The 56,130-nt window shown below is 65.9% G+C and carries 51 protein-coding genes and 1 other RNA gene (1 of these 52 only partly in view); 22 read left to right on the top strand and 30 right to left on the bottom strand.

The genetic code is table 11. From position 1 onward, the window contains the following. The 5 genes from ACODS0_RS20640 to trxA all read right to left on the bottom strand — a co-directional run. Positions 1–419: the start of an MATE family efflux transporter gene (locus tag ACODS0_RS20640; RefSeq protein WP_488836867.1), read on the bottom strand. Its footprint begins 949 nt before the window's first position; the window shows 419 of its 1,368 coding nt (coding positions 1–419); it begins with the start codon at positions 417–419; its stop codon lies beyond the left edge, outside the window. Between the two features lie 21 nt (positions 420–440). After that, a complete protein-coding gene (locus ACODS0_RS20635) occupies positions 441–2,141 on the bottom strand; it encodes a hypothetical protein (protein ID WP_055398206.1) in 1,701 nt (566 codons plus the stop codon). Between the two features lie 106 nt (positions 2,142–2,247). Continuing rightward, positions 2,248–2,502 (bottom strand): type B 50S ribosomal protein L31, encoded by a 255-nt coding sequence (locus tag ACODS0_RS20630; RefSeq protein WP_008906759.1) that lies wholly within the window; start codon positions 2,500–2,502, stop codon positions 2,248–2,250. Between the two features lie 273 nt (positions 2,503–2,775). Then, on the bottom strand, positions 2,776–4,038 hold the full coding sequence (gene rho / locus ACODS0_RS20625) for a transcription termination factor Rho (protein WP_055398205.1): 1,263 nt from the start codon (positions 4,036–4,038) through the stop codon (positions 2,776–2,778). A 261-nt stretch (positions 4,039–4,299) separates the two neighbouring features. Next, positions 4,300–4,632, bottom strand: a complete 333-nt coding sequence (gene trxA / locus ACODS0_RS20620) for a thioredoxin TrxA (RefSeq protein WP_008906761.1) — start codon at positions 4,630–4,632, stop codon at positions 4,300–4,302. Between the two features lie 109 nt (positions 4,633–4,741). Here trxA and ACODS0_RS20615 point away from each other — a divergent pair, with 109 nt between their 5' ends. The 3 genes from ACODS0_RS20615 (at position 4,742) to ACODS0_RS20605 (ending at position 12,257) form a co-directional block, all read left to right on the top strand. Further along, on the top strand, positions 4,742–7,348 hold the full coding sequence (locus ACODS0_RS20615) for a PD-(D/E)XK nuclease family protein (RefSeq protein ID WP_488836864.1): 2,607 nt from the start codon (positions 4,742–4,744) through the stop codon (positions 7,346–7,348). Further along, positions 7,345–10,824, top strand: a complete 3,480-nt coding sequence (locus ACODS0_RS20610; protein WP_488836862.1) for a UvrD-helicase domain-containing protein — start codon at positions 7,345–7,347, stop codon at positions 10,822–10,824. Before ACODS0_RS20615 ends, ACODS0_RS20610 begins: the two co-directional genes overlap by 4 nt. 101 nt (positions 10,825–10,925) lie before the next feature. After that, the gene (locus tag ACODS0_RS20605) at positions 10,926–12,257 is read left to right on the top strand and encodes a TIGR03862 family flavoprotein (protein ID WP_488836919.1); all 1,332 of its coding nucleotides are present in this window, start codon (positions 10,926–10,928) and stop codon (positions 12,255–12,257) included. A 117-nt stretch (positions 12,258–12,374) separates the two neighbouring features. Here the strand turns inward: ACODS0_RS20605 and ffs are convergent. Further along, positions 12,375–12,471, bottom strand: an RNA gene (ffs, locus tag ACODS0_RS20600) — signal recognition particle sRNA small type. A gap of 98 nt (positions 12,472–12,569) precedes the next feature. On the opposite strand from ffs, the gene dnaX reads away from it, so the two are divergent. The 6 genes from dnaX (at position 12,570) to ACODS0_RS20570 (ending at position 18,102) form a co-directional block, all read left to right on the top strand. Continuing rightward, entirely contained in the window at positions 12,570–14,573 is a 2,004-nt protein-coding gene (gene dnaX / locus ACODS0_RS20595) for a DNA polymerase III subunit gamma/tau (protein ID WP_488836860.1), read from the top strand. A gap of 230 nt (positions 14,574–14,803) precedes the next feature. Then, positions 14,804–15,136, top strand: a complete 333-nt coding sequence (locus ACODS0_RS20590) for a YbaB/EbfC family nucleoid-associated protein (RefSeq protein ID WP_055398201.1) — start codon at positions 14,804–14,806, stop codon at positions 15,134–15,136. 249 nt (positions 15,137–15,385) lie between these two features. Continuing rightward, complete coding sequence (gene recR, locus ACODS0_RS20585; RefSeq protein WP_055398200.1) at positions 15,386–15,976, top strand: recombination mediator RecR; 591 nt, start codon at positions 15,386–15,388, stop codon at positions 15,974–15,976. 102 nt (positions 15,977–16,078) lie between these two features. Continuing rightward, the gene (locus tag ACODS0_RS20580) at positions 16,079–16,504 is read left to right on the top strand and encodes an MAPEG family protein (protein WP_121420522.1); all 426 of its coding nucleotides are present in this window, start codon (positions 16,079–16,081) and stop codon (positions 16,502–16,504) included. A gap of 188 nt (positions 16,505–16,692) precedes the next feature. Continuing rightward, on the top strand, positions 16,693–17,748 hold the full coding sequence (locus tag ACODS0_RS20575) for an ABC transporter substrate-binding protein (protein WP_121505991.1): 1,056 nt from the start codon (positions 16,693–16,695) through the stop codon (positions 17,746–17,748). 201 nt (positions 17,749–17,949) lie between these two features. Next, entirely contained in the window at positions 17,950–18,102 is a 153-nt protein-coding gene (locus tag ACODS0_RS20570) for a DUF3096 domain-containing protein (protein WP_082437438.1), read from the top strand. A gap of 51 nt (positions 18,103–18,153) precedes the next feature. On the opposite strand, the gene ACODS0_RS20565 is transcribed toward ACODS0_RS20570, so the two are convergent. Both ACODS0_RS20565 and gloB read right to left on the bottom strand, forming a co-directional pair. After that, positions 18,154–19,674: a transglycosylase SLT domain-containing protein gene (locus tag ACODS0_RS20565; RefSeq protein ID WP_121420520.1), complete on the bottom strand. Its 1,521-nt coding sequence runs from the start codon at positions 19,672–19,674 to the stop codon at positions 18,154–18,156. Continuing rightward, entirely contained in the window at positions 19,671–20,447 is a 777-nt protein-coding gene (gene gloB / locus ACODS0_RS20560) for a hydroxyacylglutathione hydrolase (protein WP_488836856.1), read from the bottom strand. The genes ACODS0_RS20565 and gloB overlap by 4 nt, the downstream gene beginning before the upstream one ends. On the opposite strand from gloB, the gene ACODS0_RS20555 reads away from it, so the two are divergent. From ACODS0_RS20555 to ACODS0_RS20540, 4 genes are all read left to right on the top strand, one after another. Further along, complete coding sequence (locus ACODS0_RS20555; protein WP_233559237.1) at positions 20,446–21,315, top strand: class I SAM-dependent methyltransferase; 870 nt, start codon at positions 20,446–20,448, stop codon at positions 21,313–21,315. The genes gloB and ACODS0_RS20555 overlap by 2 nt on opposite strands. After that, entirely contained in the window at positions 21,312–21,761 is a 450-nt protein-coding gene (rnhA, locus tag ACODS0_RS20550; RefSeq protein ID WP_055398194.1) for a ribonuclease HI, read from the top strand. Before ACODS0_RS20555 ends, rnhA begins: the two co-directional genes overlap by 4 nt. A gap of 203 nt (positions 21,762–21,964) precedes the next feature. Continuing rightward, positions 21,965–23,425 carry an efflux RND transporter periplasmic adaptor subunit gene (locus tag ACODS0_RS20545; RefSeq protein WP_488836853.1) on the top strand — a complete coding sequence of 487 codons (1,461 nt, stop codon included), beginning with the start codon at positions 21,965–21,967 and terminating at the stop codon, positions 23,423–23,425. Between the two features lie 22 nt (positions 23,426–23,447). After that, positions 23,448–26,606: an efflux RND transporter permease subunit gene (locus ACODS0_RS20540; protein WP_055398192.1), complete on the top strand. Its 3,159-nt coding sequence runs from the start codon at positions 23,448–23,450 to the stop codon at positions 26,604–26,606. 85 nt (positions 26,607–26,691) lie between these two features. Here the strand turns inward: ACODS0_RS20540 and ACODS0_RS20535 are convergent, their stop codons facing one another. The 6 genes from ACODS0_RS20535 to moaA all read right to left on the bottom strand — a co-directional run bounded on the left by ACODS0_RS20535 (position 26,692) and on the right by moaA (position 31,390). After that, positions 26,692–27,024, bottom strand: coding sequence for a thioredoxin family protein (locus tag ACODS0_RS20535; protein ID WP_218300177.1), 333 nt, complete (start codon positions 27,022–27,024; stop codon positions 26,692–26,694). 165 nt (positions 27,025–27,189) lie between these two features. Further along, positions 27,190–28,548, bottom strand: a complete 1,359-nt coding sequence (gene moeA / locus ACODS0_RS20530; protein WP_488836850.1) for a molybdopterin molybdotransferase MoeA — start codon at positions 28,546–28,548, stop codon at positions 27,190–27,192. Between the two features lie 19 nt (positions 28,549–28,567). Continuing rightward, the gene (locus ACODS0_RS20525; protein WP_487260551.1) at positions 28,568–29,113 is read right to left on the bottom strand and encodes a GNAT family N-acetyltransferase; all 546 of its coding nucleotides are present in this window, start codon (positions 29,111–29,113) and stop codon (positions 28,568–28,570) included. Positions 29,114–29,128: 15 nt separating this feature from the next. Further along, positions 29,129–29,773, bottom strand: a complete 645-nt coding sequence (mobA, locus tag ACODS0_RS20520) for a molybdenum cofactor guanylyltransferase MobA (protein ID WP_121505999.1) — start codon at positions 29,771–29,773, stop codon at positions 29,129–29,131. Between the two features lie 30 nt (positions 29,774–29,803). After that, on the bottom strand, positions 29,804–30,187 hold the full coding sequence (locus ACODS0_RS20515) for a DUF6713 family protein (RefSeq protein WP_121506000.1): 384 nt from the start codon (positions 30,185–30,187) through the stop codon (positions 29,804–29,806). Positions 30,188–30,253: 66 nt separating this feature from the next. Continuing rightward, the gene (moaA, locus tag ACODS0_RS20510) at positions 30,254–31,390 is read right to left on the bottom strand and encodes a GTP 3',8-cyclase MoaA (RefSeq protein ID WP_488836847.1); all 1,137 of its coding nucleotides are present in this window, start codon (positions 31,388–31,390) and stop codon (positions 30,254–30,256) included. A 169-nt stretch (positions 31,391–31,559) separates the two neighbouring features. Between moaA and ACODS0_RS20505 the strand changes: the two genes are divergently transcribed. Beyond that, positions 31,560–32,411, top strand: a complete 852-nt coding sequence (locus ACODS0_RS20505; protein ID WP_488836845.1) for a type IV pili methyl-accepting chemotaxis transducer N-terminal domain-containing protein — start codon at positions 31,560–31,562, stop codon at positions 32,409–32,411. A gap of 28 nt (positions 32,412–32,439) precedes the next feature. Here ACODS0_RS20505 and ACODS0_RS20500 read toward each other — a convergent pair whose 3' ends face one another. From ACODS0_RS20500 to ACODS0_RS20470, 7 genes are all read right to left on the bottom strand, one after another. After that, positions 32,440–33,120, bottom strand: a complete 681-nt coding sequence (locus ACODS0_RS20500; protein ID WP_488836843.1) for a hypothetical protein — start codon at positions 33,118–33,120, stop codon at positions 32,440–32,442. Then, entirely contained in the window at positions 33,117–34,091 is a 975-nt protein-coding gene (locus ACODS0_RS20495; protein ID WP_488836841.1) for a hypothetical protein, read from the bottom strand. Before ACODS0_RS20495 ends, ACODS0_RS20500 begins: the two co-directional genes overlap by 4 nt. Positions 34,092–34,208: 117 nt before the next feature. After that, a complete protein-coding gene (locus tag ACODS0_RS20490) occupies positions 34,209–34,334 on the bottom strand; it encodes a hypothetical protein (RefSeq protein WP_488836839.1) in 126 nt (41 codons plus the stop codon). Between the two features lie 116 nt (positions 34,335–34,450). Then, a complete protein-coding gene (locus ACODS0_RS20485) occupies positions 34,451–35,212 on the bottom strand; it encodes an SDR family oxidoreductase (RefSeq protein WP_436131215.1) in 762 nt (253 codons plus the stop codon). A gap of 50 nt (positions 35,213–35,262) precedes the next feature. Continuing rightward, complete coding sequence (locus ACODS0_RS20480; RefSeq protein ID WP_487255336.1) at positions 35,263–35,886, bottom strand: DUF2889 domain-containing protein; 624 nt, start codon at positions 35,884–35,886, stop codon at positions 35,263–35,265. A 131-nt stretch (positions 35,887–36,017) separates the two neighbouring features. Further along, the gene (locus ACODS0_RS20475; RefSeq protein ID WP_488836836.1) at positions 36,018–37,451 is read right to left on the bottom strand and encodes an aldehyde dehydrogenase family protein; all 1,434 of its coding nucleotides are present in this window, start codon (positions 37,449–37,451) and stop codon (positions 36,018–36,020) included. Between the two features lie 104 nt (positions 37,452–37,555). Further along, positions 37,556–38,260, bottom strand: coding sequence for a Crp/Fnr family transcriptional regulator (locus ACODS0_RS20470; protein ID WP_488836834.1), 705 nt, complete (start codon positions 38,258–38,260; stop codon positions 37,556–37,558). 133 nt (positions 38,261–38,393) lie between these two features. Here ACODS0_RS20470 and ACODS0_RS20465 point away from each other — a divergent pair, with 133 nt between their 5' ends. Together ACODS0_RS20465 and ACODS0_RS20460 are read left to right on the top strand one after the other, a co-directional pair. Further along, a complete protein-coding gene (locus ACODS0_RS20465; RefSeq protein ID WP_431149602.1) occupies positions 38,394–38,918 on the top strand; it encodes an Mpo1 family 2-hydroxy fatty acid dioxygenase in 525 nt (174 codons plus the stop codon). A gap of 16 nt (positions 38,919–38,934) precedes the next feature. Further along, a complete protein-coding gene (locus ACODS0_RS20460; RefSeq protein ID WP_488836832.1) occupies positions 38,935–39,816 on the top strand; it encodes a bile acid:sodium symporter family protein in 882 nt (293 codons plus the stop codon). Positions 39,817–39,838: 22 nt separating this feature from the next. On the opposite strand, the gene ACODS0_RS20455 is transcribed toward ACODS0_RS20460, so the two are convergent. Then, positions 39,839–40,660 (bottom strand): metal-dependent hydrolase, encoded by an 822-nt coding sequence (locus ACODS0_RS20455; protein WP_488836830.1) that lies wholly within the window; start codon positions 40,658–40,660, stop codon positions 39,839–39,841. Positions 40,661–40,796: 136 nt separating this feature from the next. On the opposite strand from ACODS0_RS20455, the gene ACODS0_RS20450 reads away from it, so the two are divergent. Continuing rightward, positions 40,797–41,414, top strand: a complete 618-nt coding sequence (locus tag ACODS0_RS20450; protein ID WP_228897876.1) for a TetR/AcrR family transcriptional regulator — start codon at positions 40,797–40,799, stop codon at positions 41,412–41,414. Between the two features lie 4 nt (positions 41,415–41,418). Here ACODS0_RS20450 and ACODS0_RS20445 read toward each other — a convergent pair whose 3' ends face one another. The 6 genes from ACODS0_RS20445 to ACODS0_RS20420 form a co-directional block, all read right to left on the bottom strand. Next, positions 41,419–41,805, bottom strand: a complete 387-nt coding sequence (locus ACODS0_RS20445; protein ID WP_121420501.1) for a VOC family protein — start codon at positions 41,803–41,805, stop codon at positions 41,419–41,421. Between the two features lie 17 nt (positions 41,806–41,822). Then, positions 41,823–44,363, bottom strand: a complete 2,541-nt coding sequence (locus ACODS0_RS20440; protein WP_488836827.1) for a cation-translocating P-type ATPase — start codon at positions 44,361–44,363, stop codon at positions 41,823–41,825. Between the two features lie 100 nt (positions 44,364–44,463). After that, positions 44,464–44,628, bottom strand: a complete 165-nt coding sequence (locus ACODS0_RS20435) for a rubredoxin (RefSeq protein ID WP_055398177.1) — start codon at positions 44,626–44,628, stop codon at positions 44,464–44,466. A 31-nt stretch (positions 44,629–44,659) separates the two neighbouring features. Beyond that, a complete protein-coding gene (locus ACODS0_RS20430) occupies positions 44,660–45,424 on the bottom strand; it encodes a cytochrome b/b6 domain-containing protein (RefSeq protein ID WP_488836825.1) in 765 nt (254 codons plus the stop codon). A 157-nt stretch (positions 45,425–45,581) separates the two neighbouring features. Continuing rightward, positions 45,582–46,106, bottom strand: a complete 525-nt coding sequence (locus ACODS0_RS20425; RefSeq protein WP_488836823.1) for a diheme cytochrome c — start codon at positions 46,104–46,106, stop codon at positions 45,582–45,584. Positions 46,107–46,116: 10 nt separating this feature from the next. After that, a complete protein-coding gene (locus ACODS0_RS20420; RefSeq protein WP_176886357.1) occupies positions 46,117–46,521 on the bottom strand; it encodes a DUF1924 domain-containing protein in 405 nt (134 codons plus the stop codon). A gap of 117 nt (positions 46,522–46,638) precedes the next feature. Here ACODS0_RS20420 and ACODS0_RS20415 point away from each other — a divergent pair, with 117 nt between their 5' ends. The 3 genes from ACODS0_RS20415 to ACODS0_RS20405 all read left to right on the top strand — a co-directional run bounded on the left by ACODS0_RS20415 (position 46,639) and on the right by ACODS0_RS20405 (position 49,249). Further along, positions 46,639–47,016, top strand: a complete 378-nt coding sequence (locus ACODS0_RS20415; RefSeq protein ID WP_121508650.1) for a PepSY domain-containing protein — start codon at positions 46,639–46,641, stop codon at positions 47,014–47,016. 125 nt (positions 47,017–47,141) lie between these two features. Next, complete coding sequence (locus ACODS0_RS20410) at positions 47,142–47,816, top strand: response regulator transcription factor (RefSeq protein ID WP_488836820.1); 675 nt, start codon at positions 47,142–47,144, stop codon at positions 47,814–47,816. Then, a complete protein-coding gene (locus ACODS0_RS20405; protein WP_488836818.1) occupies positions 47,813–49,249 on the top strand; it encodes a sensor histidine kinase in 1,437 nt (478 codons plus the stop codon). Before ACODS0_RS20410 ends, ACODS0_RS20405 begins: the two co-directional genes overlap by 4 nt. Positions 49,250–49,498: 249 nt before the next feature. Here the strand turns inward: ACODS0_RS20405 and ACODS0_RS20400 are convergent, their stop codons facing one another. Together ACODS0_RS20400 and ACODS0_RS20395 are read right to left on the bottom strand one after the other, a co-directional pair. Next, positions 49,499–51,880 carry a DUF1631 family protein gene (locus tag ACODS0_RS20400; protein WP_488836816.1) on the bottom strand — a complete coding sequence of 794 codons (2,382 nt, stop codon included), beginning with the start codon at positions 51,878–51,880 and terminating at the stop codon, positions 49,499–49,501. Between the two features lie 105 nt (positions 51,881–51,985). Continuing rightward, complete coding sequence (locus tag ACODS0_RS20395) at positions 51,986–54,067, bottom strand: sodium-translocating pyrophosphatase (protein WP_121420493.1); 2,082 nt, start codon at positions 54,065–54,067, stop codon at positions 51,986–51,988. Between the two features lie 258 nt (positions 54,068–54,325). Between ACODS0_RS20395 and ppa the strand changes: the two genes are divergently transcribed. Further along, positions 54,326–54,862, top strand: coding sequence for an inorganic diphosphatase (ppa, locus tag ACODS0_RS20390; RefSeq protein ID WP_055398170.1), 537 nt, complete (start codon positions 54,326–54,328; stop codon positions 54,860–54,862). Positions 54,863–55,136: 274 nt separating this feature from the next. Further along, positions 55,137–56,130, top strand: a 994-nt coding sequence (locus tag ACODS0_RS20385; RefSeq protein ID WP_488836813.1) for an MCP four helix bundle domain-containing protein, incomplete at its 3' end; no start/stop codon positions are given.

Below are 56,130 nucleotides of genomic sequence, written 5' to 3'. Positions count from 1 at the left end.
CGAAAAAGCAGGGCCGGCGGCAGTGCCAGGGCCAGCACGGCCAGGTAACTCTCCACCTCGGTGCGCAGGGCTGGCGGCACCTCGGTCCAGCGCAGCAGGGGGGCGGGGGACAGCAGGATGGCCATGCCCACCAGTGAGGCCGCGCCGCACAGGTACAGCGACTGCCGCAGAGACCGGCCCAGGCCGTCGGTCTGCCGGGCGCCGCGCAACTCGGCCCACACCGGAAGCAGCGCCTGCAGCACGCCAATCAGCGCCACATACACGCTGATGAAGATGGCGCTGCCCACCGAGAGTGCCGCCAGCGAGGCTTCTCCATGGCGCCCGGCGACGATGGTGTCTGTCACGCCAAACGCCATCACCGCCAGTTGCCCAGCCAGCACCGTGATGGCGTGGCGCGAGATGGTCGAAAGCTCCGACATTACTCCGGCATCATTCGGGCATCAGCGTGCAGGCCCTGCACGGTGAAACACCAGGAGGTGATCGTTCTTGTCAGTGGGGCGTGGAATGGTGGCCCGGGCTTCCCAGCGCGCCACATTCACCATGCGCTCGGACGGAGGCCAGGAGGCGATGTCAGCCACCAGCCAGTCGCACTCGTCCTGCAGGCCCGCCCTCTGCAGCGATAGGCCACCGTGGTACTGCAGAGCCGCCACCTGGGCACGGTTCAACCCTACCGTCTGCACGCAGCCCGGGGATGGGCCCAGTGCGGCCATCACACTGCGAACCTGGGGGCGATAGCTGCGGGCGTAGTCCAGTAGCGGCAACCACAAAGTCATCAGCAGCAGCCAGCCCAGCGCAGCGCCGCTGGCTGGCAGCACCAGGCTCTTCCAGATGGGCGCCCGGTTGCGCGCGGCGCGCCACCACACCAGGCTGCACCAGCCCACGGTGGCCGCCAGGGCCACGACAAGCGCCAGTGCGGAAAACTGCGGCACAAAACCAGGGGCCAGCTTGGCCACATTGGCTGCAGGCTTGGCGGGAACGCCCGTTTGCATGGCAATCCAGATCACCCAGATCGCCAGCGCAGAAACGGTGAAGAACAGCAGCGTGAACCAGTCGATCAGCGCCCCCACACTGCGCCGCAGCGTGGGCAGTGCAAACGCTGCCAGTGCCGCCAGGGCCGGCAGACCGAGCAGGAGGGCCCTGTCTGCAGGTTGGGTGGTGATGGTGGCGGCAATGGAGACTGCCGAGAACCACAGCGGGAGCAGCAGGTGCCTGTGCCCCTGGCGGCTGATGATCTGCTTGCGCCAGCGCCATAGCGTCCACAGGGCCAGGGGCCAGGCGGGCCATCCAAACCACAGCAGCAGCCGCGCCAGGCTCTGCCACTCTTTGCCGCCTGAGCCGGAATCCACAATTCGCCAGCGCCAGAGATCGAGCCCCCAGGCGATCAGCGCCGCTGCCAACGTGATTGCCCCGAGGGCCAGGGCCCAGCGCAGGCGATGGTCTGTCTGGCTGCCTGGCGCATACACCACCACCACCATGCTGCCCAGTCCCAGCAATGCTGCAAGCGCCGGCGCGCCTGCCAGCGTGAGCCCCACCATGCCTGTGGCCAGCGCCACGGCAGGGGCTACGGTGCGGTGGGGCATGGCTGCAACCGCAAAAAAGATCAGCGCCGTGCAACTGAGCTGCACCAGATAGCTGGTGACCTCATGCGAGAGCTGCGCGAGGCCCAGGCAGGCAATCAGGGCCAGCAACCCGCCATCGGCAATGGCGCGGGCGTAGTCGGGTGGATTGGCTTCGCCCCCAAAGGCAAAGGCCACAGGCTGGGCGCCGGGGCTGCGGGCGAGGTAGTAGACGGCGTACCACGTGGCAATGAGGGTGATGACCAGCAGGAGTGCGAAGGGTAGGCGCACCGCCATCTCGGCAGAAACCCACTGGGGCGCTAGCTGAATTGCCCAAGCGCCCAGCCAGTACGGCAGCAGTCCTTCGGTTTCCGGGGGCATGCCGCCCAGCAGGGGGCTCAGCCAGGGCGTGTGCCCGTGGGCCAGCTCCAGCATGTAGCCAAACGCCGTGACATCCGCACTTTTCCACGGGTCGCGCCCGACGAAGCCGGGCACGACATAGGCAATACACAGCAGTACCAGTGCCCAGCGTGGCAGGGGGCTGACAGCGTTCTGGGTAACGATGGCGGGGGTCGGTGGATTCACGCGTCAGAGGGCGGCAAAGCGAAGCCACCGAGAATAAGGGCAAAACCAACGGAAAAAGGCAGCCCGGTTGCCCGGGCTGCCTTTTTGGCGGGAACGCAAGCGCGAATTACTTCGCTGCGGTCTTGCCGAAACGGTTGCGGAAGCGCTCCACGCGGCCACCCATGTTGTCCACCGACTTTTGCGTACCGGTGTAGAAGGGGTGCGATTCAGAGGACGTATCCAGCTTGAACAGCGGGTATTCCTTGCCTTCGAACGTTTCCATTTCCTTCGTGTTCACGCACGAACGGGTCACAAATTTGAAGCCGTTGGACAGGTCCGAGAACAGAACTTCGCGGTAGTTGGGGTGAATGCCTTCTTTCATGATCAATCCTTGTCAAGTGCGGGAGCCGCGCTGAACCCGGAGCAACCTTTGCGCCGTGGAACATCCAACGTACTTTCCGCAGAAAAAGCCCTCTATTATTGCACAGGCGGTTTGATGGCATTTTCGCGACGGCCCGTAACGGCTGAAACTGGCAAGGCCTTGGCCAGAACCGCCGCGCAAGGGTCGCCCCGCCGCGCTGGCGGTGTCTCCCTTCCTGAATTGCGTAGCAATTCGAGAGAAGGGGGGAAGGCGCGAAAGCGCCTCAGAGGGTTGTCACCCTCCTCTTCGCATCATGTCAAAGAAGTCCACATTGGTCTTGGTGGCCTTCATGTTCTTGATCATCAGCTCCATCGACTCGATCTCGTCCATGTTGTACATGAACTGGCGCAGGATGCGGGTCTTTTGAAGGATCTCGGGCGCCAGCAGCAGCTCTTCGCGGCGCGTGCCGCTCTTGTTGAGCTCGATGGCGGGGAACACGCGCTTTTCGTACAGGCGGCGGTTCAGGTGGATTTCGCAGTTGCCAGTGCCCTTGAACTCTTCAAAGATCACTTCGTCCATGCGGCTGCCGGTATCGACCAACGCGGTGGCGATGATGGTGAGCGAGCCACCTTCTTCGACCTTGCGCGCGGCACCGAAGAAGCGCTTGGGGCGCTGCAGTGCGGCGGCGTCCACACCACCTGAAAGCACCTTGCCGCTGGAGGGCACGACGTTGTTGTAGGCGCGCGCCAGGCGGGTGATGGAGTCCAGCAGAATGACCACGTCCTTCTTGAGCTCGACCAGGCGCTTGGCGCGCTCGATCACCATCTCGGCCACGTGCACATGGCGTGCGGCGGGCTCGTCGAAGGTGGAGGCGATGATTTCGCCCTTCACCGTGCGCTGCATTTCGGTCACTTCTTCAGGGCGCTCGTCCACCAGCAGCACCATCAGGTGCACGTCGGGGTTGTTGGCCGTGATGGCGTGGGCGATGTGCTGCATCATCACCGTCTTGCCGCTCTTGGGCGGGGCGACGATCAGCGCGCGCTGGCCACGGCCGATGGGCGCAATGATGTCGATGATGCGGCCTGTGATGTTTTCTTCGCCCTTGAAGTCGCGCTCCAGCTTCATCTGTTCCTTGGGGAACAGGGGCGTCAGGTTCTCGAACATGACCTTGTGCTTGTTCTGTTCCGGCGGGCCGCCGTTGACAGAGTCGAGCTTGTTCAGTGCGAAGTAACGTTCACCGTCTTTGGGTGTGCGGACTTCACCTTCGATCATGTCGCCGGTGTGCAGATTGAAGCGACGCACCTGGCTCGGGCTGATGTAGATATCGTCCGTGCTGGCGGTAAAGCTCGTGTCGGGGCTGCGCAGGAAGCCGAAACCGTCGGGCAAAATTTCCAGCACGCCGTCGGCAATGATTTGTTCCCCGGTCTTGGCCCGCTTCTTGATGATCGCAAACATCAGCTCCTGCTTGCGCATGCGGCCGGTATTTTCGATTTCGAGTTCTTCGGCTTGCTTCAGGACTTCAGACACGTGCAGTGCCTTGAGTTCGTTTAAGTGCATGGAATGACTCCTTGGCGGAGCTGGTATGAATCTTGGGGGAGGAGGGCTGGTGCCAGATGGGCTGCTGTTTGCAGGTCTGGCTCGCCGGGGATCTCGGTCCGGCTGCCAATGCGTGCAGGCCGGTGATCTGAAGGAATTATGACAGGAAAAAAAGCGGGAGATTCACGGGATCCGAATTCGGTCTGTGTCTGGCGCTGCAAGTGGTGTCGTGAAAACAAACAACCCCGCGTGCATGGGCAGGCGCGGGGTTGTGGGTGCGGATCAGGCCAGTTGCTGATCGATGAAGGCGGTCAGTTGCGCCTTGCTCATGGCGCCGACCTTGGTGGCGGCCAGCTGGCCGTCCTTGAACAGCATCAGTGTGGGAATGCCGCGAATGCCGAACTTGGCGGGGATCTCGCGGTTTTCGTCCACATTCATCTTGGCGATCTGCAGCTTGCCCTGGTAGGTGCCTGCCACTTCGTCCAGGATGGGGGCAATCATTTTGCAGGGGCCGCACCATTCGGCCCAGTAGTCCACCAGCACGGCGGAGCCGGGTTGCAGCACGTCGGCTTCAAAGCTGGCGTCAGAGACATGTTTGATGAGTTCGCTGGCCATGGCGGATTCCTTGATTTTGAGCGGGTTGTGACCGGTGTACGTTTAAAGTCTGGGCATTGTGACAGAAACCAATCCCACGTTCACCGGTGTGGCCGGGCGTTGCGACGCTATGACAGTCATAGCGAAAAGCGATCAAACCAGTGGGTTTGCTGTCGCCAGCACCGCCTTGTGGCAACGTGCTCTGGCCCAGGTTGCCGCACATGCCCAGGCCCATGGCGCCCATTTGGCGCGCACAGTGGTGTTGGTGCCCTACGCCCAGCTCATGCCCTGGGCCCAGCGCCACTGGGCGCTGCAGTTTCCGCAAGGCTTTGCGCCGCGCTTTGAAACCACCCGCAACTGGGCTCGCCAGTTGCAGGTGTTTGAGCCTTCGGCCGACGACTTTGCGGGCGACGTGGCGCGCGACACCCTCACGGCCCGCGCCTTGCTCGATCGTGTGGGGCAGGGCGCCCAGCGCGAGATGCTGGCCACGCCCCTGCAAGAAGCCGCCGCCCAACTGGCACCCGCCGTGGCCGCTGTGCCCCCCGCGCAGCGCGCCGCCTGGGGCGACGAGGCCCGCAAACTGCTGGCCACCGCCGACGAGGGCAGCAGCCTGCATTACGAAGCCCTGGTGGCGCGCCTGGCGCTGGAATGGGTGCTGGCCTCACGCCACGCCACCGATGTACTGTTTGAGCCCGGTGTGCGCGCGGCGGTGGATGCGCTGGTGGTGCTCGAAGGCTTTCAGTCCGACGCGCTCCCCCAGGCCCTGCTGGCCCATTGGGGCGAGCAGGGGGCTTGTGTTGCGCTGCCAGCATTGGTCGATGAAGCTCCCGCGCCGCCAAAACGCTCTCTGCATGCCGCCACCGATGCCGAAGACGAAGCCCACCGCGCCGCAGCCTGCGTGCTGGCCCACGTGCGAGATGGCCGGGTGCCCGTGGCGCTGGCCGCCACCGACCGCGCACTGATCCGCCGCGTGCTTGCCCACCTGGACAGCAGCGGTGTGCTGGTGCGCGATGAAAGTGGCTGGATTCTCTCGACCACACGCGCCGCTTCGCGGGTCATGGCCGCGCTGCAGGCTGCGGCGTGGAACGCCTCTTCCAACGTGGTGCTGGACTGGATCAAACACACCCCTGCGCTGATGCCGGGCGAGGTGAATCGGCTGGAGCAATGGCTGCGCAAGGGCGTGGTGCAGCACTGGAGCGCTGCTGCCGCCCGCGACCTGAGCGCCCAGCCCCACCTGGCCCGCACCGTGGCCACGGTGGAGGCCTGGCGTGACACCCTGCGCACTGCGCGCCCGCTGGCGCAGTGGCTGCCCGCCCTGCGCGCCGTGCTGGAGCAGGCGGGCCAGTGGCAAGGACTCTCGGCCGACCCGGCCGGCATGCGTGTGCTGGCTGCTCTGCGCCTGCAAGACGGCCAACAGGCCGAGCTGGACGCCTGGGGCGACAGCGCGGGCCGGCGCATGACGCTGGCCGAATTCACCCGATGGGCCAAGGACGTGCTCGAAGCCGGGCGCTACGTGGCCGCACAGGCCGCCGATGCGCCCGTGGTGGTGGTGCCCCTGCCGCAACTGCTGGCTCGCCCCTTTGCCGCCGCCGTGCTGCCGGGCTGCGATGAAAAGCGTCTGCAAGCCGCACCTGAACCATCAGGCGACTGGTCGCAGGCCCAGCGCGAGGCCTGGGGCTTGCCCACACGCCAGTCGCTGGAGGCCGCCCAGCGGGCCGCCTGGGCCCACGCCCTGCGCACACCCGTGGTGGACGTGCTGTGGCGCACCGGCGACGAGGGCGGCGAGCCCCTGCTGGCCAGCGCCCTGGTGCTGGCCCTGCAACTGGATGGCGCCGCTACACCCGGCACGGACGACCGTGCGGCCCGTGCAGTGGCCGCCACCCCCACACTGCGTCCCCAGCCCGTGGGCCAGGCGTTGCCGGTGGCGCATCTGTCGTCCACCGCGTATTCCGACCTGCGCCATTGTCCGTACCGCTTCTTTGCCCAGCGCCAGCTGGGTCTGCGCGAGGCCGACGAACTGGATGCCGAAGTGGACAAGCGCGACTTTGGCAACTGGCTGCACGCCGTGCTGCAACACTTTCACGAGGCGTTGCTGGCTGAGCCCACCGGCCACCCGGACGAGCGCCGCACCCGCATGGACGCCGCCGCCGAGGCTGTCACCCGCGAACAGCGGTTGCAAGACGGAGACTTTCTGCCCTTTGCCGCAGGCTGGGCGCAACTGCGCGACGGCTACCTGCAATGGCTGGCAGGGCACGAGCAGCAGGGCGCCACCTTCCGCCAGGCCGAGGTCAAGGCGCGCCAGCCGCTGGGCGACCTGGAGCTGGTCGGCACCCTCGACCGCATCGATGGTGTCTCGTCTACCGGCGAGCCCACGGTGCTGGTGATTGACTACAAAACCGAAAGCGACAGCGTGACCCGCCAGCGCATCAAGTCCGGGGCGGAGGACACGCAACTGGCCTTCTACGCCGCCTTGCTGAGCCACGACACCCTGCGCGCTGCCTACGTCAACGTGGGCGAGCGCGGCGAGACGCAAATGCACGAACAGGACGAAGTGGTGCACCTGCGCGATGTGCTGGTTGAAGGCATCCAGCACGACATGGCCCGCATCGCCGCCGGTGCGCCGTTGCCCGCGCTGGGCGAGGGCTCGGTGTGCGAGTTCTGCGCCGTGCGCGGACTGTGCCGCAAAGACTACTGGGCGGACGCTGAACAGGCGTTGCCCGCGCAAGAGACGCCATGACCGTCAGCATTCCACAACCCACCCAGGCCGCCTACGAACACAACGGCCGCCCCGTCTCGCGCGAGGCCTTCTATGCCATTGCCTGCGACCCCGCACGCAGCGTGGCGGTGGAGGCCTGCGCGGGTGCGGGCAAGACCTGGATGCTGGTCTCGCGCATGCTGCGAGCGCTGCTCGACGGCTGCGCGCCGCACGAGATCCTGGCCATCACCTTCACCAAAAAGGCGGCGGGCGAAATGCGCCAGCGCCTGCAAGAATGGTTGGAGCAGTTCAGCCACAAGCCGCTGGAAGAGCTTACGGCCGAGCTGATTGCACGCGGAATCAGCCCCCAGGGCGCACTGGACAAGCGCGAGGCGCTACAAAATCTATACCGCCAGCTGCTTGAAGCGGGCCGCCCGGCGCAAATCCGCACTTTCCACAGCTGGTTTGCCGCGCTGCTGGGCACAGCCCCGCTGGCGCTGCTGCAGCAACAGGGCCTGCCCGCGCACTTTGAGCTGCTCGAAGACGATGCCGAGGCCGTGCGCGAGGTCTGGCCCCCGTTCTTGCAGACCGTGGCCGAAAGCGCCAGCCTGCGTGCCGACTATGAAGCCGTGGTGGCCCGCCACGGCCGCTCGCAAACGCACAAGGCGCTGGCGGCGGCACTGGCCAAGCGGGTGGAGTTTGATCTGGCCGACGCGGCAGGCGTGGTGGATGCATCCGTGCCGCCCTTCCAGCAGGCATACCCCGAGCTGGCCGCGTTGGCCGAGCCCGCCGAGGCCCTGCAGACCGAAGCCGCCCTGCAACGCTGGCGCAACTGTGCCAGCGCTCTGGGCGCAGAGGCCAACAAGACCCCGCAGAAGGCGGCGGACGCCATCATCGACGCGCTGGGCTGCACCGACCTGAACCAGCGCCTGGACATGCTGCGCAAAGCGATGTTTGTGGCCAAGGAAGACCGCCTCTCCAAGAACCTGGAGAAGTTCCCCGCCGCGCAGGAGGCCGAGCCCGAGTTGCGGCGCCTGCTCACCGCCCGCCGCCAGCACGAGGCCTGGCAGCACCAGCAGCGCATGGCCCGGCTGGCGCGTTGCCTCATCGCGCAGTTTGTGGCCGTCAAGCAGCAGCACGGCTGGGTGGACATGAACGATGTGGAGCGCACGGCCCTGGTCATGCTGGCGGACCCGGTGCTGTCGGGCTGGGTGCAGGAGCGGCTCGATGCCCGCATTCGCCACCTGCTGGTCGATGAGTTTCAGGACACCAACCCGCTGCAGTGGCAGGCGCTGCACGCGTGGCTGTCGGGCTATGCGGGCTCGGGCGGCGGGTCTACCGCGCCCAGCGTGTTCATCGTGGGCGACCCCAAGCAGAGCATCTACCGCTTTCGCCGCGCCGAGCCGCAGGTGTTCATCGCCGCGCAGGCTTTTGTGCGCGATGGGCTGCGCGGCGACCTGCTCAGCTGCGATCACACGCGCCGCAACGCACAGGGCGTGATTGCCGCGGTCAACGCCGTCATGGGCCAGGCCCAGGCGCAGCAAGAGACCAGCGGTTTCCGCGATCACACCACCGAATCCAAGCACCCCGGCCAGTTGCTGCGCCTGCCCGCCATCACCGACGCGGACGACGACAGCCAAGGCGCAGGCCGCGACCCCCTGGCCTGGCGCGATAGCCTGACCGAACCCCGCCACGAGGCCGAAGAAACCCAGCGCATGCGCGAGTGCACGCAGGCCGCCGCCTGGGTGGCTGCGCAGATTGCCGCCGGCACGCTACCCAAAGAGGTGTTGGTGCTGGCCCGCAAGCGTGATCGTCTGGCCAGCATGCAGGACGCCCTGCGTGCTCTGCACCTGCCCTGTGTGCAGCCCGAAAAGGCCGACCTGTTCGACGCACCCGAGGTGCAGGACATGGTGGCGCTGCTGGATGTACTGGTCTCGCCCACCCACGACCTGTCGCTGGCCCGCGCGCTCAAGTCGCCCCTTTTCAGCCTGGGCGACGACGCCCTGGTGGCCTTGGCCGTGCTGCGCCGCCAGCCGGAGCATGCGGGCTGCAGCTGGTTTGATTTGCTATTAAAAAGTGAGCTGCTTGCGCTTGACTTGAAAGCGCTGGGGCCTGTTCTGACTCAATACCAAGACTGGGTGAGTGGCCTGCCGCCGCACGATGCGCTGCATGCCATCTACGAGCACGGCGACGTGCTGGCCCGCTTCGCCGCTGCTGCCCCGGTCACCCAGCGCCAGGCAGTGCAGGCCAACCTGCGCGCGCTGCTGGCGGCATCGCTGCAGCACGACGGCGGCCGCTACCTCACGCCCTATGCGTTTGTGCGGGCCATGAAGAAGGGCGGCGTGCGCGCGCCCGGCCGGGCCGATGCGCAGGCCGTTCGCCTGCTGACGGTGCACGGCGCCAAGGGGCTGGAGGCCGACTGCGTGCTGCTGCTCGACACCGACACCCGCCCGCAAAAAGCCGAGACCATGGGTGTGCTGGTGGACTGGCCTGGCGAGCAGGCCGTGCCGTCGGCCTTTGTCTTTCTGGCCAGCGAATCGAACCCGCCGCCCAGCGCAGAAGCCGCGCTGGCCGCCGAGCAGCAGGCCCGCAGCCGCGAGGAGCTGAACATGCTCTACGTGGCCATGACGCGCGCCAAACATTGCCTGGCGCTGTCGTCCGTGTTGCCCAGCAATTCGGCGCCGGGCAGTTGGTGGAACCGACTGGCACCACTGGTGACCGAGGTGGACACGGGCACGGCCCCTGCGCTTTCCGCTGAAGCCGGTGCGACCCCCGACACCTTCACCATCGCCGCGCTGCACCCCCTGCCCGAAGCCCTGCAAAGCGCCCGCACCAAACCGGGTGCTGCAGCCGCCGACCCCACCAGTGCTACGCCCGTTGCCATGCCTGGCGACGCCGAGTCCACCCCCCTGTCACGCCAGGGTGACGCCATGCACCAGCTGCTGGAGCAGGCCGGTGTGGCCGGTGCCCCGCTGGCCGACCTGCGCGCCCACGGCTGGCCTGCTGCGCGCATCGCCCGGCTGGCCAGCGACCACGACATTGCCCCTGCAGCGGCCGAGTTGGCGGCCCGCATGGCACAGGGCATCCTGGCCGGGGAGGGCGCCTGGGCGTGGGACCCGGAGCAGGTGCAGACCGCCATCAACGAAGCCCCGCTGCATTACCAGGGCCAAAGCCTGCGCATCGACCGGCTGGTGCTGCGCCGTGCCCTGTCTGCAGATGACGCCATGGCAGGCTGGTGGGTGCTCGACTACAAAAGCGCCGCCCAGCCTCAGCGCCAGCAAGCGCTGGTGGCGCAACTGCAGCGCTACCAAGAAGCCGTACAGGCCCTGATGCCGGGCGAGGCCGTGCACGCGGCCTTTCTCACAGGCGATGGGCGTTTGGTGCGGGCAGGGGGCGGGCCCACCCTTGCCGCCGTCGGGCATACTCTCGCCCCCGCTGCGCCGGATGCCCCGGCAAAGCCCGAGCGTCCGCGCCCCGCGCCGGGGCCTGCAGATTCTGCGCAAGGCTCTTTGTTTTGACCCGCACCCAGGGCTTCCAACCCGCGCAACGCCCCCACTTTTAGCAAGGTTCTCCCGTGTCTCACACCCTTTCTCCTTCCGATTCACCCGTCGCACCAGCCCTGTCTGCGGGGACTTTGCCGTGCGATGTGGCCATCGTCGGCGGTGGCCCGGCGGGCCTGATGGCGGCCGAGGTGCTGGCCCAGGCGGGGGTGGCCGTTCATCTGTTTGACGCCATGCCTTCGGTGGGGCGCAAGTTTCTGCTGGCGGGCAAGGGCGGGCTCAACCTCACACATTCCGAGCCCCATGCTCCGTTTGTCAGCCGCTATGCAGAGCGCCAGCCTCAGCTCGAACCTTTGCTGCAGGAATTTGGCGGGCCCGAGGTCCGGGCCTGGGCGCAAGGCCTGGGTGTAGAGACCTTCGTGGGCACCTCCGGCCGCGTGTTCCCCGCCGACATGAAGGCCGCGCCCTTGCTGCGCGCCTGGTTGCAGCGCCTGCGCGGGCAGGGCGTGGTGTTCCACATGCGACATCGGTGGCTGGGCTGGTCGGACGACGGTGCCCTGCGTTTTGCAGCCCCTGCGGGCGAGGTGCCCGTGGCCGCCAGGTCGGTGGTGTTGGCGCTGGGCGGCGGCAGCTGGGCACGCCTGGGATCTGATGGTGCCTGGGTGCCGCTGCTGGCGCAGCGCGGTGTGGCCGTGGCGCCGCTGCGGCCCTCCAACTGTGGTTTTGACGTGCTGCGCGCCGATGCGCCGGCGGGTGAGACGCGCCGCGCGTTCTTGCAGGAGCTGATCGGCCGCACCCCCGTTCCCGCTGTGGGCTGGACGCCCCATTTTGTCGAGCGTTTTGCAGGCCAGCCCTTCAAGACGGTGGCGCTGGCTTTCACCGACAGCCAGGGCCGCACGTTCAGCCGCAGGGGTGAATTCGTGGCCACAGCGACAGGCGTCGAGGGCAGCCTGGTCTACGCCGCGTCGCACCTGCTGCGCGATGAGATCGAGGCCCACGGCCATGCCACTTTTCATCTGGATTTGCTGCCCGACCACACGCCGGAACGCGTGCTGGTGGAAGTGCGCCATCCACGCGGATCACGTTCATTGTCCAGCCACCTCAAGAGCCGTCTGGGGCTCGATGGCATCAAGGCGGGCATCCTGTATGAACACTTGGGCAAGGACGGCATGAACGACCCGGTGGCTCTGGCACACGCCATCAAGGCACTGCCCATCACGGTCGTGGCCACACGGCCCATCGACGAAGCCATCAGCACCGCCGGTGGTGTGGCTTTTGAGGCGCTGGACACGCATCTCATGGCCCATGCCTTACCGGGCGTGTTCTGCGCGGGCGAAATGCTCGATTGGGAGGCGCCCACCGGGGGCTATCTGCTCACGGCCAGCTTGGCCAGTGGCCGTGGGGCGGGGTTGGGCGCGCTGCACTGGCTGCGCCAAGCTGCCGGAGCTTGAGAACGCTGTTCGAAGGGGGCTTGTGCCTGGGGCGAAGGGCCTGGCCTCGCCAGGCAAGGGGACATCGCGAAGGATGTCGCCGCTGGGAGGGGGCTGCGCGACAGCGCAAAAAAAGAAGTTGACGAGCCTTACCCCCGGCACTGACTCCACAGTTAGGGCTGCTTGGTTCCCCACCTGACCCGGTTGGCCGCTTCACCATGCGAGGAGGCCCGTCACCGTCGATTGTACGACGGATGCGGATACACTTTTCTGAACAGCCCCGCTGCCGTGGGCGCTGGAAGGACACTCGGCACAGCCCGTAGAATCTGCCGGATGTCCTACCTCGTGCTCGCCCGCAAGTACCGTCCCCGCAATTTCACCGAAATGGTGGGGCAGGAGCATGTGGTGCAGGCCCTCACCAATGCGCTCAACACACAGCGCCTGCACCATGCCTACCTGTTCACAGGCACGCGGGGTGTGGGCAAGACGACGGTGTCGCGCATTCTGGCCAAATCGCTCAACTGCCAGGGGCCCGACGGTCAGGGCGGCATCACCGCCACACCCTGCGGCGTGTGCTCGGCCTGTACGGATATCGACAGTGGTCGCTTCCCGGATTACACCGAGCTGGATGCTGCATCGAACCGGGGTGTGGATGAGGTGCAGAGCCTGCTGGAGCAGGCGGTCTACAAGCCAGTGCAGGGCCGCTTCAAGGTCTTCATGATCGACGAAGTGCACATGCTCACGAACACGGCGTTCAACGCCATGCTCAAGACGCTGGAAGAGCCTCCTGAATACCTCAAGTTCGTGCTGGCCACGACCGACCCGCAGAAGGTGCCGGTGACGGTGCTGAGCCGCTGTCTGCAGTTCAACCTGCGGCCCATGGCGCCCGAGACGGTCCTGAGCCACCTCACGCAGGTGCTGGCGTCGGAAAATGTATCGTCCGAGCCCCAGGCCCTGCGGCTGCTGTCGCGCGCCGCGCGGGGCTCCATGCGCGATGCACTGTCGCTCACCGACCAGGCCATCGCTTTTGGCAGCGGCCAGTTGCAGGAAGCCGCCGTGCGCCAGATGCTGGGCGCGGTGGACCGCTCCTACGTGTTTCGCCTCATCGGCGCGTTGGCCGAGGGCGACGGCAAGACCGTGGTGGAAACCTCGGACACGCTGCGTCTCAATGGCCTGTCGGCCGCCTCCACGCTCGAAGAAATGAGCGCCGTGCTGCAGCGTATGGCGGTGTTCCAGGCCGTGCCCCAGATGGCAGGCGCCGTGGATGCCGACGACCCCGAGGCCGCAGAAACGGCCCGCCTGGCCGCGCTGATGCCTGCTGACGAAACCCAGCTGCTCTACAGCCTGTGCCTGCACGGGCGCGGTGAACTGGGTCTGGCGCCCGATGAGTACGCGGCACTGACCATGGTGCTGCTGCGCTTGCTGGCGTTCAAGCCTGTAAGCGGTGTTGGCGGCGTTGGCGAATCGGCTGAAAAAAAAACTCTGACGCGGGCTGAAGCGGCGTCTTCCAGCCCATCAGCAGCGGTTTCTGCCGCTCCCGCAGCGGCTGCCGTGGCGGTGCCAGCCCCCGTGGCACGAACGGCGCCGACGCCCGCGCCTGCTCCCCAGGTGCCACCAGCGGTGCCTCCCGCAGCGCCTGCAGCAGGCGCCTCGCCAGCATTGCCACCGGAGATTTCTGCAGAATCCGCCGAATCCGTGGACTCTTCGGAGCCACCACCCTGGCCAGGCTCGGAAGAGCCGGGTGCTGCATCACCTGCAAACTCCGCCGCCACGGCACTGCCGGTGCGTACGCCCGAGAGATTTGGGCAAAATCAGCGTCCAGCGCAACCTCAGCAAGCGCAAGGCGCTCCTGAATATGTAGCAATCCCGGTGCGTGAATCGCCCGAACCAGGGGAGCGTCTGCAACCGTTGCCGCTTTCTGCGCCAACGCCTGTCTCGGCGCGCTACACGCCCACCGAGGAGGGCGATGTCTGGCATGCCACTGTGCAGCAGATGGTGGCGGCAGAATCGATTACCGCCCTGGTGCGCGAACTGGCCCTGCAGTCGCAACTGGTGGCGCGCGATGGGGGGCACTGGTTGCTGCGTGTGGAGCGTGAATCGCTGAACCAGCCTACTGCACGCGAGCGCCTGCGCGCCGCGCTGGAGGCTGCGGGCCATGCCACCCAGATCAGTGTGGAGGTGGGCCACGTCATCGACAGCCCCGCCCGCCGCAATGCCGCTGCCGCGGCCGAGCGCCAGCGCCGTGCTGAGGAGATTGTGAACAACGACCCCTATGTGCAGTCGCTGGTGCGCGACTATGGCGCGAGAATCGTGCCGGGCAGCATCAAGCCTGCGTGAGATGAAGCGCCCCCTGAGTCGCCTGCGGCGCCTTCCCCCTCTCTCGCTTCGCGGGAGGGGGACGCACTCGGTGGCTTGGCAAAGCCAGCTCCACGAGTGCACTGGATTGGCGTGTGCCAGTTTCGAGGGCCGCTGACATTGCACAGCACAATACCGTGCATCTCGGATACCGAATCTCTCTCCCTTCGTGGGAATCGATCAACCAGAAAGAAAGCAAAGGAAACCACACCATGTTCAACAAAGGACAACTTGCAGGCCTCATGAAGCAAGCCCAGGCGATGCAGGACAACCTCAAGAAGGCGCAGGACGAGCTGGCCTTCATCGAGGTGGAGGGTGAATCGGGCGCGGGCCTGGTGAAAGTGGTGATGACGTGCAAGCACGACGTCAAGCGCATCACCATCGACCCGAGCCTGCTGGCCGAAGACAAGGACATGCTGGAAGACCTCGTTGCGGCGGCGTTCAATGCTGCGGTGCGCAAGGCGGAAGAGACTTCTTCGGAGAAGATGGGCAAGCTCACCCAAGGCATGCCAGGCCTCCCCGGCGGCATGAAATTCCCTTTCTGAGGGTTGGCTACCGAGCGGGCGATCTGCGTTGTTGGGCGGTGCTCGGAATCCTCACGTACAGGAAGTACGTTCCGGTTCCTGTGCTCCGTCCGCCTAGCAGCTCATCCCGCTCGCTACGCCCTTGAGGGTGGGGTGTGAAGGCAGAGGGCGAGCACCTGTTTGTCTTCCCTACATCCGTTTGGGCTGAGCTTGTCGAAGCCTGGCTCCGCCGCTCCCTACAACGTCACGCGCATCGCATCTAGTCTGTCCATGTCCACCACCAACTCCCTCGACGTTCTGATCCAGGCGCTGCGCCGCTTGCCGGGGGTGGGGGTGAAGTCTGCGCAGCGCATGGCGTTTCATTTGCTGCAGCATGATCGGGAGGGGGCGCTGGCCTTGTCGCGGGCGCTCGGCGATGCGGTGGGCACCGTGCACCATTGCGCGCGCTGCCACACGTTCACCGAGGCCGAGGTGTGCAGTACCTGCCTGGACCCTGAGCGCGATGCGACGCGGCTGTGCGTGGTCGAGACACCGGCCGATCAGTCGGCGCTGGAGCGCACGGGGGCGTTCAAGGGGCTTTACTTTGTGCTGATGGGGCGGCTGAGCCCCCTCGATGGCATTGGCCCCAAGGAAATTGGCCTGCAAAAGCTCATGGACCGGGCCACCGATGGCACCGTGCAGGAGGTCATTTTGGCGACCAATTTCAACGCAGAGGGCGAGGCCACGGCCCATGTGATCAGCGAGGCGCTCAAGAGCCGGGGGCTGCACGTGACACGGCTCGCGCGCGGCGTGCCCGTGGGCAGCGAGCTGGAGTACGTGGACCTGGGCACGATTGCGCATGCGCTGGTGGATCGCCGCTAGGTGTTTGTTCGCGAAACTTGTGCCTGCGGCGGCTAGAATACTCACAATTTAATAGCTGCTAGCGCTTGTGTATCAAGCGCTAGAGCCAAAAAAGGCTTAAAAATGAATACCACCATGCATGTCGCACGGTTCACAGTGGCCTACTGGTGCGTGCTGATCGCAGCCCTGCTTCCCATGGGCTGCGCCTGGCTGGCCAAGAGTGGTAGCTTCGGCAAGTCGCGCAAGGACGGTGGCTTTGACAACCGCGACCCCCGCGCCTGGATGGCTCGGCAGACCGACTGGCGGGCCCGCGCCAATGCGGCGCAGGCCAACAGTTTCGAAGGCTTGCCATTCTTCATCGGTGCCGTGATCATCGCGCACCTGCTCGGGGCGGGGCAGACGTTGCTGGACATGTTGGCGCTGCTGTACGTCATGCTGCGCATCTTCTACATCATGATGTACGTGTCCGACATGCCCACCGTGCGCAGTGTGGTCTGGGCCGCAGCGTTTTTGGTCAATATTGGCATCCTGTTCGTCGGCTACCGCTGATCTTTGCCAGCCTGGCCTTTGAACAAGGGCTGGCGCCACTCTCTCGGGGGTTGCCGGTCGGGCTCCAGTTTCTTTCAACCCTGGTACGTAGAAACCCGCAGGGATTCCCCCTGATGCGGGTTTGTGGGCTCTGGGGCACGATTGTTGCAATGCAGCATTGCTGCTTCCACTGATTCTCACGGATTGTCATGACCCGCCCCTTGCTCACCCGCCGCGCCTTTGGCGCCGTCTCCGCCCTGTCGGCGGCCGGGGTGTTTGCGCCTGCCATTGTGCGGGCGCAGGCAGAGGGGGCAGCAGCGTTGGGCAACGTCACCATTGCCGTGGGCGGACAGGGCGTGCTCTACCACCTGCCGCTGGCGCTGGCCGACCAACTGGGCTACTTCAAGGCGGAAGGTCTGGACGTGACGGTGCGCGATTTTTCGGCCGGCGCCCTGGCCCTGCAGGCGGTGCAGGAGGGTGGGGCCGATGTCTGTGCCGGAGCCTTCGAGCACACCATCCGGCAGCAGGTGCGTGGCCAGTCCTACCGCTCGCTGGTAGTGATGGGGCGTGCGCCTCAACTGGCGCTGGGGGTTTCGCAACGCTCGCTGCCTGCGTACAAGGATCTGGCGGATCTGCAGGGACGGCGCATTGGCGTGTCATCGGTGGGGTCGTCCACGCACCTGGCGGCCAGCGTGGTGCTGGCCCGAGCGGGCATGGGGCCGCGTGACGTGGCGTTTGTGGGCGTGGGATCTGGCATGGCCGCGATGAATGCGCTGCGTTCCGGACAGGTGCATGCGCTGTGCCATGCCGACCCGATCATGACGCTGCTGGAGCAAAAGGCAGACACACGCATTGCCGGCGACATGCGCTCACTCAAGGCCGCGCAGGAGATGTTTGGCGGCGCCCTGCCAGCCAGCTGTCTTTATGCGCCGCAGCCCTTCCTGCAAAAACATGCCGCCCAGGCCCAGGCACTGGCCAACGGCATCGTGCATGCCCTCAAATGGCTGCAGACCGCTGCCCCGGCAGACCTTGTCAAGGCGGTGCCTCCGGGCTACCTGATGGGAGACCGGGGGCTGTACCTGGCGGCCTTCAGCCGGGTGCGCGAGACCTATTCGACCCACGGGATGATGCCCGATGATGGCGCAGCCACGGCCTTGCGCGTGCTCTCGCGCGTGCACCCCGAGTTGGCGGATTTCAAGGTGGAGCTGGCACGCACCTACACCAACGATTTCGTGCGCAAGGCGCGGCAGAAATTCAACGTCTGAGCTTGCGCACCGGATACTCGCTGGGCCACTTTGGGGGTGACCGCAGGGGAGCAGTGGCAGTGCAGGACCCAGATTGATCAGTGGATGCCGCGCACTGTCGCAATGCGTCGGCATCCGGGTCGGGAAGATGGCTTACATTCGTCGGCGTTCGGTTTGCCGTAGCCTCGGCCTACCAGTCATCTACCTCACCAGGATTGCTCCATGTCTTTTACCCTCAGCATCGGCCCGCTTGTCTCTTTGATCGCGGGCATTCTCATCCTCGTCATGCCCCGTCTGCTCAGCACCATCGTGGCGCTGTACCTCATCATCATGGGCATTCTGGGGCTTCTGGGCATGCACTCGCTGAAGTTTTGAGGCGCCTGGTGACGCCTTCTTGCGCGTTGCCCGCGGCGTTCCAATGGCGTTTTAGCGGCGCTTGACCTTGGAGGGGGTTCCCCCTCGGCGTACAGGCGCAGCAGCCGAGCGCTTGCCAGATCCGGAGCGGGCCACCGTGCCACGCGCCTGCGTGGCCTGTCGCACGGGCAGGTACACGACCACCTGCTCGCCCAGCTTGAAGGCCGCACTGGCGCGCACGTCGTTCCAGTCGGCCACGCTGGCAGCGCTGAGCTTGTAGCGCCGGGCGATGCTGGCCACGGTTTCGCCCTTGCGGGCTCGCACCGTGGTGCGGCGGGTCACGATCTCTGGCGAGAAAGCGACCTGGCCGTTGTCTGCCAGGTGCGAGGAGACGTCCTGCCGGATGGCGGATGAACGCGGGACCATCAACGCCGAGCCTGCCTTGATCAGCATGCGGGGAGGAATGTTGTTGATGCTGCGCAGGTCGTTCTCGCTCATGCCTGCCCGCTGCGCGGCTTCGGAGACCGTCATGGTGGAGGGCACGGACCACACGGTCCAGCTTGCATACTGGCCCTCGCGGCGCGCTTCAAGGTTGCGCTGGAACACCTTGGCGTTGTCCCAGGGCAGCAGGATTTGTGGCGTACCGGCAGCCAGAATGACAGGCTTATTGAACGACGGGTTCAGCGCGCGGAAATCTTCCTCGCGAATGCCTGCCAGCGTGGCCACCAGCGCAACATCGATGTCATGGGTGATGTCCACCGTCTGGAAATAGGGGTGGTTTTCGATGAGGGGCAGCTCGGTGCGGAAGGCCTCGGGGTTGGCTACGATGTTTTTCACGGCCTGCAGCTTGGGCACATACATGCGGGTTTCGGCCGGCATGTTCAGGTCGGTGTAGCTGGTGCCCAGTCCCTGCTTCTGGTTGCGGGCAATGGCCCGGCCTACGCTGCCTTCGCCCCAGTTGTAGGCGGCCAGGGCCAGGTGCCAATCGCCAAACATGCCGTAGAGCTTTTGCAGGTAGTCGAGTGCAGCGCGCGTGGATGCGAGCACATCGCGGCGGTCGTCGCGGAAGGCGTTCTGCTTGAGGTCGAAATAGTTGCCCGTGGCGGGCATGAACTGCCACATGCCGGCCGCCTTGGCGCTGGACACAGCCTGCGGGTTGAACGCGCTTTCGATGTAGGGCAGCAGCGCCAGCTCGGTGGGCATGCCGCGTCGCTCCAGCTCTTCAACGATATGGAAAAGGTACTTGCTGGAGCGCTCGGTCATGCGCTGCATGTAGTCGGGTCGCGTGGCGTACCACTGCTCGCGGTCCTGCACCAGTTCGTGCTGCAGGTCGGGCATGGCAAAGCCTCTGCGGATGCGGTCCCACAGGTCGGCGGGGGCCGAGAGCGATGCCACCTCGCCGCTGGAGGCCTGCGCGGCGGTGATGGGCCTGAGCGGGCCGTTGGGGATGACGGGGGTGTGGGCGGTCCGGGGTGGTGCACCGGTGGGTGTGGAGGGTGCGCTGTCAGCCGCGCTGTCCTGCGAAGGCCCGGTGGTGGCGCAGCCCGTGAGCCAGAGCGCGCACGCCAGGCAGGCGATGTGCAAAATTTTCATCGAAACTCGTTTTTCCATTGACGCAGTGCGGCCAGTACCGCCACGGCATCGTCTTGATTCACCTTTGCGTCGTAGCCATGGGCCGCCTGGGCCACTGCAGGCTGTCGCACGCGCAGGAAGGGGTTGATGTCTTGCTCCAGGGCCATGCGCGACGGCAGTGTGGGCTGGTGGCGGGCCCGCAGTGCTTCACATTGGCTGCTGTAGTGGAGCAATGCCGCATTGCCGGGTTCCACGGCCCGCGCAAATTTCAGGTTGGAGAGGGTGTACTCGTGGGTGCAGCATACGCGGGTGTTGCCGGGCAACGCCGCCAGCTGGTCCAGGGAGTTCAGCATTTGGGCGGGCGTGCCTTCAAACAGCCGACCACAGCCGCCCGAAAAAAGCGTGTCGCCACAGAACAGCAGGGGCTCCCCGTCGATGTCGGGGCAGTAGTAGGCAATGTGGCCAGCGGTATGGCCGGGCACATCCATGACTTCGAACCGAAGCCCCAAGGTTTCCACAGCATCACCGTGCGCCAGGCGGTGCAGCGGCTCGGGGATTTTCTCGCGTGCGGGGCCGTAGACCACGGCGCCGGTGGCGCTGCGCACGGCATCCACACCGCCGACATGATCGGCATGGTGGTGCGTGACTAGAATGGCCTTCAACTGCACACCAAGGTGCTGCAGGGCCTGCAGCACAGGCGCGGAATCTCCCGGGTCCACAACGATCGCTTGGCGGCCGTCGTGCAGCATCCAGATGTAGTTGTCGGTAAAGGCGGGCAGCGGCAGCAAGTTCATGAGCGATCAAATTATAGGTTTGCACCACTGGTTCGATTCCCCGCCGGGCCGGTACCTGCTGGCGTGGGAGCAGGCGCGCTTCGATGAGGCGGTGGCCGATATCTTTGGCTACCACAGCCTGCAGCTTGGAATGCCCTTGCTGGATGGCCTTCGCACCAACCGCATGCCGCACCAATGGCTGGCGCTGGGGCAGGAGGCGGTGCGGGGTTCCATCGCCTTTCTAGAGACCGGTAATGGCGATGCCCCCCTGCAGCGCCGCGCGGTGGATCTGCTGACAGAGCCCGTGGCCTTGCCGTTTGCGGCAGCGAGCCTGGATCTGCTGGTGTTGCCCCATACCCTGGAGTTGAGCATTGACCCCCACGCCGCCCTGCGTGAAGTGGAGCGCGTGCTCGTGCCCGAGGGCCGGGTGGTCATCAGCGGGCTGAACCCGACCAGCCTGTGGGGGCTGCGCCAGTGGCGTGCCCGCATGATCCAGCGTCTGGGCGGGGGCACTCTATACCTGCCGGATGTGGGCGAGTTCATTGGCTACCGGCGCTTGCGCGACTGGCTCAGGCTTTTGAGTTTTGAGGTCGAGTCGGCCCAGTTTGGCTGTTATCGTCCGGCGGTGCGCAGCACCCAGTGGCTGGAGCGTTTTGGCTTCATGGACCCGTTGGGCGAGCGGTGGTGGCCTATTTTTGGCGCGGCCTATTTTCTGGTGGCGGTCAAGCGGGTTCACGGCATGCGTTTGCTGGAGCCCGCCTGGCGGTCCAGCCGACAGCGTGCCGCCTCCACAGTGCCCATTGCCAACCGGGCAGGCCCGGCGGGTGCAACGGGCAGCACCTCGCGCATATTCACAGACAGCGACGACAGAGACAGGAACACAGTTTGAACCAGGTAGAGATATACACAGATGGCGCCTGCAAGGGCAACCCCGGCCCTGGGGGATGGGGTGCATGGTTGCGTTCGGGATCGACAGAAAAAGAGCTTTTTGGGGGTGAGCTGGGCACCACCAACAACCGCATGGAGCTGATGGCCGTGATCGAGGCGCTGTCGGCCTTGAAGCGCCCCTGCGCCGTGACGCTGTACCTCGACAGCGAATATGTACGCAAGGGCATCACCGAGTGGATTCACGGCTGGAAGGCCAAGGGATGGCGCACGGCCTCCAAGCAGCCGGTCAAGAACGTGGAGCTGTGGCAGCGGCTGGACGCGCTGGTGAGCACGGCTGGCCACCGTATCGAATGGCGCTGGGTGAAAGGGCACTCGGGCGATCCAGGCAACGAGCGGGCCGATGCACTGGCCAACCGGGGTGTCGAAAAAGCCCTGGGGCGTGGGTGACGGTGGGCGTCTATCGGTGCGCAGCGTCTGTGCACCACGGCATCAGAAGCCCCCTCCGGGGCTTTTTTTGTCTCTGCAGCATGTAAAGCCTGCGTAAATCTGCCGCAATTGCCCTTGTGGGTATGCCAAGGTTTGCTGCAGCGCAAGACACGCACTGATACATTGTTTGGCTGCCTTCCCCACATCACCCGCTTCATCGACCCATGGCGTCCAAGAACAAATACATCGTTTTCGCTGTCATTGGCATCGCTGCCGCGTCGGGCGCAGCCTGGTGGCTTCAGAAACCGGCCCAGTCCGTGCGCAGCGAGGCGCCTGCCGACGGCAGGGGTAGCGCCGCGCCGGCTGGTGCGGCGGCCAAGGGTGGGGGCGCAGGCCGCCCCGTGGCGGTAGAGGCCGTGGCCGTGCGGCAGATGGCCTTGCGCGACGATGCCGAGGCCGTGGGCAGTCTGCGGTCGCGCCAGAGCGTGGTGCTGCGCCCCGAGGTGAGCGGTCGCATCACGGCGCTCAACTTTCGCGACGGCGAGCGCGTGCGGCGCGGGCAGGTGCTGGTGCAGTTTGACGACCAGCTGCCCCGCGCCCAGGTGCAGCAGAGCCAGGCCGAGCTCTCCATCGCCCAGGCCAACCACAAGCGCAATCAGGAACTGGTGGCCCAGGGCTTCATCAGCCAGCGTTCGGTGGATGAAAGTGCCGCCAACCTCGAAGTGGCGCGGGCCAAATTGTCCTTGGCGCAGGCCACGGCCTCGCGCCTGAAGATCGTGGCGCCGTTTGACGGCATCGCCGGTATTCGCGGGGTGAACGTGGGCGACTACCTCAAGGACGGTGCCGACATCGTCAATGTCGAAGACCTGGATGTGGTGTATGTGGACTTCCGCTTGCCCGAGCGTTTGCAGAGCAAGGTCCGCACGGGCCAGACCGCCCAGGTGGCGTTCGACGCCTTGCCCGGCGTGCGCTACAGCGCCGTGGTGCAGGCCATCAACCCCCAGATTGACGCCGATGGCCGCTCGGTGGTGGTGCGCGGCTGCATTGACAACCGGCGTCTGCAGCTGCGCCCCGGCATGTTTGCGCGCGTGACGGCCGTGTTTTCAGAGCGCAGCGATGCCCGGGTGATCCCCGAGGAAGCCATCGTGCCCGACGGCAGCAGCCCGTATGTGTTCAAGATTGTGGATGGCAAGGAGCCTGGCAGCCGCGTGGCGCGGCGCACACCTGTCAAGCTTGGTGCGCGCACCCCCGGGTTTGTGGAAGTGGTGGATGGTCTGGCCATGGGAGATGTGGTGGTGACCGCAGGCCAGCAGCGCATCCAAAAGGATGGCACCCCAGTGCGTGTGGTGGAACTGGGCAAGCCAGGCAAGCAGAGCAATGGCGGTGCGCCATCACCAGCGCGCGCAGCCGCCTCGGCCGGGGCGGTAGGTGCAGACCGTGCTGCGGGTGCCGTGGCACCGACCGATGCACCGGCGCCCACCGGGGCTGGCAGCGCCAGCAGCCCCCGCGCAGCGGCGCAGCCGATGGCAACCGCACCCGTTGCCAATGCTGCTACCGCCGCCGCTGCCACTGCCACTGCAGCATCGGCCAATGCCGTAGTGGCGCCGTTGCCCGGCCCTAATCCTTGCCAGCTTGCGGGCAGGCCCGGCCGCGCACCACAAGGCAGCCCACGCCATCCTGCGTGATCGATGAAGTTCCAGGACTGCCATGCAACTCGCTGAAATATCGATACGCCGACCGGTCTTTGCGACCGTGCTCTCGCTGCTGGTGCTGCTGATCGGCGCCGTGAGCTTCACCCGCCTGTCGGTGCGCGAATACCCCAAGATCGACGAACCCGTGGTCACCGTCAGCGTGCGTTATGCGGGCGCGTCGGCCGAGGTGATCGAATCCCAGGTCACCAAGCCGCTCGAAGACTCCATTGCGGGCATTGACGCGGTGGACGTGATCACCTCCATCAGCCGGGCCGAGCAAAGCCAGATCAGCGTGCGCTTTCGGTTGGAGAAAGACGCCGACAACGCCGCCGCCGAGGTGCGCGACCGCACCGCGCGGGTGCGCAACCGCCTGCCCGATGCTGTGGATGAGCCCGTGATCGCCAAGGTGGAGGCCGATGCCTCGCCCGTGATGTGGCTGGCTTTCAGCAGCGAGACACGCACGCCGCTGGAGATCAACGACCTTATCAACCGCATCGTCAAGCCGCGGCTGCAGACGGTGACCGGTGTGGCCGATGTGCCCATCTACGGCGAGCGGAAATACGCCATGCGCGTGTGGCTGGACCCCGAGCGTTTGGCGGGCTACCGCCTGACCACGCAGGACGTGGAAGACGCCATCCGCCGCAACAACCTGGAGCTGCCCGCAGGTCGCATCGAGTCGCAGCAGCGCGAGTTCAGCGTCACCTCGCAGACCGACCTGGCCACGCCGTCGCAGTTTTCCGAGGTGGTGATCCGCACCGTGAACGGCTTCCCGGTCCGTATCCGCGACGTCGCGCGGGTGGAAGAGGGCGCCGCCAGCGACCGCAGCCGCGTGCGCCTGAACGGGCGCGAAGCCATTTCCGTGGGCGTGATCCGCCAGGCCACCGCGAACCCGCTGGAGCTGTCGCAGGGCGTGCGCGCCATGCTGCCCACGCTCAAGGCCGACCTGCCACCGGACATCGGCATCGACATTGCCAACGACAACTCGCTGTTCATCGACCGGTCCATCAAAAGCGTCTACACCACCATTGCCGAGGCCGTGGTGCTGGTGGCCCTGGTGATTTTCGTGTTCCTGCGCACCTTCCGCGCGTCCATCATTCCCATCATCACCATCCCGGTGAGCCTGGTGGGCAGTTTTGCGCTGATGTCGCTGGCGGGTTTTTCGATCAACACCCTCACGCTGCTGGCGCTGGTGCTGGCCATCGGCCTGGTGGTGGACGATGCCATCGTGATGCTGGAGAACATCTACCGCCACATCGAGGAAGGGCTGGACCCGTTCTCAGCCGCCATCAAGGGCGCGCGCGAAATCGGCTTTGCCATCGTGGCCATGACGCTGACGCTGGTGGCGGTGTATGCCCCGCTGGCCTTTACCCCGGGCCGCACGGGCCGGTTGTTTGTGGAATTCGCATTGGCCTTGGCGGGCGCGGTGGTGGTGTCCGGCTTCGTGGCGCTGACGCTTTCACCCATGATGTGTTCGCTGCTGCTCAAGCACAACCCGAAGCCCAACTGGTTCGACCGCTCGATGGAGCGCTGGCTCACGGCGCTGTCAGACGCTTATGGCCGCCTTTTGCGGTGGCTGGTGACGGCCCGCTGGTCGGCCAAGGGCAGCGAGCGCGGGGGCGTGCGCGGCGCCATCTTCCAGGCCCGCTGGATCGTGCTGGCGGTGATGGCGGTGAGTGGTGCGGCGCTGGTGGTGGTGTACCCCAGCATGCGGCAAGAGCTGTCGCCGCTGGAAGACCGCGGCACTATCCTGGCCAGCGTCACCGCCCCCGATGGCGCCACGCTGGACTACACCAACCGCTACGCACTGGAGCTGGAAAAGATCGGCCAGGACTACCCCGAGTTCGACCGCATCTTCGCCAACATCGGCAACCCCACCGTGGCCCAGGGCAGCGTGATCTACCGCACTGTGGATTGGGAGAAGCGTGACCGCACCACGCTGGAGCTGGCGCGCGAACTGCAGCCCAAGGTGTCGGGCTTGCCTGGCGTCAACGCCTTTCTCATCACGCCGCCGTCACTGGGTCAGGGCTTTCGCTCGCGTCCGCTCACCTACGTGATCCAGACCTCGGACAGCTACGAAAACCTCAACGCCGTCACCAACGCCTTCATGGCCGAGATCGCGCAGAACCCCGGCATCGTCGGCCCCGACGTGGACCTGCGGCTGAACAAGCCCGAGCTGCGCATCGAAGTCAACCGCGAACGCGCCGCCGACCTGGGCGTGAGCGTGGATGTGGTGGCCAAGGCCATCGAGACCATGTTGGGAGGGCGCACAGTGACGCGCTACAAGCGCGATGCCGAGCAGTACGACGTGATCGTGCAGACCGAGGCCAGGGGCCGCACCACGCCCGAGAACATCGACACCATCTACGTGCGCGGCCGCAACGAAGCCATGATCCCGCTGTCCAGCCTGGTCAACGTGCGCGAAAGCGTGAGCCCGCGCGAGCTGAACCACTTTGGTCAGCGCCGCTCGGCCACCATCACGGCCAACCTGTCGCCTGACTACTCGCTGGGCGAGGCGCTGAGCTTCATGGACGCCACGGCGGCGAAAGTGCTCAAGCCCGGCTACACCACCGAACTCAACGGCACCTCGCGCGAGTTCAAGAGCTCGCAGGGGGCGCTGGGCATCGTCTTCGTACTGGCTTTGGTCTTTATCTTCCTGGTGCTGGCCGCGCAGTTCGAGAGTTTCATCGACCCGCTGGTCATCATGGTCTCGGTGCCGCTGTCGATGATTGGTGCGCTGCTGGCGCTCAAGTGGAGCGGCGGCTCGCTCAACGTGTATTCGCAGATCGGGCTGATCACTCTGGTGGGGCTCATCACCAAACACGGTATCTTGATCGTGGAGTTCACCAACCAGCTGCGTGAGCAGGGCATGGAGATGGTGGATGCGCTCGTCAAGGCCTCGGCCCAGCGCCTGCGCCCCATCCTGATGACCACCGGCGCCATGGTGCTGGGAGCCATCCCGCTCGCACTGGCTTCAGGCGCTGGCGCCGAGACGCGCACGCAGATCGGCTGGGTGATTGTGGGGGGCATGTCGCTGGGCACGCTGCTCACGATCTTTGTGGTGCCCACCATGTACACGCTGTTCGCGCGCAAGGCCGTGCCGGGGGCGAACACGGCGGTGGCTGCCGAGGAGCCTGAGCATCCGCTGCACCCGCCGCACGATTACGTGGCCAAGTAGCCATGCGGTGCCCCAACGGCGGAGCGGTGCGACCCAATAAGAAGCCCCGATGGGGCTTCTTCCTATTCGGAGTCGGACGCGTGCCTCATGCAGGTGCCGAGACGGTGTTTACGGCGTCCAGAACGTCTTGCTGCCCCTGCGGCCGCACCAGGCGAGCGACCTCCTTGCCGTCCTTCAAGAACACCAGCGTGGGCCACAGCTTGACGCCGAACGTGCGACCCAGGCGCTGGCCGGGGCCATCTTCCACCTTGATGTGCGCTACATCTGCGCGGTCCTTCAGCGCTTGTTCGATCAGTGGCTGCGCGCGCTGGCAGTGGCCGCACCAGGGGGTGCCAAATTCCACAACAGCGGCGCCTGTCAGGCGGTCCACCTCGTCACGGGATGGGGGTTGCGCAAGGTGCTGGGCGGTGTAGGGCATAGGCGCAAGATTTCCAAACGGGTGCAAATGAAAAAAGCCATTGTGCTGTGCTTCGCCCGCGCGGGGTGCCACGGGCGCGGCTCCTGTAAGAGATGCTTAGCAAGGGCCGCCCCGCAGTGAAGGCGTCGGTCCCCCTGGGGGGAAGGTGAAAAGCGACTCAGGGGGTCAAATAACGCCGTCAAACACCATCACATCCACCGTGTCGCCCACGGCCACGTTGCCCTGGCCGTGGTGCAGCACGATGAGTCCGTTGGCCTGCACCATCGAGCTGAGCACACCCGAGCCCTGGTTGCCCGTAGTGCGCACCTGCAGCGTGCCGTCGGCTGCGGTGTTCACGGTGCCGCGCTGGTATTCGGTGCGGCCAGGCTTCTTGCGCATGGCCTCGGTGCTGGTGGCGCGCAGCAGCGGTGGGGCGCTGTGGTTGCTGCCCATCATGCGCAGCAGGGCGGGGCGCACAAAGGCCAGGAAGGTCACCATCACGGCCACGGGGTTGCCCGGCAAGCCGAACAACACCGCACCGCTGTGGGGGTGATTGGTATCATTTTGATAGCTGTTAGCGCTTGATGGGTAAGCGCTGGAGGCCAATTCGGCTTGATTTTCTGTGGTGGCAATGCGCCCCACCGCCATAGGGCGGCCCGGCCGCATGGCAATGCGCCAGAAGGCCACGTCGCCCAGCTTCTTCATCATGGTGCGTGTGTGGTCGGCCTCCCCCACACTCACGCCGCCGCTGGTGATGATGGCGTCCGCGCGCTGCGCCGCGTTGCGAAATGCGGCCTCCAACAATTCCGGCTCGTCGCGGACCACGCCCAGGTCGATCACCTCCACGCCCAGCCGCGTGAGCAGGCCGAACATGGTGTAGCGGTTGCTGTCGTACACGGCGCCTTCGCGGGGTGGCTCGCCGAGGCTTAGGATCTCGTCGCCGGTCGAGAAATACGCCACGCGCAGGCGGCGGTATACCGTGACGGTGGGCAGGCCCAGGCTGGCGACCAGGCCCAGCGCAGCAGGCGCCAGCAGCGTGCCCTTGGCCAGCGCCACGCTACCCTCCATCAGGTCTTCGCCCTTGAAGCGGCGGTTGTCGCCGGTCTTGAGCACATCGGCCGCGATGGTGATGTGGCCGTCAGCTGCGGCGGCTGTGGTGAACTCCTGCGGCACCACGGTATCGAGGCCCGTGGGCATGATGGCGCCGGTCATGATCTTGACGCACTCGCCCGCCGCCACGGTGCCCACCCAGGCCTTGCCCGCCAGCGCCGTGCCCACCACGCGCAGCGTGAGAGGCTGGCCTGCGACCAGTTGGGCGCCCGCAAACGCATAGCCGTCCATGGCCGAGTTGTCGTGGGGCGGCACGCTGACGGGGGAGATCACGTCCTGCGCCAGCACGCGTCCCAGGGCGCTGAAGAGGGGCAAGTCTTCGGTGGCGCTCACGGGCTCGACCAGCCGTTCCAAGAACGTGTTCACATCGGCAGCGCTCAGGGCCTGCGGGTCGTAGCCTTGCAGTTCGGCGGCAATCTGGGCAATGGTTTTCATGGGTCTCAGTAACTTTCAATCAGTCGTGCAGCACGCGCACCATGTGCAGCTTGTCAAAGCCCACGCCGTCCACCACGATGGCGTGGGGCAGAAGGCCCCAGGCGCGGAACCCGGCCTGCTCGTACAGGCGCACGACATGCGTGTTGGAGGCCGTGACCGTCAGCACCAGCTGGGTCAGTCCGGGCACGCCGCTGGCGGCCTCTACACAGGCGGCTACCAGCTGCTGGCCGATGCCTTGGCGCTGGGCTTGTGGCGCAACCATCATGCCTACCAGCGTGGCGAGGTGCCGCTGCTTGGTGCGCTGCTCGCGCTCACAGCCCAGGCAGCCGACCAGCTGGCCTGCGGCATCGAAGGCGCCGAGGAAGAACTGACCCGACTCCGGCGCGCCAAACCGCGCCACGTACTCGCTGGCATCGCGGCCCACCGAGGATTCGTAGTCGGACGTGAACGCATCCGGCGCGGTGCGCAAAGCCTCGTCGCGAAGGGCTTTGTAGGCCACAGCGTCCGATGCGACCAACGGGCGGATCAACACTGCACGGGCGGCCGCAGGCGTGTGCGCGTTCATCGCAGCGGTGCGTGATCAGGCCTGCGGTGCGCTCGCGCTTTCCAGCGCGTGCAGCTCAGCTAGGGTGTTGGCGTTGAAAAAGGCCTTGGGGTCGTCGCCGGGCTGGTCAAACGGCACGATGGCGCAGCGGTGCTGTGCCGTCCATGCGTCAATCTTGCGGCCACCGGCCTGGGTGAAAGCGACCAGGCTTTCGAGCAGGTCCACGCGCAGCAGGCAGAACACCGGCTGGGTGCGCACGGTGGTGCGGCCCGTGCCATCGTCCTCGGGCGCTGCGGCCATGGCGATGTCGGCGTCCTGGGCGTCAGCCGCCGCCGCCAGGCGCTGGGCCAGGTCCAGGGGGAACAGCGGGGTGTCGCAGGGCACTGTCAGCAGCCAGGGCGTTTCGCAACGCTCCAGTCCTGTCAAAAAACCCGCTAGCGGCCCGGCATAGTCGCTCAGCACGTCGGGCCACACCGGTGCGCCGAAGGCTTCGTAGGCGGCCAGATTGCGATTGGCGTTGACCATGGTGGCGCCGGTCTGCATCTGCAGTCGCATCAGGGTGTGCAGGGCCAGGGGCAGGCCCCGAAAGTTTTGCAGGCCTTTGTCGACCCCGCCCATGCGGGAGCCGCGGCCGCCGGCAAGGACGATGCCGGTAATGTCTTGGGTGTCAATCTTGGTCATGGTGCGCGCGATGGAGCGTGAAATAGAGGGCTACCGCAGCGGCCGGGTGCGCAGCGCGGTCAACTGCAGGCAGGAAAGGACAGCCGTGCCGACCAGCAGGCCCAGGGACACAGGTTGTACAAAGGCCTCGTGTCCCAGGGCAAAAAACAGCCCGTGGATCACCACGGTCAAGGCACCGAGGCAAGGCATGAGTTTGTAGAACATCAGGGCCGCTGAACCCTCGCCACGGGCCACTTGCGACTGCGCGTACAGCACCAGCGCAATGATGGGCAGGTTCAGCAGCAAGTTGACCTGGTTGCCGCCGGGGATGTGAAACAGCTCCCACTCGTGCCAGTACGCGGCGTCGATCTGGTGGGTGACCAAGACGGCGGCGTTGGCCAGAAACAGTGCGCGGTGTTTTGGTTGAAGGGACATGGGTGGCTGTAAGGACAACGCGAGGACCGAAGCCACCGATGGTGCCCTAAAAAGTCGGCACTTTGCTTACCCGCCGATGTAGCTCATTTCCACACGCCGCACCCCTGGTGTATTGTCTGCCGGCAGGCTGCTGCGCAGCTCCGAATAACGATCCGTGCGCTGCTGCCAGATGGGCGCGATGGCCGAGGCAATCGCTTCGTCGCTGGCGCCGCCGCGCAGCAGGGTTCGCAGGTCGTAGCCTTCGGAGGCAAACAGGCACAGGTACAACTTGCCTTCGGTAGACAGGCGCGCGCGGTTGCAGTCGTGGCAAAACGCCTGGGTCACGCTGCTGATCACGCCCACCTCGCCCAGGGCGGGGTCATATTGGCCTGCGGCGTTGGCATAGCCCCAGCGCTCGGCGGTTTCTCCGGGGCTGCTGGGGTCGAGCTGCACCAGCGGCAGCTCGGCGCGCAGGCGCTCGATGACCTCGGCTGAGGGCAGCACTTCGTCCATGCGCCAGCCGTTGGTGGCGCCCACGTCCATGTATTCGATGAAACGCAGCGTGGTGCCCGTGCCCCGGAAGTGGCGGGCCATGGGCAAAATTTCGTGGTCGTTGGTGCCGCGCTTGACCACCATGTTGACCTTGATGTGCGACAGCCCGGCGGCGTGCGCCGCTTCGATGCCCGCCAGCACGTCGGCCACCGGAAAGTCCACATCGTTCATGCGGCGAAACACGGCGTCGTCCAGGCCGTCGAGGCTCACGGTCACGCGGTTCAAGCCCGCGTCTTTCAGCGCTTTGGCCTTGCGCGCCAGCAGCGATCCGTTGGTGGTCAGCGTGAGGTCGGGCGCCAGCCCGTCCACCGTGCGCAGCTGGGCCAGCTGCGCCACCAGCGCTTCCAGGTTCTTGCGCAGCAGGGGCTCGCCACCGGTCAGGCGGATCTTGCGCACGCCATGCGCCAGGAAGAGCTTTGCCAGCCGCGTGATCTCTTCAAAGCTCAGCAGCGCGCCATGGGGCAGGTAGGGGTAGTCCTTGTCGAACACTTCCTTGGGCATGCAGTAGTTGCAGCGGAAGTTGCAGCGGTCTGTCACGCTGATGCGCAGGTCGCGCAGCGGGCGGCCCCGGGTGTCGGTGAGCAGGCCCGTGGGGACCACGGCTCGCGCGGGCACTTTCGCTGCCAAAGCAGCAATGCGTTGGTCCACCAGGGGAATCACTCGTTCGGCCATGGCGCGATTTTGCCGCAAGGGGGCCTTCAGAGGGGGCAAGCCCCTGCGCGCGGAGTTGATCGCGGTCAAGTTTAGCTCAGGCGCTGGTATGGCCCGCCTTTGACATGGCGCAGGGCGTTCTGTTTGCTGCGTTGCAACAATCTGCCCATTCGATTTCAAGGGGATTCCCATGTTGACGCGCGAATTTTCTGTCGATGCCGTGCCATGCCAGCGCCGTGTGGCCCTTCAGCGGGTGGCGGCGGGTGTTCTGCTGCCCACCTGGGCAACTTGGGCGACAGGAGCCCAGGCGCAGATGGGGTTGTCGGGGGCCATCAACTATGCGGGCTGGTTTCGCGCACTGTCGCAGCGCATGGCCAAGGCCTATAGCCAGCAGTACCTGCAGGTGCTGCCTGCTGCGGCGGTGGATGTGATGGGGCTGGCGCGCAAGATGGTGCAGACGGGTAGCGGCGAACTGGCCCGAGGCATGCAGTCGGGCCAGTGGCCTGCAGAAGTCGGGCGGCAGCTGGCAGAAGTGCAAAAGCAGTTTGCCCTGCTCAACCAGATGACTTCGGCGCCCGCCACCACCACGGCCCTGGTAGCGGCGGCATCGGAACAGGCCGATCGAACGCTGCTCATTGCGCAGGCCGTGACCGAGGCCATCGAAAAATTGGCACAGGCCCCCAGTGCCCGCCTGGTGAACCTGGCGGGCCGCCAGCGCATGCTGTCGCAGCGCCTGGCCAAGAACTATTTTTTGAGTGCTGCCAAGGTGGATTCCAAGGTGGTGCAGGCGCAGCTGGCGTCCGATGCGGCGGACTTCCGCCAGGCCTTGCAGACATTGAAGGCGGCGCCCGTGTCCACATCGTCCATCCGCAACGAGCTGGAGTTGGCCGACTCACAGTGGCTGTTTTTTGAATCCGCGCTGCGCCGCCCGGCTGATGGCGCGGGGCTGAACGCCGTGGCCACCACCAGCGAACGCCTGCTGGGGGTGATGGACAAGCTCACCGGCCTGTACGACGCTGCCCTGCGCGAGGTGCTGGGCTGAGAGGCAGGGAGCGGCCGGGGTCACCCGATCAGCCGCCCCAGGCCGCATGCTGCATGAAGTCCGCCAGGCGGCAATCGCGCCCCACCAGCACCAGCCGGGTGTCCAGCGCGTTGAAAAACCCTGGGGGAGGTGGAAGCGGCAGCTGCTGGACGCGTTTGTGGGTGTCGATGCGCGCCGCTGCCAGTTCGTAGTCGCGTGCCAGGGCCATCCACAGGCCATGGGCGCCGGCCGACTGGCGTGCGCCTGTTATCAGGCTCCTCCCTGAGTCCAGCCACCATCGGTAGATGGCTGATGCAATGCCCATGCGGCGGTAGCCGTCCACCACCTTGGTGTGGGGCGCACGCAGGTGGCGGTCGGTGCGGCGGTCCACCTCGACCAGCCGGTTGAACACGGTGTAGGCCACGATGCGGTTGCGCTGCGGGTCGATGGCATACACAAAGTATTCGCCGTCGGCCTCGCGCAGGCGAAACACCAGCCCATGCAGATGCAAGGGCAACGGCTGCATCGCATCGCGCGTGCGGTGGTTGGTGCGGATGCGGTCGTACAGCGCCTCGAACTCGCGCTGGATGTCGCGGCCCGACAGATCCACGTCGATGCGCAGTTCGGTCAGCCGCTGGGCCCACCGGCCCAGCAAGCCCTGGCCGGGCCACGTGTTGGCGATGACGGTGGCGTCGCGTGGGTCGCACAGGCTGCAGGCGATGGCCATCATGGCGTGTTCCCCTGGCCATCGGTCCAGCAGCCGCTCAGCAGGCGTGCAGGCTGTTCGCGGGCGCACACCTGGGCGCTGTGGGGCCAGTCGGGCAGCGGCACCACCAGGCCTGCGTATACGCCGTAGGCCTCACCCGCCGCAATGGTTTCGCCCGCCCACAGGCTCTCGCCCGCACGGATGGCCCCTCCGGCGTGAATGTGCCCACCGGCCCGCACACCCCAGCCCACTTGCAGGTGGCCCTTGCAGTCCACGTCGCCCGTTACCCACACGCCCCGGGCAGCCTGCACGGCAGCATCGGTTTGCAGGTGGCCACCCACCTTGATGCCGCCGTCGCAACCCAGGTCGCCCATCACCCGCAGATCCTGGGTCACCCGGCAGTGGCCACCGACGTGGGCGGCAGCCCCGCAGTCCAGCTCGCCGCCCACACGCAGGCTGCCTGTGCACTGCAGTCGCTGCGCCACTGTCAGCGACCAGCCCACGCGTGCATCGCCGTGCAGCCGCGCGCTGCCCTCGCAGCGCACTGCGCCCGCCACGCGCAGGTCTTCGCCCACGCGCAGTGCTCCACCCACCCGCAGGCCGCCCAGCACGCTGAGGCTGCGGCCCGTGCGCAGCACACCCTCCACGTCGGCGTGGCCCCGGCAGCGCACGCTGCCGGCAAACACCAGCGCGTCGGCCTCCAGGTGGTCTATTTCCAGCACATCGTTGGTGGGGCCGAACTGGTCCAGCATCCAGCAAGCGTCTTCCACGCGACCTTCGCGCACCAGGTCGTCCAGCAGCGCCTGGTAGTTGCTGGCGCCCTCCTGGCGGCGCAGGTACCAGCGGTAGCCGTCGGCGCAGGGCTGCTTGGCACGGATGAAGTGGCGGGTGATGTCGGGGGCGACCGCCGCGTTGGCGATGGCCTCATCGGCGGGCAGGCTGCGCGCAGGGGCGCACGGGGCGAGCGAAATCTCGCCCGAAGGAAACGGGGGCATGGACACTCCTGACGTCCGCGCCCCGGCCGTGGCCAAGGCGCAAGCTGGCGCTGGGCGTGGGGCCCGGCGACAGGAAGTGCGCGAAAAGAATGCGGAGGGGAGGGGGTGTCGCCGGGCTCAGGAATCTGCAGCGAGGGTGCAGAGAGCGCGGTCACCGGCCTGGAGCGTGGCCTGCGAGCGCGCGCCACGGCGCAGCGGCGCTGTGGCGTTGGCGGTCGTGGCGGTGGAGTGGCTCGCAAACATCGGCGGCACTATAGGCAGCGGTTTCAAGACCGTCAAATCAATCCGCACTGCCTTGGTGCGGATTGGGCGCGCGCGCAAACGCAAGTGATGGTGGCTTGCGAGCGCGCTCGGGGCCTTTACACGCAGCGTCCGCCATCCACCTCGATGCACACGCCGCTGATGAACGACGCCTCGTCGCTGGCCAGGTACAGCGCCGCATTCGCCACGTCCAGCGCGGTGGAGAAGCGCCCCAGCGGAATGGTGGCCAGAAACTTGGCACGGCGGGCCTCGTCCACCGGGCCGCCCGCAAACTCGGCGGCCAGTCCCGTGTCGGGATTGAACACGGGGTTGATGCAGTTCACGCGGATGTTGTCGGGGCCCAGTTCGGCCGCCATGGACTTGCTGGTGATGATGACGGCGCCCTTGGAGCCGTTGTACCAGGTCAGGCCCGGGCGCGGACGCAGCCCGGCGGTGGAGGCGATGTTGATGATGCTGCCGCCACCGGCCTGGCGCAATGCAGGCACGGCGTGGATGGCCGACAGGTAGATGCTCTTCATGTTGATGGCATAGACCTTGTCGAACTCGTCCTCGCTCACTTCGAGCATGGGGCGGTTGCGGTGCGTCCAGCCTGCGTTGTTCACCACCACGTCCAGGCGGCCGTACAGGCGCACGGCCTCATCGACCATCGCCTTCACCTCGGCGGACTTCGTCACATCGGCCTTGAAGAAAGCCGCCGTCCCACCGGCTGCCGTGATCTCAGCCACCACGCGCTGGCCACCGGCTTCATTGATGTCGTTGACGATGACCTTGCCGCCCTCTGCGGCCAGGCGTTTGGCGATGCCTTCGCCAATGCCGTTGCCAGCGCCGGTGACGATGATGGATTTGTTCGAAACGCGCATGGAATGGCTCCTTGAATTATTCAAAATTGATAGCTACTGACGCTTTAGTTTCAAGCGCTAGGGGCTTGTTTGGCTGAAATTTCTGCAGTGAAATCTGTGGTTGTGGCTTGCTCCGCCAGCTTGGGGGCCTGCGGCGCACGGCCGTAGAACTGGGGGAAAAACTCTTTCACGCCCTGGCCGTTGAAGTCCCACCCCGTGCACTGGCCCAGGTGGCGCGGTGGCTCGTCGGGGTGGCTGGACGAAAACACGGCGGGCACCGACTGGAACGCCGCGGTGGCCAGGTTGAACAACAGCTCGCGCAGGTGGGTACAGCTCGCCACGCAGCCCAGGTGCTTCTGGATGGACTGGCGCCAGCCGCGCGCCATGCTGCAGCCCACCATGTGCTGCAGTGCAGTTTGGGCCTCGGTGCAGCCCTGGAGCGGGTGCGAATCCATCGCCACATCGATCGCCTGCACCACCAGCTGGCGGTTCACGGTCACGCGCAGCCACATGTGGTGGATGGCCTCGCCCGCGAGGCGCTGTTTGGTGGGGTCGCGAAAAGAGGTGGCGTCGTAGGCCTTGCTGTCGTGCAGCTCGCCTTCAATGTCCCACAGTCCATCGTCGCGTTCAAAGCCCTGGTAGTTCACCCGGCGGACATGTTTCAGGGTGCGGGGGGCGGGGGGGCTCAGGGGCATGCGTTTTTTATGGTGACTAGGTAGCGAGAGACTGGAACTGGCGCGGCCTACGCCAGGGCCGCCGCGCAAGGGCCGCCCCGCCGCGCTGGCGGCGTCCCCCCAAGGGGGAAGGCGCGCAGCGACACAGGGGGTTATCCATATTTGATGGCAACGGTCTTCAAGGTGGTGAAGCCGTACAGCGCCTCAAAGCCCTTTTCGCGTCCATAGCCGCTGGATTTGACGCCGCCAAACGGCAACTCCACACCGCCGGCCGCGCCGTAGTTGTTGATGAACACCTGGCCGCTGTGCACACGCTTGGCCATGCGGAACTGGCGCGCGCCGTCACGCGTCCAGATGCCGGCCACCAGGCCGAATTGCGTGGCGTTGGCCAGCTCCACCGCATGGTCTTCGTCCTGAAAGGCCATCGCCGACAGCACGGGGCCGAAGACTTCTTCCTGTGCCAGGCGGTGGCCCACGGGCACATCGCGCAGCAGGGTCGGGGCCTGGTAGTAGCCGGTCTCGGGCGCTTCGTCCACCACCACGCCCTGGGCCACCATGGGGATGCCGGCCACTTGCGCGTCCGACAGAAAGTCCCACACGCGCTGCTGCTGCGTCTGGCGGATCAGCGGGCCCACGTCCAGGTCCATGGCGGCGGGGCCGACGCGCAACTTTTCAAACGCCTTGCCCAGGCGCTCCAGCAGGGGTTCATAAATCAGCGAGTCGATCAGCACGCGCGAGCCGGCCGAGCAGGTCTGCCCGGCGTTCTGCACGATGGCGTTGATGACCACGGGGATGGCGGCATCGAGGTCCGCATCCGCAAAGATGATCTGCGGGCTTTTTCCGCCCAGCTCTAGCGTCACGGGGCAGTGGCGCTCGGCGGCCACCTGCTGGATCAGCGTGCCGATCTTGGGGCTGCCGGTGAAGCTGATGTGGTCGATGCCGGGGTGGCGCGCCAATGCGTCGCCCACCTCATGGCCGTAGCCGGTGACGATGTTGAGCGCGCCGGAGGGAAAGCCCACCTCGGCCGCGAGCTGCGCCACCCGGATCAGCGAGAGGCAGGCATCTTCGGCCGGTTTGACCACGCACACATTGCCCCCCGCCAGCGCGCCGCCCACGCTGCGGCCGAAGATCTGCATGGGGTAGTTCCAGGGGATCACATGGCCCGTGACGCCGTGGGGCTCGCGCCAGGTCAGCACGCTGTAGCCGTCGGGGTAGGGGATGGTCTCGCCATGGAACTTGTCGCACGCCCCAGCGTAGAACTCGAAGTAGCGCGCCAGCGCAATCGCGTCGGCGCGTGCCTGCTTGGTGGGCTTGCCGCAGTCGCGCTGCTCCAGCGCCGTCAGCTCGTCCGCATGCTCCAGGATCTTGGCCGAGAGCTTTTGCAGCAGTCGGCCGCGCTCCACCGGGGCCAACTTCTGCCACACCGCGTTGTAGCACTGGCGGGCCGCATGCACCGCCGCGTCGATGTCGTCGGCGTTGCTGCGCTGGATCTCGTCGAAGGGCTGGCCGTCGGACGGGTCGATCATGGCAATCGTGCGGCCCGAGGCGGACGGCACCGAGGCGTTGGCGATGTAGTTCAGTTGCATGGCCGTCATTTTGCCCGGAAATGAAATGTGTGCTTATTATTTAAGTAAAAAATGCTTCTGGCGCTTGTTGGTAAAGCGCTATTAGCTATATATTTAATAGCAATTCAATAGCAGGTGGCGCGCAGCGCCGCCAGGTCCAGAATCTCCAGCTCGCCGCGTTGCACGCGCACCAGGTGGCGCGATTCCAGGTCCTTGAGGATCTGGTTCGTGGTCTGGCGCGAGATGGCCAGCATCAGCGACAACTGCTCTTGCGAGATGGACAGCACGCGGCGCGACCGCCCCTCGGCCGTCCACTGGCCGTAGCCCTCGGCCATCATCACCAGGCGGCGCGCCAGGCGTTGCGGCGCAGGCAACAGGGCCAGCTCTTCCATGGCCACAAAGGCCGAGCGCAGCTTGTCGGTGAGCAGCAGCGCGAGCGCATGCCAGTGCTGCGGGTGGGCCTGCAGCCACGCCTGCAGCCGCTCGTGCGGAATGTGCAGCAGCGTGGTGGGCTCGGTGGCCTGCGCGTCGTGCGTGCGTGCGGAGTTGTCGAACACCGAGATTTCGCCAAACCAGTGCGGCGGCTCCAGGCGGATCAGCAGCGCGGCCCGCGCCTCGTCGGCCCGGCCGCCCGTGCCCGAGATGCTGACCGCGCCGCGCACCACCGCATACAGCCCGCAGGGCGAATCGCCACGCAGAAACAGCACTTCGCCCGTCTGCAAATGGCGCACCTGTGCCATGGCCAGCAGCGGCTGGGCAAAGTCGGCCGGCAGGTGGGCAAACCAGCGGCCGGACTGGAGGACGGGCAGATAGGTGGCGGGGTCGGTCATGCAGTGCAGATTGGGCGCGAGGCAGGGTGGGGCGGTGCCGTGGGAGTGTGCCTTTTTGTCGTCTGCACGACAGACGCTGGCAATGCCCCGGGGCGAGTATTGATGCTGCTCAAAACAACAGCCGGAGACACCCATGAAAACCCTGATCGACCACCTTGCGCAGTACGCCGACTACCACCGCGACCCGCGCAACATCCACACCCATTTTGTGGGCGTCCCGATGATCATGTTTGCGGTGGTCATTCTGCTGTCTCGCCCGACCTGGATGGCGGGCGCGTTGCCGCTGAGCCCTGCGCTGTTCGCTGCGCTGGCGGCCAGCGTCTTCTACTTCCGGCTGGATATGCGTTTTGGCCTGGCCATGGCGACCCTGCTGGCGGCCATGCTGGTGGGGGGGCATTGGGTAGCTTTGCAGAGCATGGCGGTGTGGCTGGCCACGGGCATCGGCTTGTTTGCGGTGGGCTGGGTGATTCAGTTCGTGGGCCACTACTACGAAGGTCGCAAGCCCGCGTTTGTGGACGACTTGGTGGGCCTGATCGTCGGCCCGCTGTTTGTGGTGGCCGAGTGGGCCTTTGCGCTGGGTTTGCGCAAGGAAGTGCAGGCGGCGATCGAGCAGCGCAGCGGCCCGGTGCGACTGCGCACCGGCCAGGCACCTGCATAAGCCCCGCGCGTGACCCATGAGCTTTGTTTCCATACTTCCCACCTTGTTGTTCATCGCCCTGGGGCTGGTCATGTTCGGCCTGGGCCTTTCGCTCACGGTGGGCGACTTCAAGCGCCTGCTGCAGCATCCGCGTGCCGTGGTGCTGGCCCTGGTGCTGCAGGTGCTGGTGCTGCCATCGGCCTGTTACGCCCTCATCGTGCTGCTGGGCGTGGCGCCGCTCTACGCGGTGGGGCTGATGCTGCTGGCGGCTTCACCGGGTGGGGTGTCGGCCAACCTGTTCAGCCATCTTTTTGGTGGCAATGTGGCGATGAACATCTCGCTCACCGCCATCAACACCGTGTTGTCCATCGTGAGCCTGCCGCTCATCACCAACTGGGCGATCAACACCTTTGCGCACACGGGCCAGGTGGTGCCGCTGCAGTTTGGCAAGGTGGTCGAGGTGATCGTCATCGTGCTCGTGCCGGTGGTGCTGGGCATGGCGGTGCACCGGCGCGCGCCGGCCTTCAGCGCCCGCATGGAAAAGCCCATGAAGATTTTCAGCGCCGTGGTGCTGGCCGCTTTTGCGCTGATTGCGATTGCCAAGGAGTGGACGGCGCTGGTCGAGTCCTTCGCGGGCATCGGTCCGGCCGTGTTGTTGTTCAATGCGATCAGTCTTGCGTCGGGGTACTACCTGTCGCGGGCGGCGGGGCTCGACAAGTCCATGGCCACGGCCATCAGTTTCGAGATCGGCATCCACAACTCCACGCTGGCCATCTTCATCGCGCTGTCGGTGCTGGGCAACTTTCAGCTGGCACTGCCTGCGGCCATCTACTCGGTCAGCATGTACATACTGGCGACGCTGTTTGGTGGGCTGGTGCTGCGGCGTGGTGCCCAGCCAGCGGCCGCCGTCAGCGCCTGAAGCCGCATTCTGGCGTTGTGGCTCAGCGTGCGCCCACGGGCACGTAGGCGTCGCTGTGCTGGGTCAGCCATTGCTGTGACAGGTCCGTGCCGTGCTGGCTGGGGTGAAAGTCGCGGCGCAGGTATTCGCGCCATGGGCGCCAGGTTTCGCGCACCAGGCCGCCCTTGCCAAACAGCGTGCGCGCCGCACTGGCCCAGGTGGTCCATTTCCACAGCGTTCCGTCGCGGCGCAGGTTCAGCACCGTCTGGCGCAGGGCGTCGCCCAAGAAGACGAGGGTGATGCGGCGGAACCAGGTGATGCGCCACTCGTGGTTGCCGCCCAGCGCCTGGTAGATGTCGAACGCCGTGTTCTTGTGCTCGGCCTCTTCGGCGCAGTGCCATTCCCACATCGTGGCCAGGCGGGGTTCGGCGCCCGCCAGTGTTTCGGGGTGGGCCAGCAGCCATTCGGCCAGCAGCGCGGTGAAGTGCTCGTTGGCAGCCGTCACGGCCAAGGGGTGGCGTGGGTCGGCTCCGGCAAAAAGCTTCATGCGCTCCTGCGCGCGGGACGCCCATTCGTTGACCAGGCCCTGCTTTTGGAGGTGCCCATTGAACAGCGCATGGATGCGGCGGTGAGTGGCCTCTTGTCCGATGAAGCCGCGCACCTCGTCGGCAAATTGCGCGTGTTGCTCGGGCGGCATGGCTTTGTGCCCGCCCTTCACAGCGTCGATGAAGAACTGCTCCCCCACCGGGAAGCTCATCGACAGCGCATTGAAGAACGCCGTGCGAAACGCATCGCCGCCGCACCAGTGGCGGTCAAAAGGCGTTTCCAGGTCAATGAGCAGGCGTCGCACGACGAGTTCGGTCATGGGGATGGATCTCCGGGAGCTCGGTAAAAAGATAACGTCTTTGTCGTTTGGTACGTTGTAGTACCAGTGGTGAGGAATCATGGAGTGCGCATGTGGTACTGTCAAGTACCTGTTAACCCCAAGGGAATCTGCCAGCATGACCGCACTGCAAGCCGCACCCCGACCTGGCGCCACCGAGGGTAGGGAACATCGGGATCGCCTGCTGCAGGGCATGGCCCGCGCCGTGGCGACCAAAGGCTATGCCGACACCACGATTGCAGACATCGTGCGCGAGGCTGGCGTCTCGCGGCGTACTTTCTACGAGAACTTTGCCGACAAGGCCGAATGCCTGACAGCGCTGTACGAATCGGCAAGCGGCAACGCACTGGCGGTGCTGCGTGGCGCCATCAACCCCCAAAGCGATTGGCAGGCCCAGGTGGAGCAAGCGCTGTCGGCGTACTTTGGTGCGCTGGCCTGCAATCCGGTTCTGCTGCGCACTCTGTTCATTGAAATCCTGGGCCTGGGCATGCCCGGCCTGGCCGCGCGGCGGCGCGTCAACCAGCAGTTGGTAGACCTGATGCTGGAGGTGGTGAACAACCGCCCGGGGGCGCCCCTGCGCAAGGCCCCGCTGCAGCCCATGATGGCCATGGCGGTGGTGGGAGGTATCAACGAGATGGTGCTCCAGTCCATCGAGCAGGGGCGCGCCGGACAGCTGCAGGAGCTGGTGGCGCCCGCTGCATCGCTGCTGCGCGCGGCCACCTCGACGGATCTTTGACCGTTCACACTTCGTTGGCGATCTCGATCAGGTTTTCGTCCGGGTCATAGATGTAAACCGACAGCAACTTGTGGCACGCTCCCGTAGCACCCACCGGGCCTTGCACGATGGAGACGCCTTCAGCTTGCAGATGTGTCACCACTTCTTCCAACGGGGTTTGCGTGAGAAAACACAGGTCGGCAGAACCCGCGGTGGCATGTCGCACGTTCGGGTCCACCACCGTGCCTACTTCGTGCAGATTGATCTTTTGATCGCCGAAGTGCAGCGCATACCGCCGGGGCTTGAACTCCCGCGCAGTCATGCCAAGCACACGCTCATAGAACGCGATGGTTTTTTCAATGCTGGCAACGGTGAGTACAACGTGGTCGAGCGATTCCAGAACAATGGGCATGGCGTGTGGCGGGGTGGTCAGACGGTCGGATGATTGTGCGCCAGCGTTGTGGGGCGGAGCCATCGTTTGTTGGCTGCAAAGAGCCCTGTCAATGTCAACCCGGCCACCATCGCCATGAGCCAATGCAGGGGCAGCAACGGCGCAAACTTGAAGGCTGAGGCCAGCCAAGGTACTGTGGTGATGGCAGTCAGCGCCGCCAGTGTGCCGCCCAGCACCCACAGGCTGACGGGTGTGAGGCCCGCCCACAGGCTGCGCCAGCTCGTCTGGTTGCTGCGGCTGGGCAGGATGAGCGCTGCGTTGGCAGACACCAGCACCACGAAGGCGACCGTGCTGGCCGTGGCGGCATGCGCGGCCTGGCCCAGCAGCCAGGCATAGAGGCCCACCACGGCAGCCGTCACCACGCCGCCCTGCACCAGGCTCAGCAGGATGTGGCGGGCTGAAAGCAAGGGTTCATCGGCGCGGCGCGGCGGCTGCTGCATAAGGTCGGCCGCACCTTCCTCGGCCTCAAAGACGATGGAGCAGGCCGGGTCGATGACCAGTTCCAGAAACGCAATGTGCAGCGGTGCCAGCACCAGCGGCAGCCCAAACAGCACCGGCAGCAGCGCCAGCCCGATGATGGGCACATGCACGGCGAGCGTGTAGACCATGGCCTGGCGCAGGTTGGCAAAGGTCTGCCGCCCCCGGTGGATGGCCTGAACAATGGCTGCGAAGTCGTCGTGCAGCAGCACCAGCGCTGCGGCCTCGCGCGCCACGTCGGTGCCGCGCTGGCCCATGGCGATGCCGATGTGGGCGGCCTTGAGGGCGGGGGCGTCGTTCACGCCATCGCCCGTCATGGCCACCACCTCACCCTGGGCCTTGAGTGCTTCGACCAGCGCCAGCTTCTGGTGCGGCTTGATGCGTGCAAACACGCTGACCTGCCGGACTTTGCCGGTGAGCATGTCGGGGGACATCAAGGCCATTTCATCGCCGGTGACGACCTGGTCGTGGGCGATGCCCGCCTGGGCTGCAATCGCGCGTGCGGTGCGGGGGTGGTCGCCTGTGATCATCACCACGCGGATACCCGCCTGGTGACACTCTGCAATTGCCTGGGGCACCTCGGGTCGCAAGGGGTCGGCCAGGGCCACGAGGCCCAGCCATTCAAAGGCAAAGTCGTGCTGAATGCCGGGCCAGTCGTCTTGCACGCGGTGCTGGGCCTTGGCCACGCCCAGCACCCGAAGGCCCCGATCGGCCAGCCGGGCGGCCTGGGCGCTGACGGTGGCGCGCTCGGCGTCAGACAGATGGCACAGGTCGGCCACGGCTTCAGGCGCACCCTTGGTGGCCACGGTATCGTGCGCGGATGTGCCGTCGCGCCACAAGTGGCTCATGGCCAGCAGCTGGGGCGAGAGCTCATATTCGCGCGCCAGCGACCAGGCGGGGTGCAGGTGCTCAGTGCCTGCCAGATGATTCCCCGCCATGCGGTGAAAGGCCTGCTCCATGGGGTCGTGCGGTTCGATCTCGCTGGCCAGCACGGCGTATTCGAGCAGTTCGTGGAAGGCCTCTGGCAGTGCCGTGCCACCTGCCTCGGCTGCTTTTTCGGGCAGGTTCTGCACATCCAGCTCCTCGCCCGCAATGCACAGTGCGGCCACGGCCATGCGGTTTTGCGTGAGGGTGCCGGTCTTGTCCACGCACAGCACGGTGGTCTGCCCCAGCGTTTCGATGGCGTTGAGCCGCCGTGTCAATACCTGCTGCGCCGCCAGCCGCCGTGCAGCCAGGGCCAGGAAGACGATCATGATCACCGGCAGCTCTTGCGGCAGGATGCCCATGGCCAGCGTGATGCCTGCCAGCACGGCTTGCAACGCGTCGCCGCGCAGTGCCCAGAACAGGGCCACCAGCAGCACACACAGCGACAGGCCGATCAGCACGAGCTTGTGGGTGAGCCGTGCCATTTCTTCACGCAAGGGCGAGGCCTGCAGCGCAATGGTGTCGAGCGACTGGCCAATGCGGCCCAGTTCGGTGTGGCGTCCCACGCCAGTCACCCGCAACAGGCCCTGGCCGCTGACCACCAGCGTGCCTGCAAATACCTTGTCGGCAATCTGCTTGGCCACGGGCTCGGACTCACCGGTCAGCATGGATTCGTTGGTGGCCAGCTCGTGCGCCTGCAGCAGGGTGCCGTCAGCCGGGATGCGGTCGCCCTCGGCAATCATCAAGAGGTCCTCGCGTACCACATCGCGGCCTGCGATGCGCACCATGGTGCCGCCTCGCAGCGCCAGCGCGCGGGGGCTGGAGAGGTCGCGCAGGGCGTTGAGGGTGTTGTCGGTGCGGCGCTCCTGCAGCACCGTGATGGTCATGATGATCACCACAAAGCCCAGCAGGATCAGCGCCTCGTGCGCATCGCCCATTGCCAGGTAGATGCCGCCTGCGCCCAGCAGCAGCAAGAACATGGGCTCGCGCACCACGTCCAAGGCCATGTCGCGCAGCGTGCGGCGCTGGCTGATGCCCAGTTCGTTGGGGCCTTCTTCACACAGGCGCTGAGCGGCAACGGCCGGGTCAAGGCCTGTCGGTGGGGGTTGTGCGGGCATCTGGGGGCGTGGGGAGTCTTGAGGCGATCTTTCTTATACCTTTGATCGGTGAAAGTGTCAGTGTGCTGGTGCAGCTGTTTCCCAGATCACACCTTTCACCTCACACCTCGCACAGCACAAAGTCTGCCTTGCCCACATTGCACTCAGGGCACCGCCAATCGTCGGGCACATCGGCCCACAGGGTGCCTGGCGCAATGCCCTCATCGGGCAAGCCTGCAGCTTCGTCATAGATCCAGCCGCAGACCACACACATATAGATTTTCATGGGTTGATCCTGAAAGTTGTTTTGACGGGCTTCAGTCGTCATCGTGGTGTCTGCTGCGCTCGCTCGTCGTGCCGCTGGCAATCAAACCATTGGGCGATTGCTGCCACTCCCATGCGCCAAAGGCCAGCACTGCCAGCAGCAGCGCTGCCGCCAGCCAGGTGCGGTTTTTCTGCACCAGGTTGGGCCCTGGGCCTTCCACGCGCCCGGTCAGCATGGGCAGCGCCTGATTCTTGCGCCGCAGCATGCTCAGGCCGGCAATCAATGCGAGGTGGGCCAGCACGACAAACAGCATGGCTTCTCCGAAGAACTCGTGCACTTCTTCGATCCAGTCGCCACCCAACACGTCGCCCCAATCGTTGTAGGTGGCATAGCCGCTCAAGGTGATAGGAACGACCAGGACCAGCAGCAGCACCACCGCGAGTGTCATCAGCATGTTTTGCCCCTGGCGCCAGTTCACCTGGCTCACCTGGCTGGCAGAGCGTGCTTGGGACAGGGTGCGCAGCCATGCGGGAGCCCCGGCCAGCTTGCGCCACAGCAGGCCCAGGCCCGAAGTCCGCGGGCCAAAGATTCCGTACAGCACGCGAAAGCCCAGCAGGCCCGTCATGGTGTAGCCCAACGTGACGTGCAGCAGCCGCCAGTGCTCGCCATCGGCGGTGGCGTAGGCACCCACAAAGCAGAGCGCAAACAGCCAGTGGAACATGCGCGTGGGCGCGTCGGTGACCCGGCGGCTGGGGCCCTTGGCAGCGGCTGGCTGCGCTGCGGCGCTGGCGGGTTGGAGGGAAGGGGTGTTGTTCATAGTGTTTTCCTTGATGGGATGCATCTCAGATTCAACGCAGAGCGAGAGCGGCGAACAGGGCTCAGCGAAGCGGTTCTGGCTAGGCGCTGTGTCGCAGGCAGTACGGCCAGTACGACAAGACACAGCAACGACGCCAGAAGAGTCCTGTTCACCGCTCTCAGTCGTTCCAGGCGCGGCGTGATCGGGCATCCAGCCCCGCCGGCATGCGCAGGTCGTGGTCGTCAAATTGCCCTTGGTCGGCACCCGTGTGGCAGGCCGCGCAGTTGGCGGCGCTTTTCACGCTGGCAAGCTTCCAGGCGGCGGGCTCGATCTTTCGGTGTTTGCGCTCAAACCAGGCTGAGCGGGTGATGCGGTCCTCGGGGGGCTCCTCGTTCACGCGCTTGTAGGTGCCGGCGTGTGCCTGCAGCCACTGGTTGAGCTGGCGCACGGTGGCCGCGTCCAGCGATGCATCGGTGCCATAGTGCTTGTCGAGCCCTGTCATCACGCGGTTCCACGACGCGGCGGGCAGCAGCCCGGGTGGGTAGGCGGTGTGGCAGGCGGCGCATTCCTGCGTGAAAGCACTGGGCACGTTGCGGGGCATGGCGCGCCCGCTGTCCGCATGGGCGCTGGAGATTGACAGCAGGGTCAGTGCGCACACAGCGGTGGCCAGGGCCGCAGGGCGTAGGGGGGCAGGTTTTTTCATGGTGTCGGTCTCAGGGCTTGAGGGCGTTGAGGTACGCCAGCACATCGGCCTTCTCCACAGCCGTACATTCGCGGCTCAGCACGTCGTTGCAGTTGCGGCGAAACCACTTGTCCACCTTGGCGGTGTCGGTAAAGGCCTTGGGGTTGAAGGCGGGGGCCAGAGGCGCTATCGACTTGCCGGTGCTGGCGTGTTTGCCCTGCGCGGTGGGCGGCGTGCCGTGGCAGGATGCGCAAGACCACTCGCCGCCGTGCCGGGTGGTGAAGAACACCTTGCCCTTGTCGGCATTGCCGGGGCTGCCTGCCTGTGCGCTCCAGTGCGCGAGCTGCTGGGCGGCGGTGGTGTCGGCGGCGTGGCTGGGGCTGGCCGCAGCCCAGAGGCACAGTGCAGCCAGGGCCAGAGTGCGAACGGTTGTCATCGCGGTGTCCTTGTGGGTGTTTGTTGTGGTGTGCAGCCATTGTTGAAACCCCAGCCTGAACGGCGCGTGAAAGGGCTGTTCATCGGCCGTTCAGACACTGCGCGGGACAATGCACCCATGCTTTTTTCCCCCCACCGTGCTTCAGAGCGCTGCCACGCCATGCGCTGGGGTGCGGCAGCTTGTCTGCTGTGGGCGGCAGCGGTAATCGCGCCAAACGCCTTGGCCAGCGGCAAGGACGACCACGACCGCGCCCGCCAGGCCGTGCAGGCGGGCCAGGTGCTGCCGCTGCCTGCAGTGCTGGAGCGCCTGCAGCGTGAAGTGCCCGGCCAGGTGCTCGAAGTGGAGCTGGAGCAGGAGCGGGATCGCTGGATTTACGAGATCAAGCTGCTCACACCTGCGGGGCAATTGACCAAGGTCAAGCTTGATGCACGCACGGGCGAGGTGCTGCGCGTCAAATCGCGCGACGATCAACGTACCGGCCGAGAACACCGCTAAGACTGCCCCGCGTGGGCTCGTGCCCATGCAAGCAGACGAGGCTTCCAATCGCCCGATTTCGCTCCAACCCTTCGGGCAAGGTACTTGTGCGACCCTAAAAAGACACTGAACAGGTTCTATAGCCCATGCGCATCCTCCTCGTAGAAGACGACACGCAGCTGCGCACCCAGTTGCGCACCGCGCTGCAAGGCGCGGGATACACCGTGGACGAAGCCGACAACGGGCGCGACGCGCAGTTCCTGGGCGACACCGAGGCCGTGGATGCCGTGGTGCTGGACCTGGGCCTGCCGGTGGTGGACGGGCTCACGGTGCTCAAGCGCTGGCGGGCCGAGGGGCGCAACATGCCGGTGCTGATCCTCACCGCGCGCGACAACTGGCACGAGAAGGTGGCGGGCATTGATGCGGGTGCCGATGACTATCTGACCAAGCCCTTTCATCTCGAAGAGCTGCTGGCACGCCTGCGTGCGCTGATCCGCCGCGCCAGCGGGCTGGCGTCTGCGGTGCTGCAGTGTGGCGACTGGTCGCTGGACACCCGCAGCGGCCGCGTCACCTGCGCGGACCAACCCGTGGCACTCACGGCGCACGAGTACAAGGTACTCGACTACCTCATGCACCGCCCTGGCGTGTTGGTGTCACGTGCAGAACTGACCGAACACATCTACGCGCAGGACTTTGACCGGGACTCCAACACCATCGAAGTCTTTGTGGGGCGCCTGCGCAAAAAACTGCAGTCGCCGTCGGCCAGCGCGGCCCGTATCGAGACGGTGCGTGGCATGGGCTACCGCCTGGTGCCGCCATGAAACGGGGCGCGAACCGCGGCGGTTTGCGCTGGTCACGTTCCCTGCGGTTTCGGCTACTGGCCGTGACCGTGGCGGGGCTGACGGTGGCGGTGGTGCTGGCGGGCCTGGTGCTGAGTGGGCTGTTCCGCGAGCATGTGCAGCGCCAATTCGAGGCGGCCCTTGTGCAGCAGCTGGACCAGGTCACGGCGCGGCTGGAGTTTGATGCCCAGGGCCAGCCGGCGATTGCCGCGCAGGCTTTGTCAGACCCGCGCTGGCTCAAACCCTATTCGGGCCTGTACTGGCAGGTGGACGCCATGGCGCCCGATGGGCGCGGCCGGGCTGGGGTGCTGCGTTCGCGCTCCTTGTGGGACACCAGCCTGGCCCTGCAGGTGGATGCGCTGGCTGACGGTGCCGTGCATGTGCACGAAGTGGCAGGCCCGCAGGGCGCGCCCTTGCTGGTGCTGGAGCGCACCGTGCGTGCCGAGGGCGTGGATGCAGCACGCTGGCGGCTGATCGTGGCGGCCGATCTGCAAGCCACCCAAGCGGCCACCGCGCAGTTCACGCGCGTGCTGGCGCTGTCGCTGGCGGCCTTGCTGGTGCTGCTGGCAGCGGCCGCGTGGGCCCAGGTGGCCGTGGGCCTGCGGCCTCTGCAGGCGTTGCAGCGGGGCTTGCAGGATGTGCAGCAGGCACGCACCACACGGTTGCAGGGCGCATTCCCTGCCGAGATGCAGCCGCTGGTGGATGACTTCAACGCCGTGCTGGAACGCAATGCAGAAGTGGTGGAGCGCGCGCGCACCCAGGCAGGCAATCTGGCGCATGCCCTGAAAACCCCGCTTTCGGTGCTGGAGAACGCGGCCTGCGCGCCAGCACCCAGTGATGGCGCAGCGCTGGCTGCACTGGCTGCACTGGTGCGGGAGCAGGTGCAGGTGGCGCGGCGCCACATCGACTGGCACCTGGCGCGATCCCGCGTGGCTGCATCGGCACACCTGCCCGGCCAGCGCACGGCGCTGGAGCCGGTGGTGGGCGGACTGGTGCGCGTGATGAACAAGGTGCATGCCGGGCGCGGGGTGGACATCACGGTGGCGCTGCCCGATGCCCCGCTGTTCTTTGCGGGCGAGGCGCAGGACCTACAGGAAATGCTGGGCAACCTGCTGGACAACGCCTGCAAATGGGCGCAGTCCACCGTGCGCTTGCAGGCGCAGGTCCTTGCTGGGCAGCCGCCCCAGATGGTCGTCAGTGTCGAGGACGACGGCCCCGGCATCGGTGCGGCGCAGCGTGCGCAGGCGGTGGAGCGTGGCGTGCGGCTGGACGAAACGGTGCCGGGCACGGGGCTGGGCCTGGCCATCGTGCAGGATCTGGCGGCCCTGTACGGCGGGCGGCTGGAGCTGGAGCCTGCCGACCTGGGCGGCCTGCGGGTGGTGCTTGTGTTACCCGCGGCGCTCGAGACGGCGTAAAAAAGCCCGCCGAAGCGGGCTAAGGCCCTGACAAATCCCTTCAATCTCTCGAATGTCGCAAAGCCTTGGACTGGACACCCCCAGCGTAGCACCCCCGTTGGAGTTTGACTACCCGGGGAACACCAGGGTGTGCCGCGAAGGTGGCGGGCCTTGGCCGGATGGCCAAGGAGATGGGATATTAGTTTTGATTGAAAATGGGCTCTAGCGCTTATCCATCAAGCGTTATAAGCTATGTTTTTAGGAGTAAATTCATAGCCTGCTCTCCACGCTGTTGCGCATGGCCGCCTGGGCCACGGCATCCAGGGCGCCGTCCACCACGGTCTGCTCGGTCAACACCTGCACGGCGCCCTGGTGGAAGAGCCGCTCCAGCAGCCGCAGGGTCATCGATTGGGTCCGGCCCGAGGCACTGGTGAAGAGGAAAAGCTGGCCTTGCGAGCCGATCCAGGACAGCTGGGTGCGTTCCCACTGGCCTGCCACTTGCAGGTTGACCCAGGTCCCAACAGCCAATGGGGCCAAGGGCGCGCTTGAGGCCAGGTGGGGCAAAGTGGCCAGGCCGTTGGTGGTGCTGGTGGATTCGGGCACAAGCTCGGCGCTCTCCGATACCGGGGACTGTGAGATGTCCACATAGCCGGATTCCTTGGCCTCGGACGGGGCGACCCACGGATCGTCATCCTCCAGCGGGGCGGGCTGCGCCACAGCCGGTGGTTGGGGCGGCGGGGCGGCGGGCTTGGTGGCCACCCGGGGCCCGGGCTTGAAGGCTTGCTGGTGCAGTTCCATCAGCAGTTCGAAGACGGCCTCGGTTCGGGCGGCCGGGTAGTCGATGGACGCCAGGCCCTCGCGCAGCTTGGCCAGCAGTTTGGGCAGCAGGCGCGCCAGCTGGCCTGTGTTCGCGCGGGTCAAGGCGGGCTGCGTGCTCCAGATCAGGGCGTCCACCAGCTCCTCGTAACGGCCTGGGTCGGCGCTGCGGGTGGTGTCGGTCAGGCGCGCCTGGGCCATGACCTGGGACCAGGGGCCGAGCAGAAAACGGGAAATTTCGTCGGGCACCTTGCCGAAATCAGGCCGCAGCGAGAGGTCGCGCGAAATCCTGGCGGCCAGCAGGTGGCGCTGTTCAGCGTGCTGCAAGGCCTCGATGGCGCGCTGGCGTTCCTGTTTGCGCTGCTGGTCCTTTTCTGCCCATTTGGCGTGCAATTGCTGGAGCACGTGCTCGAAATCGTCGGGCCCGTCGATGGTGGCGGTGGCCAGCGGACCCGCGATGTTCATGAGCGAGCGCATGAAGCTCTGGAAGCCGGGAGCTTCGGGGCTGTTGAAGGCCAGGCTGCGGTCGGTGATGTCTTGCAGCAGTCGGCGCGCGGGGTGCTCCTTGTGGCTGAAGAAACGGGGGTCGGCTACGGCCAGCTGTATCAAGGCCGGCTCCAGCGCGCGGATGAACTGTTGCACTGGCCACAGCAGCCGACCATCGCGCGCAATGTTGTCCACCATCAGCGCCACCACCTCCATGCTCAAGGCCTCTCCCAGTCCGCCGGAATGTTTGCGCGGCGGGGCTGCAGGGCTGCCCTCTGTGCTGCTGCCGACCTGCTGCGGGCGCTGGCCCCCCAGTCGCTCCATCATGTGGCCGACCTGGTTCATGGCCTGCAGCGCTTCGAAGGCGGCGGGCACGGTGGCTGCGAAGTCCGTGGCGGGTGGGTCGATGGGGGGAAGCTGGTTGGGGTTATCGAACTCGCGTGCGAATTGGTCCGCGAAGCTCTCGTCTGAATGGGGGGAGGGCGTGTGTGTTGGCGCCGACGTGGGGGCCGGGTTCTCGCTGAACTCGCCCAGCAGCAGGCGGCGCAGGCGGTCGAGTGTGAGCAGGGAGTCGGCGTGGCCTTCCGCTGTGGACAGGTCGTTGTCGGCTGCAAAGCCGGGGGATGCACCGCCTTCGGTGGGCGCCACGTAGACCACCTGGCCATCGGCCTGGCGCATCGCATAGCCCACGGGCTGCACGCCGCTGAGCTTGAGCCGATCAATCTGCGCCAGATAGAGCCCCCGCAGCTCCGTGCCCAGCGCCTGGGCCATGGGGCCCATCCAGTCGTGCCGCACCTGCGGCGTGACCTGCATCTGCGACACCACGGTCTGCAGCGCCTGTAGAAAGACTTCGGGGCGCAGGGGGTTGTGCTCCGGCTGAACGCGGGCCAGGCCCAGGGCCGCGCACACCAGGGCGTCGAGGTCGGCCAGCGGCCCTTCCACGGCCGAGATCAGCACCTGCCGGGCGCGGGCGCGCTCCACGCTGTCGTTGATCTGCGCCTCGTCCATCAGTTCAAGGTCGTCGAAATGGACGGTGAACAGGGAGCGTGTGGGTTTTTCCTGGTTCTGTGCCACCTCCTGGTCGAGTGCCTTGCGCAGCGCGTCGGGGTAACGCTCGCCCATCACGGACGTGAGCCGCGACAGCTGCTGCCGCGCTTCGTGCATGGCGTTGTGTTCGCCCGGTGTGCGGGCCTGGTCCTGGCGCGCGAGCAGGGACATGCGCGTGGCCTCGGCGACGCGCTCCATCAGGGGCCGGGCCTGTGCCAGCACGTCGTGCACGATGTGCTGGTAGGGCGTGGTGTCGCTGGCGGAGGGGGCAGGGGCCGACGGTGTGGTGTGTTTCAAGGCCATCTTCTGGGAGGACGGGAACCGGTGCCCGCCATGGTACGCGGCAAAAAGGGGCCCGCGGCCCCTTGTTTACCTGGATTCCCGGCTTGTCAGACCGGGGCTGTGGCTTCACCCACCATGAAACTTGACCACCAGCGGCACGATGAGCAGCGCCACGATGTTGATGATTTTGATCAGCGGGTTGATGGCCGGGCCGGCCGTGTCCTTGTAGGGGTCGCCCACGGTGTCACCGGTCACTGCGGCCTTGTGGGCCTCGCTGCCCTTGCCGCCATGGTGGCCGTCCTCGATGTACTTCTTGGCGTTGTCCCATGCGCCGCCGCCCGTGCACATGCTGATGGCAACGAAGAGGCCGGTGACGATGGTGCCCATGAGCAAACCGCCCAGCGCCTTGGGCCCCAGCAGCAGGCCCACCACGATGGGCACCACCACAGGCAGCAGGCTGGGGATCACCATCTCCTTGATGGCGGCGGTGGTCAGCATGTCCACCGCCTTGCCGTATTCAGGCTTGGCGGTGCCCTCCATGATCCCGGGAATATCGCGGAACTGTCGGCGCACCTCCACCACCACGGCCCCGGCCGCGCGGCCCACGGCCTCCATCGCCATGGCGCCGAACAGGTAGGGGATCAGCCCGCCGATGAACAGGCCGATGATGACCAGCGGGTCGGACAGGTCAAACGTGATGGCCTTGCCGTAGCTTTCCAGCTTGTGCGTGTAGTCGGCAAACAGCACCAGCGCGGCCAGGCCGGCCGAGCCGATGGCGTAGCCCTTGGTCACGGCCTTGGTGGTGTTGCCCACGGCGTCCAGCGGGTCGGTGATGTCGCGCACGCTGCTGGGCAGCTCGGCCATTTCGGCAATGCCGCCTGCGTTGTCGGTGATGGGGCCATAGGCGTCCAGCGCCACCACGATGCCCGCCATGGACAGCATGGACATGGCCGCCACCGCAATGCCGTACAGGCCCGCCAGCTGGTAGGCCGACAGGATGGCCAGGCACACGAAGATCACCGGCCAGGCGGTGGAGCGCATGGAAACGCCCAGTCCTGCAATGATGTTGGTGCCATGGCCCGTGGTCGATGCCTGCGCGATGTGCTGCACCGGCGAATACTGCGTGCCGGTGTAGAACTCGGTGATCCACACCAGCGCGGCCGTCAGCACCAGCCCGGTGGCGCAGGCACCGAACAGCTTCATCTGGCTGCCGGTGGCGGTGATGGAGTTGTCCGGCATGATCCAGACGGTGACAAAGTAGAAGGCGACGAGCGAGAGCGCACCCGCAATCGCCAGGCCCTTGTACAGCGCGGGCATCACATTCTTCATGCCGGGCGAGGCCTTGACGAAGAAGCAGCCAATGATGGATGCAATGATGGACACAGCCCCCAGCGCCAGGGGGTAGACCACGGCGTTGACGGGCGCGGTGGCCACCAGCAGCGCGCCCAGCACCATGGTGGCGATCAGCGTCACCGCATAGGTCTCGAACAGGTCGGCCGCCATGCCGGCGCAGTCGCCCACGTTGTCGCCCACGTTGTCGGCGATCACGGCGGGGTTGCGCGGGTCGTCTTCAGGAATGCCGGCCTCCACCTTGCCCACCAGGTCGGCGCCCACGTCGGCGCCTTTGGTGAAGATGCCGCCGCCCAGGCGCGCAAAGATCGAGATCAGCGACGAGCCAAACGCAAAGCCGATCAGCGGGTTGAGCAGCGTGGCCAGGTTGGCCGTGGGCGTGAGGTTGCCGTTGCCCGCCAGGAACCAGTAAAAGCCCGTGACGCCCAACAGGCCCAGCCCCACCACCAGCATGCCGGTGATGGCCCCGCCGCGAAACGCCACGTCCAGTGCCGGTCCAATGCCGTGGGTGGCCGCCTGCGCGGTGCGCACGTTGGCGCGCACCGACACGTTCATGCCGATGAAGCCACAGGCCCCCGACAGAAAGGCGCCCAGCACGAAGCCAACGGCCGTCGTCATGTCCAGAAAGATGCCAATCAGGATGGCCAGCACCACGCCCACGATGGCGATGGTCTTGTACTGGCGGGCGAGGTAGGCCGCCGCGCCGGCCTGGATGGCGGCGGCGATCTCCTGCATGCGGGCGTTGCCCGGGTCTTTGGAAAGAATCCAGCCCCGGGCCCAGATGCCGTAGGCCACCGCGATGAGCCCGCACACGAGGGCGAGGATGAGAGGGGATGTCAGTGCTGAACTTGCAGCCATTCAATTCTCCTAGGGTTGTGTTGCACGGAGGGGGACCAACGCATCGGTGGTATCCCCGCTGCGTTGCTTCCTCGTGCTACCCATGCGTTTCGCGCAGGAGCCGATTGGCCAACAGACCCAATTTACAGGCAAACGCTGGTTTGCAAGCGGGCAGAAAGGGGCGTGCGCCTAAAATCAGGGTTAATCCCGACGGTTCGTTGCGCTGTGTCAGCGTCGGCCGCTTCGCGGGTTACCGTCAACAAACCACTCTCCAAAGACATGTCCCTCAACAACGTCCCCCCAGGTAAGAACGTCCCCGAAGCCTTCAACGTGGTCATCGAGATCCCGATGAACTCTGACCCGATCAAGTACGAAGTGGACAAGGAATCGGGCGCGATCTTCGTGGACCGTTTCATGACCACGGCCATGCATTACCCCACCAACTACGGCTACGTGCCACAGACGCTGTCGGGCGACGGCGACCCGGTGGACGTGCTGGTGATCACCCCCTACGCGCTGCACCCCGGTGTGGTCGTGCCGTGCCGCCCGCTGGGCATCCTGATGATGGAAGACGAGGCCGGTGTGGATGGCAAGGTCATTGCCGTGCCCACCTCCAAAGTGTTGCCCATGTACGACCACTGGCAGAACATCGACGACGTGAATGCCATGCGCCGCAACGCCATCGCCCACTTCTTCGAGCACTACAAGGACCTGGAAAAGGGCAAGTGGGTCAAGGTGCTGGGCTGGGAAGGCATTGACGCCGCCAAGAAGGAAATCACGGACGGCATCGAGGCTTTCAAGAAGTCGAACGCCTGAAGAAAATTGGGCATCAAATAGCCTCCAGGGCTTTTTGGTAAAGCGGGATTAGCTACAAATACAATAGCATTCCAGCGTTCCCGACAAAGCATGCGCGCCACAAGCCCGCATGCTTTTTTTTGGCCGCGCGGTGTTGTTCTGTAAGGGGAAAGCCCACTTTGCAGCGCGGCAGGCACTGCTAGACTGCATTTGGTTACAAGTATGCGGTGCTGAGCAATACAGATTGGCATGCGTCGAAGTGCCTTTTGGGCAAACGCAATGTGAAGGGTGATCCATGAGAGTTTCCGATCTGCGCATCGGTGTCAAGCTGGGAGCGGGATTTTTGGCGGTGGTGCTGTTCACCACCTTGCTGGGCGTGATGGCGCTGGTGCAGATGTCCCGCATCCACCAGGGGGCGGACCAGATCGCCACCAACTTGCTGCCCAGCGTGGCGCAAACGGGGGAGCTGCGCGTGTTGCTCAACCGCATGCGGCGCTCTGAGGCGGGGGTGGTCACCTCGCGCAGCGTGGCGGAAGTCAAGGCGTTTTCCGAGCAGGTAACCCTGCGCCACAAGGATCTGGACAAGGTCGAGGTTGCGTACGAGGCCCTCATCGACATGGACAAGGAGCGCGAGGTCTATACCGCCTACAAGCAGCGCAAGGCCGAGTACATCAAGCTCCAGGCCAAATTGCTGGAGATCGCCTCGGGCGTGGACTTCACCAACGCCGAGACGCTGGAACTCACCGGCGACGCCCTGGGCATGCTCTATGCGGGCGAGTCGGAAGCCGCTTTTGTCGCCGCGGCAGAAACGCTGGGCGAACTGCAGAAGATCAATTCCGAGGCCGCGTTGCAAGCCAGTGCCGAAGGGCGTGAAGTATTCGCTACGGCGCGCCTGTGGCTGCTGGGCACCCTGGCGGTGTGTGTGGTGCTGGCGGCGTTGCTGGGTGTGGGCATTACGCGCACCGTCTCCCGGCCGGCCCACCATGCTGTGCGGGCGGCCCGCGCAATTGCCGAGGGCGACCTCACCACCGAGGTGCCGCCTGGCGGCAAGGACGAAATGGGCCAGTTGCTCACCGCGCTCGGTGACATGCGTGCCAACCTGGCGCACGTGGTGTCCGGCGTGCGCAGCAACGCGGAAGGGGTTGCATCGGCGAGCTCACAGATTGCCTCGGGCAACAACGACCTGTCGGCACGCACGGAGCAGCAGGCCAGCGCGCTGGAAGAAACGGCAGCTTCGATGGAAGAGCTGGGTTCCACCGTGCGCCAGAACGCCGACAACGCCCGGGCCG

The sequence above is a fragment of the Acidovorax sp. FG60 genome (assembly GCF_057808995.1).
This window is presented reverse-complemented; position numbering and strand designations above follow the sequence as displayed.

Coding starts and splice junctions, on each gene's coding strand:
- ACODS0_RS20535 (WP_218300177.1), bottom strand. CDS start 27,024: ATGCCCTACACCGCCCAGCACCTTGCGCAACCCCCATCCCGTGACGAG.
- trxA (WP_008906761.1), bottom strand. CDS start 4,632: ATGGCCAGCGAACTCATCAAACATGTCTCTGACGCCAGCTTTGAAGCC.
- gloB (WP_488836856.1), bottom strand. CDS start 20,447: ATGAACTTGCTGCCGCTGCCCGCCTTTACCGACAACTACATCTGGATG.
- recR (WP_055398200.1), top strand. CDS start 15,386: ATGTCCACCACCAACTCCCTCGACGTTCTGATCCAGGCGCTGCGCCGC.
- ACODS0_RS20515 (WP_121506000.1), bottom strand. CDS start 30,187: ATGTCCCTTCAACCAAAACACCGCGCACTGTTTCTGGCCAACGCCGCC.
- ACODS0_RS20500 (WP_488836843.1), bottom strand. CDS start 33,120: ATGATGGCCATCGCCTGCAGCCTGTGCGACCCACGCGACGCCACCGTC.
- ACODS0_RS20405 (WP_488836818.1), top strand. CDS start 47,813: ATGAAACGGGGCGCGAACCGCGGCGGTTTGCGCTGGTCACGTTCCCTG.
- ACODS0_RS20445 (WP_121420501.1), bottom strand. CDS start 41,805: ATGCCCATTGTTCTGGAATCGCTCGACCACGTTGTACTCACCGTTGCC.
- ACODS0_RS20555 (WP_233559237.1), top strand. CDS start 20,446: ATGAGCGATCAAATTATAGGTTTGCACCACTGGTTCGATTCCCCGCCG.
- ACODS0_RS20480 (WP_487255336.1), bottom strand. CDS start 35,886: ATGCCCCTGAGCCCCCCCGCCCCCCGCACCCTGAAACATGTCCGCCGG.
- ACODS0_RS20570 (WP_082437438.1), top strand. CDS start 17,950: ATGTCTTTTACCCTCAGCATCGGCCCGCTTGTCTCTTTGATCGCGGGC.
- mobA (WP_121505999.1), bottom strand. CDS start 29,773: ATGACCAAGATTGACACCCAAGACATTACCGGCATCGTCCTTGCCGGC.
- ACODS0_RS20395 (WP_121420493.1), bottom strand. CDS start 54,067: ATGGCTGCAAGTTCAGCACTGACATCCCCTCTCATCCTCGCCCTCGTG.
- ACODS0_RS20440 (WP_488836827.1), bottom strand. CDS start 44,363: ATGCCCGCACAACCCCCACCGACAGGCCTTGACCCGGCCGTTGCCGCT.
- moeA (WP_488836850.1), bottom strand. CDS start 28,548: ATGAAAACCATTGCCCAGATTGCCGCCGAACTGCAAGGCTACGACCCG.
- ACODS0_RS20490 (WP_488836839.1), bottom strand. CDS start 34,334: ATGTTTGCGAGCCACTCCACCGCCACGACCGCCAACGCCACAGCGCCG.
- ACODS0_RS20565 (WP_121420520.1), bottom strand. CDS start 19,674: ATGAAAATTTTGCACATCGCCTGCCTGGCGTGCGCGCTCTGGCTCACG.
- ACODS0_RS20410 (WP_488836820.1), top strand. CDS start 47,142: ATGCGCATCCTCCTCGTAGAAGACGACACGCAGCTGCGCACCCAGTTG.
- rho (WP_055398205.1), bottom strand. CDS start 4,038: ATGCACTTAAACGAACTCAAGGCACTGCACGTGTCTGAAGTCCTGAAG.
- ACODS0_RS20425 (WP_488836823.1), bottom strand. CDS start 46,106: ATGAAAAAACCTGCCCCCCTACGCCCTGCGGCCCTGGCCACCGCTGTG.
- ACODS0_RS20470 (WP_488836834.1), bottom strand. CDS start 38,260: ATGACCGACCCCGCCACCTATCTGCCCGTCCTCCAGTCCGGCCGCTGG.
- ACODS0_RS20400 (WP_488836816.1), bottom strand. CDS start 51,880: ATGGCCTTGAAACACACCACACCGTCGGCCCCTGCCCCCTCCGCCAGC.
- dnaX (WP_488836860.1), top strand. CDS start 12,570: ATGTCCTACCTCGTGCTCGCCCGCAAGTACCGTCCCCGCAATTTCACC.
- ACODS0_RS20590 (WP_055398201.1), top strand. CDS start 14,804: ATGTTCAACAAAGGACAACTTGCAGGCCTCATGAAGCAAGCCCAGGCG.
- ACODS0_RS20525 (WP_487260551.1), bottom strand. CDS start 29,113: ATGAACGCGCACACGCCTGCGGCCGCCCGTGCAGTGTTGATCCGCCCG.
- ACODS0_RS20415 (WP_121508650.1), top strand. CDS start 46,639: ATGCTTTTTTCCCCCCACCGTGCTTCAGAGCGCTGCCACGCCATGCGC.
- ACODS0_RS20540 (WP_055398192.1), top strand. CDS start 23,448: ATGCAACTCGCTGAAATATCGATACGCCGACCGGTCTTTGCGACCGTG.
- ACODS0_RS20545 (WP_488836853.1), top strand. CDS start 21,965: ATGGCGTCCAAGAACAAATACATCGTTTTCGCTGTCATTGGCATCGCT.
- moaA (WP_488836847.1), bottom strand. CDS start 31,390: ATGGCCGAACGAGTGATTCCCCTGGTGGACCAACGCATTGCTGCTTTG.
- ACODS0_RS20435 (WP_055398177.1), bottom strand. CDS start 44,628: ATGAAAATCTATATGTGTGTGGTCTGCGGCTGGATCTATGACGAAGCT.
- ACODS0_RS20505 (WP_488836845.1), top strand. CDS start 31,560: ATGTTGACGCGCGAATTTTCTGTCGATGCCGTGCCATGCCAGCGCCGT.
- ACODS0_RS20420 (WP_176886357.1), bottom strand. CDS start 46,521: ATGACAACCGTTCGCACTCTGGCCCTGGCTGCACTGTGCCTCTGGGCT.
- ACODS0_RS20455 (WP_488836830.1), bottom strand. CDS start 40,660: ATGACCGAACTCGTCGTGCGACGCCTGCTCATTGACCTGGAAACGCCT.
- ppa (WP_055398170.1), top strand. CDS start 54,326: ATGTCCCTCAACAACGTCCCCCCAGGTAAGAACGTCCCCGAAGCCTTC.
- ACODS0_RS20630 (WP_008906759.1), bottom strand. CDS start 2,502: ATGAAAGAAGGCATTCACCCCAACTACCGCGAAGTTCTGTTCTCGGAC.
- ACODS0_RS20610 (WP_488836862.1), top strand. CDS start 7,345: ATGACCGTCAGCATTCCACAACCCACCCAGGCCGCCTACGAACACAAC.
- ACODS0_RS20580 (WP_121420522.1), top strand. CDS start 16,079: ATGAATACCACCATGCATGTCGCACGGTTCACAGTGGCCTACTGGTGC.
- ACODS0_RS20615 (WP_488836864.1), top strand. CDS start 4,742: ATGACAGTCATAGCGAAAAGCGATCAAACCAGTGGGTTTGCTGTCGCC.
- ACODS0_RS20575 (WP_121505991.1), top strand. CDS start 16,693: ATGACCCGCCCCTTGCTCACCCGCCGCGCCTTTGGCGCCGTCTCCGCC.
- ACODS0_RS20450 (WP_228897876.1), top strand. CDS start 40,797: ATGACCGCACTGCAAGCCGCACCCCGACCTGGCGCCACCGAGGGTAGG.
- ACODS0_RS20495 (WP_488836841.1), bottom strand. CDS start 34,091: ATGCCCCCGTTTCCTTCGGGCGAGATTTCGCTCGCCCCGTGCGCCCCT.
- ACODS0_RS20465 (WP_431149602.1), top strand. CDS start 38,394: ATGAAAACCCTGATCGACCACCTTGCGCAGTACGCCGACTACCACCGC.
- ACODS0_RS20475 (WP_488836836.1), bottom strand. CDS start 37,451: ATGCAACTGAACTACATCGCCAACGCCTCGGTGCCGTCCGCCTCGGGC.
- ACODS0_RS20460 (WP_488836832.1), top strand. CDS start 38,935: ATGAGCTTTGTTTCCATACTTCCCACCTTGTTGTTCATCGCCCTGGGG.
- ACODS0_RS20485 (WP_436131215.1), bottom strand. CDS start 35,212: ATGCGCGTTTCGAACAAATCCATCATCGTCACCGGCGCTGGCAACGGC.
- ACODS0_RS20430 (WP_488836825.1), bottom strand. CDS start 45,424: ATGAACAACACCCCTTCCCTCCAACCCGCCAGCGCCGCAGCGCAGCCA.